This window comes from Salipiger sp. PrR002 (assembly GCF_010500775.1).
In the GTDB taxonomy this organism is placed as follows: Bacteria; Pseudomonadota; Alphaproteobacteria; order Rhodobacterales; family Rhodobacteraceae; genus Salipiger.
This window is the reverse complement of record NZ_JAAGOU010000011.1, coordinates 1-56,188: the sequence shown is the minus strand read 5'-3', so window position 1 is coordinate 56,188 and position 56,188 is coordinate 1. Positions and strand designations below refer to the sequence as shown.

The 56,188-nt window shown below is 64.5% G+C and carries 49 protein-coding genes, 2 tRNA genes and 1 other RNA gene (1 of these 52 cut by a window edge); 23 read left to right on the top strand and 29 right to left on the bottom strand.

Translation table 11 applies throughout. The features are described 5' to 3' along the window. The 3 genes from G0A00_RS13305 to G0A00_RS13295 all read left to right on the top strand — a co-directional run. Positions 1–928 carry the 3' portion of an ABC transporter substrate-binding protein gene (locus G0A00_RS13305; protein WP_164183994.1) on the top strand. The gene continues 77 nt to the left of window position 1, outside the view, so only the last 928 of its 1,005 coding nucleotides appear in the window; its start codon lies beyond the left edge, outside the window; the stop codon is at positions 926–928. Between the two features lie 61 nt (positions 929–989). Further along, positions 990–1,784: an ABC transporter ATP-binding protein gene (locus G0A00_RS13300; protein ID WP_164183997.1), complete on the top strand. Its 795-nt coding sequence runs from the start codon at positions 990–992 to the stop codon at positions 1,782–1,784. Positions 1,785–1,887: 103 nt separating this feature from the next. Further along, entirely contained in the window at positions 1,888–2,649 is a 762-nt protein-coding gene (locus tag G0A00_RS13295) for an ABC transporter permease (RefSeq protein ID WP_164183999.1), read from the top strand. Between the two features lie 7 nt (positions 2,650–2,656). Here the strand turns inward: G0A00_RS13295 and G0A00_RS13290 are convergent, their stop codons facing one another. Continuing rightward, entirely contained in the window at positions 2,657–3,808 is a 1,152-nt protein-coding gene (locus tag G0A00_RS13290; RefSeq protein ID WP_164184001.1) for an ATP-binding protein, read from the bottom strand. A 190-nt stretch (positions 3,809–3,998) separates the two neighbouring features. On the opposite strand from G0A00_RS13290, the gene ffs reads away from it, so the two are divergent. Then, positions 3,999–4,097, top strand: an RNA gene (ffs, locus tag G0A00_RS13285) — signal recognition particle sRNA small type. A 145-nt stretch (positions 4,098–4,242) separates the two neighbouring features. On the opposite strand, the gene G0A00_RS13280 is transcribed toward ffs, so the two are convergent. From G0A00_RS13280 to G0A00_RS13260, 5 genes are all read right to left on the bottom strand, one after another. Then, positions 4,243–5,316, bottom strand: coding sequence for a sn-glycerol-3-phosphate import ATP-binding protein UgpC (locus G0A00_RS13280; protein WP_164184003.1), 1,074 nt, complete (start codon positions 5,314–5,316; stop codon positions 4,243–4,245). Beyond that, positions 5,316–6,158, bottom strand: a complete 843-nt coding sequence (ugpE, locus tag G0A00_RS13275) for a sn-glycerol-3-phosphate ABC transporter permease UgpE (RefSeq protein ID WP_164184005.1) — start codon at positions 6,156–6,158, stop codon at positions 5,316–5,318. Before ugpE ends, G0A00_RS13280 begins: the two co-directional genes overlap by 1 nt. Positions 6,159–6,162: 4 nt before the next feature. Beyond that, entirely contained in the window at positions 6,163–7,134 is a 972-nt protein-coding gene (locus tag G0A00_RS13270; protein ID WP_164184007.1) for an ABC transporter permease subunit, read from the bottom strand. Positions 7,135–7,232: 98 nt separating this feature from the next. Next, positions 7,233–8,528: an extracellular solute-binding protein gene (locus G0A00_RS13265; RefSeq protein WP_164184009.1), complete on the bottom strand. Its 1,296-nt coding sequence runs from the start codon at positions 8,526–8,528 to the stop codon at positions 7,233–7,235. Positions 8,529–8,729: 201 nt separating this feature from the next. Beyond that, positions 8,730–9,344 carry a response regulator transcription factor gene (locus tag G0A00_RS13260; protein ID WP_066110342.1) on the bottom strand — a complete coding sequence of 205 codons (615 nt, stop codon included), beginning with the start codon at positions 9,342–9,344 and terminating at the stop codon, positions 8,730–8,732. Between the two features lie 403 nt (positions 9,345–9,747). Between G0A00_RS13260 and G0A00_RS13255 the strand changes: the two genes are divergently transcribed. The 5 genes from G0A00_RS13255 (at position 9,748) to G0A00_RS13235 (ending at position 16,188) form a co-directional block, all read left to right on the top strand. Beyond that, positions 9,748–10,257, top strand: a complete 510-nt coding sequence (locus G0A00_RS13255; protein WP_203595373.1) for a molybdopterin-dependent oxidoreductase — start codon at positions 9,748–9,750, stop codon at positions 10,255–10,257. A 41-nt stretch (positions 10,258–10,298) separates the two neighbouring features. Next, positions 10,299–12,923 (top strand): ATP-binding protein, encoded by a 2,625-nt coding sequence (locus tag G0A00_RS13250; protein ID WP_164184013.1) that lies wholly within the window; start codon positions 10,299–10,301, stop codon positions 12,921–12,923. 323 nt (positions 12,924–13,246) lie between these two features. After that, on the top strand, positions 13,247–14,161 hold the full coding sequence (locus tag G0A00_RS13245; protein WP_164184015.1) for a glycosyltransferase family A protein: 915 nt from the start codon (positions 13,247–13,249) through the stop codon (positions 14,159–14,161). Positions 14,162–14,177: 16 nt separating this feature from the next. Next, the gene (locus G0A00_RS13240) at positions 14,178–15,158 is read left to right on the top strand and encodes a glycosyltransferase family A protein (protein WP_164184017.1); all 981 of its coding nucleotides are present in this window, start codon (positions 14,178–14,180) and stop codon (positions 15,156–15,158) included. Between the two features lie 25 nt (positions 15,159–15,183). Then, on the top strand, positions 15,184–16,188 hold the full coding sequence (locus tag G0A00_RS13235) for a glycosyltransferase family 4 protein (RefSeq protein ID WP_164184019.1): 1,005 nt from the start codon (positions 15,184–15,186) through the stop codon (positions 16,186–16,188). 34 nt (positions 16,189–16,222) lie between these two features. On the opposite strand, the gene G0A00_RS13230 is transcribed toward G0A00_RS13235, so the two are convergent. From G0A00_RS13230 to ubiA, 5 genes are all read right to left on the bottom strand, one after another. Next, positions 16,223–17,158, bottom strand: coding sequence for a LysR family transcriptional regulator (locus G0A00_RS13230; protein WP_203595372.1), 936 nt, complete (start codon positions 17,156–17,158; stop codon positions 16,223–16,225). An 81-nt stretch (positions 17,159–17,239) separates the two neighbouring features. Continuing rightward, positions 17,240–20,518: a calcium-binding protein gene (locus G0A00_RS13225; protein WP_164184023.1), complete on the bottom strand. Its 3,279-nt coding sequence runs from the start codon at positions 20,516–20,518 to the stop codon at positions 17,240–17,242. A 250-nt stretch (positions 20,519–20,768) separates the two neighbouring features. Then, complete coding sequence (locus tag G0A00_RS13220) at positions 20,769–21,098, bottom strand: hypothetical protein (RefSeq protein WP_066107686.1); 330 nt, start codon at positions 21,096–21,098, stop codon at positions 20,769–20,771. Then, a complete protein-coding gene (locus tag G0A00_RS13215; RefSeq protein WP_164184025.1) occupies positions 21,095–23,101 on the bottom strand; it encodes an OmpA family protein in 2,007 nt (668 codons plus the stop codon). The genes G0A00_RS13220 and G0A00_RS13215 overlap by 4 nt, the downstream gene beginning before the upstream one ends. 63 nt (positions 23,102–23,164) lie before the next feature. After that, on the bottom strand, positions 23,165–24,133 hold the full coding sequence (ubiA, locus tag G0A00_RS13210; RefSeq protein ID WP_164184027.1) for a 4-hydroxybenzoate octaprenyltransferase: 969 nt from the start codon (positions 24,131–24,133) through the stop codon (positions 23,165–23,167). Positions 24,134–24,145: 12 nt separating this feature from the next. On the opposite strand from ubiA, the gene G0A00_RS13205 reads away from it, so the two are divergent. The 3 genes from G0A00_RS13205 (at position 24,146) to G0A00_RS13195 (ending at position 26,874) form a co-directional block, all read left to right on the top strand. Then, positions 24,146–24,874 (top strand): 16S rRNA (uracil(1498)-N(3))-methyltransferase, encoded by a 729-nt coding sequence (locus G0A00_RS13205; protein ID WP_164184029.1) that lies wholly within the window; start codon positions 24,146–24,148, stop codon positions 24,872–24,874. A 34-nt stretch (positions 24,875–24,908) separates the two neighbouring features. After that, the gene (locus G0A00_RS13200; protein WP_164184031.1) at positions 24,909–25,436 is read left to right on the top strand and encodes a hypothetical protein; all 528 of its coding nucleotides are present in this window, start codon (positions 24,909–24,911) and stop codon (positions 25,434–25,436) included. A gap of 67 nt (positions 25,437–25,503) precedes the next feature. After that, the gene (locus tag G0A00_RS13195) at positions 25,504–26,874 is read left to right on the top strand and encodes a glutamate--cysteine ligase (protein ID WP_164184033.1); all 1,371 of its coding nucleotides are present in this window, start codon (positions 25,504–25,506) and stop codon (positions 26,872–26,874) included. A 761-nt stretch (positions 26,875–27,635) separates the two neighbouring features. Here G0A00_RS13195 and G0A00_RS13190 read toward each other — a convergent pair. After that, complete coding sequence (locus G0A00_RS13190; protein WP_164184035.1) at positions 27,636–28,082, bottom strand: ATP-binding protein; 447 nt, start codon at positions 28,080–28,082, stop codon at positions 27,636–27,638. Between the two features lie 21 nt (positions 28,083–28,103). Then, entirely contained in the window at positions 28,104–28,457 is a 354-nt protein-coding gene (locus G0A00_RS13185; protein ID WP_164184037.1) for an STAS domain-containing protein, read from the bottom strand. A 193-nt stretch (positions 28,458–28,650) separates the two neighbouring features. Between G0A00_RS13185 and G0A00_RS13180 the strand changes: the two genes are divergently transcribed. Continuing rightward, on the top strand, positions 28,651–29,823 hold the full coding sequence (locus tag G0A00_RS13180) for an acetyl-CoA C-acyltransferase (protein ID WP_164184039.1): 1,173 nt from the start codon (positions 28,651–28,653) through the stop codon (positions 29,821–29,823). Between the two features lie 81 nt (positions 29,824–29,904). Next, a complete protein-coding gene (locus G0A00_RS13175; protein ID WP_164184041.1) occupies positions 29,905–30,552 on the top strand; it encodes a pseudouridine synthase in 648 nt (215 codons plus the stop codon). A gap of 70 nt (positions 30,553–30,622) precedes the next feature. Here the strand turns inward: G0A00_RS13175 and G0A00_RS13170 are convergent, their stop codons facing one another. Then, positions 30,623–31,483, bottom strand: a complete 861-nt coding sequence (locus tag G0A00_RS13170) for an N-formylglutamate amidohydrolase (RefSeq protein ID WP_164184043.1) — start codon at positions 31,481–31,483, stop codon at positions 30,623–30,625. A 159-nt stretch (positions 31,484–31,642) separates the two neighbouring features. Here G0A00_RS13170 and G0A00_RS13165 point away from each other — a divergent pair. Both G0A00_RS13165 and ykgO read left to right on the top strand, forming a co-directional pair. Continuing rightward, positions 31,643–31,717, top strand: a tRNA-Val gene (locus tag G0A00_RS13165). 82 nt (positions 31,718–31,799) lie between these two features. Then, positions 31,800–31,925 carry a type B 50S ribosomal protein L36 gene (gene ykgO / locus G0A00_RS13160; protein WP_008884645.1) on the top strand — a complete coding sequence of 42 codons (126 nt, stop codon included), beginning with the start codon at positions 31,800–31,802 and terminating at the stop codon, positions 31,923–31,925. A 180-nt stretch (positions 31,926–32,105) separates the two neighbouring features. Here ykgO and G0A00_RS13155 read toward each other — a convergent pair whose 3' ends face one another. From G0A00_RS13155 to rpsA, 5 genes are all read right to left on the bottom strand, one after another. Next, positions 32,106–32,801, bottom strand: coding sequence for a phosphoribosylanthranilate isomerase (locus G0A00_RS13155; protein WP_235953216.1), 696 nt, complete (start codon positions 32,799–32,801; stop codon positions 32,106–32,108). A 130-nt stretch (positions 32,802–32,931) separates the two neighbouring features. Continuing rightward, positions 32,932–33,282, bottom strand: coding sequence for a lipopolysaccharide assembly protein LapA domain-containing protein (locus G0A00_RS13150; RefSeq protein WP_066110351.1), 351 nt, complete (start codon positions 33,280–33,282; stop codon positions 32,932–32,934). A gap of 5 nt (positions 33,283–33,287) precedes the next feature. Further along, complete coding sequence (gene ihfB / locus G0A00_RS13145; protein WP_066107709.1) at positions 33,288–33,569, bottom strand: integration host factor subunit beta; 282 nt, start codon at positions 33,567–33,569, stop codon at positions 33,288–33,290. Positions 33,570–33,810: 241 nt separating this feature from the next. Next, a complete protein-coding gene (locus tag G0A00_RS13140) occupies positions 33,811–34,518 on the bottom strand; it encodes a gamma-glutamylcyclotransferase (RefSeq protein ID WP_164184045.1) in 708 nt (235 codons plus the stop codon). Between the two features lie 165 nt (positions 34,519–34,683). After that, entirely contained in the window at positions 34,684–36,360 is a 1,677-nt protein-coding gene (gene rpsA / locus G0A00_RS13135; RefSeq protein WP_164184047.1) for a 30S ribosomal protein S1, read from the bottom strand. Between the two features lie 441 nt (positions 36,361–36,801). On the opposite strand from rpsA, the gene selD reads away from it, so the two are divergent. Continuing rightward, on the top strand, positions 36,802–38,961 hold the full coding sequence (gene selD / locus G0A00_RS13130; protein ID WP_164184049.1) for a selenide, water dikinase SelD: 2,160 nt from the start codon (positions 36,802–36,804) through the stop codon (positions 38,959–38,961). Here the strand turns inward: selD and mnmH are convergent. Then, positions 38,943–40,001, bottom strand: coding sequence for a tRNA 2-selenouridine(34) synthase MnmH (mnmH, locus tag G0A00_RS13125; protein WP_164184051.1), 1,059 nt, complete (start codon positions 39,999–40,001; stop codon positions 38,943–38,945). The two genes, selD and mnmH, sit on opposite strands and share 19 nt — an antisense overlap. 151 nt (positions 40,002–40,152) lie before the next feature. Here mnmH and G0A00_RS13120 point away from each other — a divergent pair. Further along, a tRNA-Phe gene (locus G0A00_RS13120) sits at positions 40,153–40,227 on the top strand. Between the two features lie 594 nt (positions 40,228–40,821). Here G0A00_RS13120 and G0A00_RS13115 read toward each other — a convergent pair. Further along, the gene (locus tag G0A00_RS13115) at positions 40,822–41,217 is read right to left on the bottom strand and encodes a hypothetical protein (protein ID WP_164184053.1); all 396 of its coding nucleotides are present in this window, start codon (positions 41,215–41,217) and stop codon (positions 40,822–40,824) included. Positions 41,218–41,550: 333 nt separating this feature from the next. Then, positions 41,551–42,039 carry a hypothetical protein gene (locus G0A00_RS13110; protein ID WP_164184055.1) on the bottom strand — a complete coding sequence of 163 codons (489 nt, stop codon included), beginning with the start codon at positions 42,037–42,039 and terminating at the stop codon, positions 41,551–41,553. 489 nt (positions 42,040–42,528) lie between these two features. On the opposite strand from G0A00_RS13110, the gene G0A00_RS26880 reads away from it, so the two are divergent. After that, positions 42,529–42,828 (top strand): transposase, encoded by a 300-nt coding sequence (locus G0A00_RS26880; protein WP_368667702.1) that lies wholly within the window; start codon positions 42,529–42,531, stop codon positions 42,826–42,828. Between the two features lie 75 nt (positions 42,829–42,903). Then, the gene (tnpB, locus tag G0A00_RS26540) at positions 42,904–43,176 is read left to right on the top strand and encodes an IS66 family insertion sequence element accessory protein TnpB (protein ID WP_235953217.1); all 273 of its coding nucleotides are present in this window, start codon (positions 42,904–42,906) and stop codon (positions 43,174–43,176) included. Between the two features lie 1,241 nt (positions 43,177–44,417). Here the strand turns inward: tnpB and G0A00_RS13095 are convergent. From G0A00_RS13095 to G0A00_RS13080, 4 genes are all read right to left on the bottom strand, one after another. Next, on the bottom strand, positions 44,418–44,633 hold the full coding sequence (locus tag G0A00_RS13095) for a hypothetical protein (protein WP_164184063.1): 216 nt from the start codon (positions 44,631–44,633) through the stop codon (positions 44,418–44,420). Positions 44,634–44,957: 324 nt separating this feature from the next. Then, positions 44,958–46,355 (bottom strand): hypothetical protein, encoded by a 1,398-nt coding sequence (locus tag G0A00_RS13090; protein ID WP_164184065.1) that lies wholly within the window; start codon positions 46,353–46,355, stop codon positions 44,958–44,960. Between the two features lies 1 nt (position 46,356). Further along, positions 46,357–48,279 (bottom strand): site-specific integrase, encoded by a 1,923-nt coding sequence (locus G0A00_RS13085; protein WP_164184067.1) that lies wholly within the window; start codon positions 48,277–48,279, stop codon positions 46,357–46,359. A gap of 267 nt (positions 48,280–48,546) precedes the next feature. Next, positions 48,547–48,915, bottom strand: a complete 369-nt coding sequence (locus G0A00_RS13080; protein WP_164184069.1) for a helix-turn-helix domain-containing protein — start codon at positions 48,913–48,915, stop codon at positions 48,547–48,549. 217 nt (positions 48,916–49,132) lie between these two features. Between G0A00_RS13080 and G0A00_RS13075 the strand changes: the two genes are divergently transcribed. Continuing rightward, a complete protein-coding gene (locus tag G0A00_RS13075) occupies positions 49,133–51,337 on the top strand; it encodes a hypothetical protein (protein ID WP_164184071.1) in 2,205 nt (734 codons plus the stop codon). A 307-nt stretch (positions 51,338–51,644) separates the two neighbouring features. On the opposite strand, the gene G0A00_RS13070 is transcribed toward G0A00_RS13075, so the two are convergent. Together G0A00_RS13070 and G0A00_RS13065 are read right to left on the bottom strand one after the other, a co-directional pair. Further along, on the bottom strand, positions 51,645–52,112 hold the full coding sequence (locus G0A00_RS13070) for a DUF411 domain-containing protein (RefSeq protein WP_164184073.1): 468 nt from the start codon (positions 52,110–52,112) through the stop codon (positions 51,645–51,647). A 13-nt stretch (positions 52,113–52,125) separates the two neighbouring features. Beyond that, positions 52,126–54,411: a heavy metal translocating P-type ATPase gene (locus tag G0A00_RS13065; protein ID WP_164184075.1), complete on the bottom strand. Its 2,286-nt coding sequence runs from the start codon at positions 54,409–54,411 to the stop codon at positions 52,126–52,128. A 137-nt stretch (positions 54,412–54,548) separates the two neighbouring features. Between G0A00_RS13065 and G0A00_RS13060 the strand changes: the two genes are divergently transcribed. Together G0A00_RS13060 and G0A00_RS13055 are read left to right on the top strand one after the other, a co-directional pair. After that, positions 54,549–54,977, top strand: coding sequence for a helix-turn-helix domain-containing protein (locus tag G0A00_RS13060; protein WP_164184077.1), 429 nt, complete (start codon positions 54,549–54,551; stop codon positions 54,975–54,977). Further along, on the top strand, positions 54,977–55,300 hold the full coding sequence (locus tag G0A00_RS13055) for a YnfA family protein (protein ID WP_092430944.1): 324 nt from the start codon (positions 54,977–54,979) through the stop codon (positions 55,298–55,300). The genes G0A00_RS13060 and G0A00_RS13055 overlap by 1 nt, the downstream gene beginning before the upstream one ends. A gap of 176 nt (positions 55,301–55,476) precedes the next feature. Here G0A00_RS13055 and G0A00_RS13050 read toward each other — a convergent pair. Next, positions 55,477–56,188, bottom strand: a 712-nt coding sequence (locus G0A00_RS13050) for a metallophosphoesterase (protein WP_203595370.1), incomplete at its 5' end; no start/stop codon positions are given.

Below are 56,188 nucleotides of genomic sequence, written 5' to 3'. Positions count from 1 at the left end.
CTTCGCGCTCGACTGGAAATTCGAAGGCCCCTCGGCCCCCTATTTCGTCGCCATCGACAAGGGCTACTTCGCCGATGCCGATCTCGCGGTGGAAATCTCTGCAGGATCCGGCTCGCTCGACGCCATTCCGAAGGTCGCCACAGGTGCGTTCCCGGTGGGCTTTGCCGATATCAACTCGCTGATCAAATTCCTCGACCAGAACCCCGGCGCGCCGGTCACCGGCGTGATGATGGTCTATGACAAGCCGCCCTTCGCCATCATTGGCCGCAAGTCGCTGGGCGTCTCCGCGCCCAAGGACCTCGAGGGCAAGGTGCTCGGCGCGCCGCCGCCCGATGGCGCTTGGGCGCAATTCCCGATCTTCGCCGCCGAGAACGACCTCGACACCGACGCGATCACCGTCGAGCCGGTCGGCTTCCCGACCCGCGAGCCGATGCTGGCCGAGGGCAAAGTGGCCGCGGTCACCGGGTTTTCCTTCACCTCCTATCTCAACACCGCACGTCTCGGCGTGGATGAGGCTGACATCTCGACGATCCTGATGGCCGACTATGGCGTCGACCTCTACGGCAATGCGATCATCGTCAACACCGACTGGGCGGCCGAGAACGGCGAGCTTCTGAAGGGCTTCCTCGCCGCCGTCGCCGCGGGCTGGAAGGACGCGGCGGCCGATCCCGCCGCAGCGGTGGAAAGCCTGATGACCCGCAACCCCGCCGCGGATGCCGAGCTTGAAACCCGCCGGCTGGAACTGGCGCTGGAGGCCAATGTGGTCACCGACTGGACGAAGGCGAACGGCTTCGGCCCGATCGACGACGCCCGGATGGACAGCGCGCTGGAGCAGATCAAGCTCACCTATGAGTTCCAGAACGCTCCCGACGCCGCGCTCTATTTCACCGGCGAATATCTGCCCGAGGGCGGCTTCCCGCTCGAGTGACATGGCCCCACCCCTGTCACCGGGGGCGGCAGGCCTGCCCCCGGTGAAGCGAAGGCACGACATGACCAACCTCATCGAGATCAAGGGCGTGCGCCACGCCTATAAGACCGCCCGCGGCCCGCTTCCGGTGCTGGACGGGCTTGAACTGGCGGTGCCCGAAGGCGGCTTTACCGCCGTCGTCGGCCCCTCGGGCTGCGGCAAGTCCACGCTGACCAAATTGGTCGCGGGCCTACTGAAGCCGGACGAGGGCGAGGTCTGGCTGCATGGCGAGAAGGTGAAAAGCCCTCGCTCCACCGTCGGCATGGCCTTCCAGAACCCGGTGATGCTGGAATGGCGCTCGATCCTCAAGAACGTCATGCTGCCGCTGGAGATCGTGCCCACCAAGCTCAGCAAGAAACAGCAGGAAGAGCGCGCGCGCTACCTGCTCGCCCTCGTCGGTCTCGAAGGCTTCGAGGACAAGCGCCCGTCCGAGCTTTCGGGCGGCATGCGCCAGCGCGCCTCGCTTTGCCGCGCCCTCGTCCACAGCCCCGAGGTGCTGATCCTCGACGAGCCATTCGGCGCACTCGACGCCTTCACCCGCGAGGATCTGTGGCAGATCATGCATCAGGTGAAGGAAAAAGAGCCTTTCACCGGCGTGCTGATCACCCACGACCTGCGCGAGTCGATCTATCTCGCCGATCAGGTGGTGGTGCTCTCGGGCCGTCCCGCCCGCACCCAGTTCACCCTCGACACCGGGATCACCGGCGCGCGCGGAATCGACCATCTCTACACGCCGCAGGCCGCCGAAATGCTCGCCACGCTGCGCCACCAGATCGAGATCGCGCAGGGCCGCGCCCCGGCAGAGGCGCCCGCCTGATGCCGAGCACGCGCGCCGCCCCCGCTTCTTCTCTTTCCAAATACGCAAATCCCGCCGCAGGGGCCCGCGCCTCCGCTGGCCGGGTCGCGGAGCAGAGCCCGTCATGACCTTCCGCCAGATCGCCGTCCCCACCCTCGCCATCCTCATCTTCCTCGCGCTCTGGGAGGCGCTGGTCTGGGTGATGGGCTGGCCGAACTACAAGATGGCCTCGCCCTCGGACCTCCTCCCCGCCTACGAGCGCTATTGGAGCCTGTTTCTGACCATGGGCTGGCAGACGCTCTGGCGCACCGTCGTGGGGCTGCTGATTGCCGTGATCTTCGGCACGGCGCTTGGCATGGTGATGGGCTTTTCGCGCACCATGCGCGACGCGCTCTACCCGCTGCTGGTGGGCTTCAACGCCGTGCCCAAGGCCACCGTCGTGCCGATCGTCGCGCTGATGTTCGTCGGCATGCATGATTTCAACACGGTGCTCATCGCTTTCATGATCTCCTTCTTCCCGATCGCCGTTTCGGTCTCGATTGGCCTGTCGACGCTGGAGCCCGAGTATCGCGACATCCTGCGCTCGCTCGGCGCCAGCCAGTCGGTGATCTTCTGGAAGATCGCCCTACCCAAAACCCTGCCGGAGTTTTTCGGCGCGCTGAAGGTGGCGGTGACGCTGGCCTTTATCGGCACCAACCTGATGGAGATCGTCAGCCCGCATGGCCGCGGCCTCGGCGCGCTCTTCGATTCCGGCAAGACCAATTCGGATTACCCGCTGATGTTCGCGGTGCTGATCGCCTTGGCCTTCCTTGGCATCGTGCTCTACTACGTGGTTGTGGCGCTGGAGAAAATCTTCACGGGCTGGGCCGAGCGCCCGCAGGGCTGAGCCCCGCTCAGCCCTTCCCCATCCGCGCCAGAAGCCATCCCTTCATGTCCGGATCCTCGAGCGCATAGCGCCCCCGCCCGGGCCGCCAGACCAGTTGCTTCTCGCGCAGCGCATCCAGCGCCTTCTGGATCGCCTGCGCCGAACTCTGACCTCCGATGATCTCGCCGACGCGGGCCACGGTCCGTTCGTGGAATGGCGCGAAATCGGCCCCGTCGCGGATCAGCACCTCGAGCACCGCGCGTTGCAGCCGCGTCAGCGCATCGAAATCCGATCCATATTGGTCCCAGACCCGCGCTCGCAGCTCATCAGCGCGCTCTTCCAGCGTGCGCTTCAGCCCGGCGCTGCCGGGCAGCCACGCCGCATGCTGCTGCACCACTTCCACCAGTTTCTCGGGCCGGTGCCCCAGCAGATCGAAGGCCCGCGCCACATCCTCGGGATCGAGCTTGTTGTCCTCCGCAAGCCGCGGGTTGATCGCCGCCACAAGCGCATCGACATAGGGCCGCCCCAGCGTCGGGAAGTCTTCGACCCGCGCGCCAAAGAAGGGTTGCTGGTTGGTCGAGACGAGCCCCGCCAGACCGTCCCGGTTCGATCCGGTGCACAGCACGAAAAGCCGCGCCCCCTCGGGGCGCTGGTTCATCGCGTCGCGCGCGGCTTTCAGCGCGAACATAGCGTCGAGCCCAGCCTCGGAGGTCACCGCCTGCTGCGCCTCGTCGATGATGAAGACCACATCGGATTTCGCCCGAGCGCCGATCTCGATCAGCGCCTCGGTCAACGTCAGATTGCGGCCCTCGGCGACACCGCCGATCTCGGCCCTAAGCCCGCCGATGCTGATCGCCTTCACCGGCAGGGCGCGCAGGGCTTTCTCGGTCGGCGTCGGCAGCGCGGTAATCTCGGCGGCCAGCGCGTCGGCAATGAGTTGCCCGGGGTCCGCCTTGCGGTCGGCCCAGAGGTCGACCAGCACCGGATGATCTCCGCGCGCCTCGAGCACGGGCAGAAGATCGCGGCGCAGGAAAGTGCTTTTGCCCGTCCGCCGCGGTGCCGCCAAGAGCAGGCCCGAAGGGCTGCCCATCAGCGGATCGAGCGACAGCCGCGCGGCAATTGCCTCGGCAAGCTCTTTGCGACCCACGTAAAATTCGCGTCCATTGCTGCGGCTGGTCATCGCACGGCCCCACTTTATAGCGATTTTGATAATTGAGGCTAGACCGGCGTGGCCCCGGGAGCAAGAGGGGCCCGGTCGCCCTTTATACCGGCCCAGATAAAACAAGGGAAAGCGTTGCTTGGACGCCTGCGGAAAAATCTCTTGCCCCGCCCCCTTGCGTCCCCCCGGTCCGGCACTCTATATGCGGCATTGAGAGGTTGGCGCGGGCAGGCGCCTCGCCAACCCGGTCAGGTCCGGAAGGAAGCAGCCGTAACGAGCCCCGCTTGGGTCGTTGTCCAGCCTCTCACCTCATCCCCCCGGCTTTATAGTCCGCAGCAAGATGCCCGGCAGCGGACTGGGCCTCAGCCCAGTCACTTGTCCCGCTCGGGCGTGCATGCTCTGCCGTGGTAAGTGCGCGCCGGTCGACAACTCGCGTGCGACGACCGGCGCACAGATCATTGCGCCGGCTCGGCCATGCGCTGCAGCGATTTCTCGATGCGGCGCCCGCTCTGCGTGTCGAAAAGATGCAGCCTCTGCGGATCGACCGCCACGTGCAGCTCATTCGTCAGCGGCGTGTCGCGGGTGTCGACCACCGCCAGAACCTGCCCGCCGACCAACCCGTGCACGATGCGCTGCGCACCCAGTTCCTCGACATAATCCTCTTTCATCGGCAGGCCGCCGGTCTCGACGATGCGCAGATCCTCGGCCCGGATGCCCAGCGTCACCGGCCCCGGCGCATTGCCCACCTCGGCCAGCGCATGACCTTCGAGCAGCACACGCCCGCCCTCGATCCGCGCATCCAGAAGGCTCATGGCCGGTGCCCCGATGAAGGAGGCGACGAAGGTGGACGCGGGCTTGCGGTAGACCTCAAGCGGCGCGCCGATCTGCTCGACCCGCCCGCCGTTCAGCACCACCAGCCGGTCGGCGAGCGTCATCGCCTCGAGCTGGTCGTGGGTGACGTAGAGCGAGGTCGTCCCGAGCCGCTGCTGCAGCTTGCGGATCTCCATACGCATAGACACCCGCAGCTTGGCGTCGAGGTTCGACAGCGGCTCGTCGAAGAGGAAGGCGGCGGGCTGGCGCACGATGGCCCGGCCCATGGCGACCCGCTGGCGCTGACCGCCCGACAGGGCGCGCGGCTTACGGTCGAGATATGGCCCAAGCTCCAGCATGCGCGAGGCCTCGGCCACCCGCTCCTCGATCACCGCTTTGCTTTCGCCGCGGTTCTTCAGCCCGTAGGCCATGTTGTCGCGGACCGACATATGCGGGTAGAGCGCATAGTTCTGGAACACCATGGCGATATCGCGCTCGGCCGGATCGAGGTCATTCACCCGCCGCCCACCAATCATCACGTCGCCGCGCGTGACCGTCTCCAGCCCCGCCACCATGCGCAGCAGCGTGGACTTGCCGCAGCCCGAGGGGCCGACGAGCACGATGAACTCGCCGTCCTTGATATCGATGTTCACATCCGAGACGGCATCGACGCCGCCGGAGTAGGTCTTGCCGACCGACTTGAGAGTAAGCTCAGCCATTATTTGTCACTTTCCGTCAGGCCCTTGATGAACATGCGCTGGAAGATCACCACCACGGCAACCGGGGGGACCATGGCCAGCACCGCGAGGGCAAAGGCTTCGTTGTAATCGGGGATCTGGCTGCCGACCCAGACCTGCAGGATCGACTTGATGCCGCGCATGAGCGTGTAAAAGCTCTCGTCCGTGGTCATCAGCAGCGGCCAGAGGTACTGGTTCCAGCCGTAGATGAACATGATGATGAAGATCGCCGCCATCATGGTTTTGCTCAGCGGCACCAGCACGTCGATGAAGAATTTCACCGGCCCCGCGCCGTCGATCCGCGCCGCTTCTAGCAGCTCGTCCGGCACCGAGCGGAAGAACTGCCGGAAGAAAAACGTGCCGGTGGCCGAGGCCAGCAGCGGCACGATCAGCCCGGTGTAGGTGTTGAGCAGATGCAGCTCCGACATCACCTGATAGGAGGGCACGATGCGCACCTCGAGCGGCAGCAGCAGCGTGGCGAAGATCGCCCAGAACATCAGCGTGGCAAAGCGGAAGCGGAAATAGACCAGCGCGTAGGCGGCCATCATCGACAGCACGATCTTCCCGATCGCAAAGCCGAGGCCCATGATCATCGAGTTGCCCAGCATCAAAAGGCCGGTAACGTCGCCGGTGAAACCACCCTTGTGAGTCAGCACCTTGCCGTAGGTCTCGGCGCCGTGGCTGCCGGGCGTGAGGTAGAGGCCATTCGAATGGATGTCGATCGCCGCATGGGTCGAGGACATCAGCGCCATGACCACCGGCGTGCAGAGAAACAGCGCGCCGAGGATCAGGATCAGGTGGTCGAGGGGTTTGATTTTCTGCATGGCGTCACCCGTAATGCACGCGGCGTTCGAGGAAGCGGAACTGCAGCACCGTCAGCAGAGCCACGACGATCATCAGGATCACCGACTGCGCCGAGCTGCCACCGATGTCATTGCCTTTGAAGCCGTCGAGATAGACCTTGTAGACCAGCGTCATCGGGTTGTTGGCGGGCTTGTCCTTCACGATGACGTCGATGATCGGGAAAGTGTCGAACATCGCATAGGTGATGTTGATCACCAGCAGGAAGAAGGCGGTGGGCGCCAGCAGCGGCAGGGTGATGTCCTTGAACCGGCGCCAGCCGGACTGCGCGTCGATCAGCGCGGCTTCGCGCACCGAGACCGGCACCGACTGCAACCCCGACAGGAAGAAGATGAAGTTGTAGGGGATCTGCTTCCACACGGCGATCACGATCAGCGCGGTGGCGGTGTCCCAGTAGTTGATGCCGACCTTCAGATCGTAGCCGAAAAAGGCGGCGAGATCCTTCATCGGCCCCATGTGCATGTCAAAGAACATCATGCCGATCAGTCCGGCGACCGGCGGCGCGATGGCGTAGACCGAGATCAGCAGCGTCTTGTAGGTCTCGGCGCCGCGGATCACCTTGTCGGCCTTGACCGCCAGCAGCAGCCCCAGCCCCAGCGCCAGCCCGGTCACCACCACGCAGAAAAAGGCGGTGAAGGCGGCGGTCGAGAGGTAGCCCGAACTGCTCAGCGCGTCGGTGTAGTTCTCCATCCCGACGAAGGTGGCGCCGAAACCGAAGGGGTCTTCGAGGTAAAACGACGAGGTCACCGCCTGCACGGAGGGCCAGTAGAAGAAGATCACCACCACCGCGAGCTGCGGCAGCAGAAAGAGCCATGGGGTGAGCGGGCGGTCGAACTGCACGCGTTTGACGGGGTTGGCGGTCTCGCCGCCCCACCACGCGCGCAGGCGATCCAGCGCGCTGCGCTCGGCCCTTGGCAAGGTCATGGGAGTGTCGGTCACGGGCTGTGTCCTGATCGGTCTGTGCGCCTGCGTGGCGCGTCAACGGCAGCGGGGCCCCGGACATCCGCCCGGGGCCCCTGAACGCGGCAGGGCCGGTCTTAGTTGGCGGTCTTGGCAAAGCGCGCCAGCAGCGCGTCGCCCTCTTCCTGGATGGTGTCGAACGCGGCCTGCACGTCGGTCTCACCCGAGAAGATGCGGTTGAACTCGCGTTCCATCACCGAGCGGATCTGCGGGTAGAAGCCCAGACGGTAGCCCTTGGACCATTCGCCGCCGTCGAGCATCAGCTGCTGGATGCCGACCTCGGCCACCGGCTGCTCGTCGTAGTAGCCTTCGCCCTTGGCCATCTCGTAGGCGGCCTCGGTGATCGGCACATAGCCGGTGTTCTTGTGCCAGTAGACCTGCGTCTCGGGCGAGGTCAGGAACGAGAAGAACTTCGCGGTACAGGCGTTCTCGGCGTCGGGTTTGCCGGCCATAGCGAAAAGCGCGGCGCCACCGATGAAGCTTTGCGTGCCGGCACCTTCGATGCTGTCCCAATAGGGCATGTAGACGGCGTCAAAATCGAAATCCGCCGATTTCTGCAGGCCGCCGAAGCTGCCCGACGAGCCGATCCACATGGCGGCCTCGCCCTCTTCGAAGGGCTTGAGGTTGTCAGCCCAGCCAGCGCCGTAGAAGCCATAAAGACCTTCGTCGGCCCATGCCTTGAGCTTTTCGAACATCATCACCTGGTTCTCATCGTTGACGATGATCTCGGTGCCGTCAGTGCCGTCGTAACCGTTGTTGTTGGTTGCGAACTGCTGGTTGTTCCGCGACTTGAAGTTCTCGACCATCATCCAAGTCAGCTGCGAGGCGGTCATCGGCAGGTAGCCGGCCTCTTTGAGCTTCGGAGCTACCGTTTCGAACTCTTCCCAAGTCTTCGGCGGCTCGACGCCCGCCTTCTCGAAGGCTTCGATGTTGTAATACATGATCGGCGCCGACGAGTTGAACGGCATACCGATGAACTTGCCATCGCTGTCAGCGTAGAAGTTCCGCACACCGGCGATGAAGTCGTCGCGGTTGAACTCTTCGCCCGCGCCCTTGATCAGGTCTTCGGCGGGGATCGTCGCGCCCTTCGCGGCGATGATGGTGGCGGCGCCCGCGTCGAACACCTGCAGGATGTTCGGCTGCTCACCCGAACGGAAAGCGGCGATGCCCGACGACAGCGCCTCTTCGTAGGTGCCGCGCGAGATCGGCGTCAGGTTACATGCGTCCTGCGCTTCGTTGAACTGCTGCGAAATCTCGTTGATCACTTCGCCGTTGCGGCCGCCCATGCCGTGCCACCACGTGATGTCGGTGGCAGCGAGTGCGGTCGAGGCGGTCAGTGCGAAAGTCACTGTCCCTGCTGCAAGCTTGATCATTGTGTCCCTCATTGGTCAGGCGTTGTCTGACCGCAGCCCCTAAGCCGGGACTGTGACACTTCGCATTACGTTGCGTGACGTTTTGATTTCGCCTGCGTGACGTTTCGATGACGTCCGGCCCCTTTGCCCCTGCCCTAGACGCAAAAGCAAACGCGCCGGGCAATGCCGGCGCGTTGCTCTGCTCGAGGTCTTGCGGGGGCTTCAGAAAAGCCCGGCCTCCTTGGCCAGCATGGCGGCCTGCGTGCGGTTCGAGGCGCCGATCTTGCGATAGAGCGTTTTCACGTGCAGCTTCACGGTCGGCTCGCGGATATCGAGATCGCGGGCGATCTCCTTGTTGGATTTGCCCTGCGTCAGCCCTTCGAGCACTTCAAGCTCGCGCGGGGACAGGCGCTCGGCCATCGGGTGGCTCGGCGCGGCCTCTTCCTGACGCATGAAGTCGAGCGGCGCATATTGCTCGCCCATCGCCATGAAGCGCACGGCGTTGACAAGCGACTTGGCAGAGAGGGTCTTGGGCAGGAACCCGGCGGCACCGGCTTCGAGCACCTGTTCGGCGACATCGCGGCTTGCGGTTCCCGAGATGATCGCCACGCGGTGCGTACCTTCAAGCGCGCGCATCTTGTGGAACCCGTCGAGTGCGTTCATCCCCGGCATCGAGTAGTCGAGCAGCACGAGATCAAACTGCTCGCCCGCCTTCACCAGCGCCTCTGCCTCGGAATAACTGGCCACGCAGACCGTCTCGAACGTGCCTTCGCCTTCAAGAAAGATCTGCAGCGTATCGCGCAGCAGGTCATGGTCGTCGGCGATCAAAACCCGCAGCATATTGGCCGGTCTGGTTAAACTTTGAGCCACCTGCCGAGCCATCATGTCCCGTCTCCCCGAAATCCTCCGACGAATCGCCGGTCATCGTTCTCTAAACAAATAGCAAATCTGTCGCCTGATTACGGTTAAATTAAGGACAAAAGGCGGCGTGTGACCTTCCTGCCATGCTAAACCTTGACGTGTTTTCGGCAAAATTCCGCTAACGTGTTGTATCAAGAGCCCATTGTCGCTCACCCCTGTCCGAAGGCTCCGTTACGGCATGGGCTGCCCCAAATAAAAAAGCGAGCTATGGCCGCGATCAGAGCTCCCTACCCGGACGGATAGGGAACCCTCCCATTGCCCCGATACCGCTTCGCTGCCGCGTATGACAGTATTCGACAACGCACCAAGGAGTCGCCCCATGTCTCTTCTTTCGCCCCTGCGCGCCGTGATTGCACTTGCCATCCTCGCCACGCCTGTGGTCGCGGAAGATCTGCCTGAACCCACGGGCGACCCGCTGCTGGTTGTCAGCGGCGCGATCACCAACACCAATGTTGGCGATACGGCGAGCTTTGATTTCGAGATGCTCGAAAATCTCGAAACGCGCACCTTCACCACCAAGACGATCTGGACCGACGGCGATCAGACCTTCACCGGCGTTCAACTCAGCGACCTGATGGAACTGGTGGGTGCCGAGGGCGACGTGATCAAAGCCACCGCGATCAACGACTATGCGGTCGACATCCCGCGTGAGGATTGGGTCGACGACGGGCCTATGGTCGCCTTCCTGAACAACGGCGAGACGATGCCCGTGCGGCAGAAGGGTCCGCTGTGGATCGTCTATCCGTTCGATCAGAACCCCGAGTATCAGACCGAGCAAATCTACTCGCGCGCAATCTGGCAGCTGGACCGCATCATCGTGCTTGACTAGGGCGCGCGGTTCATGCCCTTGGAGGCATGATTAAGTTGACCTTGTCTGAAGACACCTCAACCCAAAGTCGTACAACCCTCGTCCAGACCGGTGGCGCGGTATCCGCCCTCGTGCTCTGTGCCGGGCTCGTGGTTTGGCTGGGGTGGCTCGTCCTGCGAGAGATCGACGATTTCTCGGTCGCCAACTCCGACAACCTGCAGTGGAGCCTCGCGCAGGCGGATGTGGAGTTTCTGCAATTCCGGCTGGCGCTGAAAGAAGCGCAGGACGACCCCGAAGCGCTCGAAGGCGTGCGCCGCCGGTTCGACATCTTCTACAGCCGCATGGTCACCATGAGCAGCGGCCGCGTGTTCCATTCGCTGCGCGAGTCGCTGCAATCCTCGGCGCCGCGCATGCGGGTGCTGGATTTCCTCGAAAACACGGTGCCGCTGATCGACGGACCGGATGAGGGGCTGGAATCCGAACTGCCAGATATGCTCGCCCAGTCCGAGAGTGTCTCGGCTGACGTCCGCGCCTTCTCGCTCGCCGCGCTCTCGGCCTTTGCCGAGGTTTCGGATGCTCGCCGCGAGGGCATCACCGAGCTGATGATCTACATCGCCGCGGTGCTGCTGGCGCTCTTCGTCGGTCTCACGCTGCTGGCCTACGCGATGTTCCGCCTGTTCCGCCTCGCGCAGAAACGGGCTGACGCGCTGCAATTCGCCAGCACCCGGATGAAGACCATCGTGCAGACCTCGCCCAACGCCATTGTCGTGACCGATGAGGTTGGCGTGGTGCGCGAGTTCAACACCGCCGCCGAAACGCTTTTTGGCTACACCCGCGCCGAGGCTGTCGGGCGTCTGGCGCTGGAACTGATGGTGCCGCCCGAGAACCTCGCCCAGCATCAGCTTGGCGCGCTCAGCTTCATCGAAGAGCACCGCCGCCCGCGCCCCGAGGAACAGCATTTCGAGATCACGCTGCAGACCCGCGACGCGACGCTCTTCCCGGCAGAGATCTCGGCCGACCGCGCCGATGCGGAGAACGCTCTCTACGTCTTCTACATCCGCGACATCTCGAACTGGAAAGAAGCCGAAGAGCAGCTGACCGACGCGCGCGACCGGGCGCTGGCGGGCGAACGGACGAAATCGGAATTCCTCGCGGTGATGAGCCACGAGATGCGCACGCCGCTGAACGGGCTTTTGGGCGCCATGCAGCTGATGCGCGACCACAGCCTTTCGGTGCGGCAGACCGACCTGCTGGACCGGATGCAAAGCTCGGGCCGCCTGCTGCTGGAACTGGTCAACGATGTGCTCGATCTGGCCAAGTTCGAGGCGGGCAAGATGAAGGCCGACGAAGCGCCCTTCTCGATCAACCGGCTGCTCAGTGGCCTCGTCGAGACGGCGCAGCCGCTGGCACAGACCTATGGCAACGAACTCAACTGGCGCTGGTGCGGCCCCGAGGGCGATGGCGCCATCGGCGATGCCCGCCGCCTGCGTCAGGTTCTGCTCAACCTCGTCGGCAACGCGCTGAAATTCACCCGCGACGGCTCGGTCGAGATCGAGGTGGAATATCTCGACGCGGCGAAGACCGAGGTCGAGTTCCGCGTGATCGACAACGGCATCGGCATCGCCGAAAAAGACCTGACCCGCATCTTCCAGGACTTCGAGACGCTGGATTCCTCTTATGCGCGCGAGTCCGGCGGCACCGGCCTTGGCCTTGGCATCGCCCGGCGCTTCATGCGCCTGATGGGCGGCGAGATCGGCGCCGAAAGCGAACCCGGCGAAGGCAGCCTGTTCTGGATCCGCGTGCCGTTGCAGCCCGCGCCCGATTTCGCGGCCACCCCAGAAGAGCCCAGCACTTGCCCCGACAAGCCGCAGCGTCCGCTCGACGTGCTGCTGGTCGAGGACAATGAGATCAACCGCTTCATCGTGCGCGAGATGCTTGAGACCGAGGGCCATACCGTCAGCATCGCCGAGAACGGGCAGACCGGCGTCGATTGCGCAGCCTTGCGCCGGTTCGACGTGATCTTGATGGATATCTCGATGCCGGTCATGGATGGCACCACGGCGACCAGCCGGATCCGGGCCTCGGACGGGGCCTCGGCGGAGGTGCCGATCATCGCGCTCACCGCCCACGCCCTGCCCGAAGAGCGCGCCCGTTTCCACAAGGTCGGGATGAGCGCCTGTCTGACCAAGCCGATCGACCGCCCGCTGCTGCTGCGCACGCTGGCCGAGGTGACCGCCGCCAATTGCACCCCGAGCACGCCCTGCAGCGCCGAAGAGGCCGAGGCGCCCGAAGCCGAGGCGCCAGCCCCTCTGCAGGTGCCGACCCCGGTGGCCGCAGTGCCGCAGCGTGCCGAGGGCCTGCTGGACGAAGAACGGCTTGATGCCTTCCTGACGGAAATCCCGCGCGCCGCCGCCGGCAAACTGCTGGAGCGTTTCTTCACCGAGATGGACCAGAACATCGAAGCGCTGGCCGAGACCGCACCGGACGATCCCGATCTTGCTCCGGTCGCGCACCAATGCGCCGGGTCCTGCGGGCCGTTCGGTGTCGAGGCGCTGCGCTTGGCGCTTGGCCGGGTGGAGACGCAGGTCAAGCTCGGAGAGCAGCCCGCCCCCGAGGAACTGGCCGCTCTGCGCGCGCTCTGGCGCGACAGCCGCGCGGCGCTGGAGGCACGTCTCGAAGCTGCCTGACACCCGCCTGAAACCCGCCGGAGCCCCGGCATGACACAGCAAATGCGGCAGCCGTTTGGCTGCCGCATTTCTTTTTGCCTCAATTGCTTAGCGGGCCCGTCCCGACTCACCAAAGGGCGTTTTCCGCGGATCCGGTGAGTCGTTGGCCGCGCATCCTACCCGGACGGATAGGGCTCTCACCGCTTGCCCCATTTCCCTCCCCTCCGGCGCGAAAGACAGCGGCGGGCATGTCCAGTTAGAAAAGGTCACGGGCCGCATGTTGCTGCCCATTCTGTTTATCGGTTTTCACCCTGGTCCTGCCCCGCAGAGAAGGATGCCTGAAGATGCCCCGCTTTTCCGTCGTCATTCCCTGCTTCAACGCCGAAGACACCATCGGCGACACGCTCGACAGCCTGCTGGCGCAAACCGAGGGCGACTGGGAAGCGCTGATCATCGACGACGGCTCGACCGACGACACCCGACTGATCGTCGCCTCCATGGCGGGCATCGACCTGCGCTTCCGCCTGATGAAGAACAGCGGCGTCGGCCCCAGCACGGCGCGCAACATGGCGCTGGCCGAGGCCGATGGCGAAATCATCGCCTTCCTTGATGCCGACGACACCTGGCACCCTGAGAAGCTCGAACGCCTCGATGCCGTCTTCGACGATGAAGAGGTGGACGCCTGCTTTGCCCGCGTGGCGATGTATCAGGGCAAGAAGCGTTTTGGCCTTTCGCCCGAACCCGAGGCCAAGCTGACCGTCGATGCGCTGCTGAGCAACGATCCGGTCTGCACCATGTCCAACGTGGCGATCCGCCTCGAAAGCTTCCTATCCAGCGGCGGTTTCAACACCGAGATGGTTCACAACGCCGATCTTGAGTGGATGATCCGGCTCGTGGGTGACGGCGCGAACGTCATCGGCCTCGACGAGGTGCTGGTGAACTACCTCTCCTCGGCCAACGGTCTGTCCACCGATCTCGAAGGCATGGCGGCCGGCCGCGCGCTCGCGCTGACCAGCGCCGCACGCTACGGCGTCCTCAGCGATGCGCGCGCCGAGGCGGGCTACATGCGCACGCTCGCTGGCCGCGCGCTGCGCCTTGGCGCACCCGGCCTGCAAACCCTACGCCTTGGTCTTTACTGCTGCGCCGCTTGCCCCTCGGGCTGGTTCTCGAACCCATTCTCCGGCGTGCGCGTGCTGACGGGCGCCCTGCTCGCCTCCGTGCTGCCGCGCTCGCTGCGCTGCGCCCTGCTCTCGCGCTGAGACCGGAGCCGCCCTGATGCCCTGCGCCTCGATCATCGTTCCGGCCCATAACGCCGCAGACCGGCTGGAGCCCACGCTCCGCAGCCTCTGCGCGCAGAGCCGACCCGATCTCGAGATCATCGTCGTTGATGACGGCTCCACCGACGGCACCGCGGAACTGGCGGAGTCGCTGGGTGATCTGCGCATCCGCGTGCTGCGCCAGCGCACCCGCGGCGTCTCTGGCGCGCGCAACAGCGGCATCGCCGCCGCGCGTGGCAGCTACATCGGTTTTTGCGATGCGGGCGATCTGTGGAGCCCGACCAAACTGGCCGAACATGTGCTGCAGTTCGAGACCCGGCCAACTGTCGGGCTGAGCTACGCGGGCTATGAACTGCTGGACGCGCAAGGCACCCCGACAGGCATGAAGATCACCCCGCCGCTGCGCGGCACCGGCGCTGCGCGGGTGTTCCGGCGCAACCCGGTGGGCAATGGTTCGACCGCCATGTTCCGCCGCACTGCGCTGCGCGGGCTCGCCTTCCGTCCGCCGCAGGAGACCGAGCGCGATTGGTTCTTCGACGAGACCTTCCGCCAATGCGAGACCATCGAGTGCTGGCTGCGTTTCGCGCTCACCACCGATTGGGAGATCGCGGGCGTTCCGGGTGTGCTGAGCCGCTGCCGCGCCCCGGCCAATGCAAGCGCCGCCCGCACCGACAAGCATCTGGCCGCATGGGAGCGGATGGTCGGAAAGCTTGCGGCGCTCGACCGGCATTTCTTTGGTCGGCATTTCCGCGCTGCCCGCGCCTACCAATACCGCGACCTTGGGCGGCTTGCGCTGGTGAACCGCGACAGGAGCATGGCCGCCGCCCTGCTGCGCAGCGCACTTGCCACCTCGCCCAGCCCGCTTCTAGAAGAGCCGCGCGCCACGTTGTCGAGTTGCCTTGGAAGCCTGCGGCTCGCGCTGACAGGCTCTTCCGCCCGCCCCGATACATCGCCGCAGACCCGCGGCAGATCCGCCTGACCCACCCGCGCCTGGAGACTTGCCAATGCTTCGCATAGCCCATCTTCACGACGACCGCGCGAGCTACGGTCTTGCCCGCTATCTGGCGTTCCTGCAGAGCGATGCCGGGCTCGGTGCGCTGGCCGAGCACCGCCTTGTGCCGGTGTCGCGCTTTGCCGCCGGGGCCGCGCGTGTCGAGGCCGATGTCATCGTCTCCCATCTGCCGCTGTCGTGGCATAGCCTGCCGGGCCTGATGGCGCTGCGCGCGCGCCACCCCGGCACCACTTTGGTGCATGTGGAGCACAACCACTGCGAAGGCCTGCTGGCCGCCAGCACCCGCCGCCGCGGCCGCCTTCGGACCTCGCTGCGCAGCGGGCTCGCGCTTTTCGATCATGTGGTCGCCGTCAGCCAAGCGCAGGCGCGCTGGATGCGCCGCCACGCGCTGGTTCCGACGGGGCAGCTTTCGGTGATCCCGCCGAGCAGCGATCTGTCGGCTCTGGCCACCCTGCCCGGTCCGGTCGGCCCGGTGCGCCGGATCGCGGCGGTCGGCACGCTGCACCGCCAAAAGGGCTATGACATCCTGATCCAAGCCTTCGCTGCGGTCACCGCGCCCGAGGCACGGCTCGATATCTTTGGGGACGGGCCGCAGCGCGCCGAGTTGCGCACCATGGCCCGGCACGATCCCCGCGTAACCCTGCACGGCGAGGTCCCGGCGCAGGCGGCGCTGCGCCTTGCCGATGCGATTGCAATCCCTTCGCGCTGGGAGCCCTTCGGTCTGGTCGCACAGGAAGCGCAGGTCGCCGGGCGCAAGGTTCTGATGTCGGGCCGCGACGGGCTCTCCGAGCAGATGGGCCCCGGCACCGTGGCCATCGCCGATCTTTCGATCGGCGCGTGGAGCCGCGCGCTGAGCGACGTGCTCGCCGCACCCGCAGAAGCGCCGCGCCTGCCCGCCGAACTGCCGCATGAAGCCACGCTTCAGGGCTGGCGGGCCCTGCTCGAGCGGGTCGCGCTGCGCCAGCGCGGCAAAGCGACCGGCTTCGCCACAATCTGAGCCACGCGGTCGCGGCTCGGCACGCGCGCCATCGTCAGCCCGCAGCGGCGGCGCAGATCTGCTGCTGCTGGCGTCCTTGCATCAGCAACCAGTCCCGCAGCGCCCGCCCCATGGGTTTTTCCAGCGACGCCCGGTCCCACGCCAGCCCGTAAGGCACCGCAAGCGGCATGCGCAGATCGAAGGGCACGACGAGCCTGCCGCTGGCCAGTTCCTCGCCGATCATCGCCAGCTGTCCCAGCACAAAGCCCCGCCCCGACACCGCCGCGTCGATCGCGCTCGACGACAGCGCGAAGGTCAGCGCGGGCTTGGCCGAACTGGGCGGCGGCGGCAGGCCGCAATGGGCGGCCCATTGCTCCCAGTCCGGCACCTGATGCGCGGCGAAACTGTCTGTCCAGACGATCTCGAGCAGCGGAAACTCGAATATCTCTTCGGGCCGCTGCAGGTGACGCCCGCCCAGCAGCGCGGGCGCGCAAGCCGGAACGATGCGATCGGTGAACAGCTCGGTGTAATGCTCATGCGGCGGACGGTCTTCAAAGAACAGCCGGAAATCGACGTTGTCATGGTGCAGATCCGGCTCGATCTCGGTGCCCATAAGGCGCACCGGCGCACCGGGATTTTCGGCGGTCCACTCGAACAGCCGCGGCCCCAGCCATTTGTTCGTCACGGTGGTGAGCGAGCTGATCACGAAGCCATGGCGATTGCGCGCCCGCGCCAGTGCCGCCCCCGCGTGGTTGAGTTGGGCAAAGCCCTTGCTCAGTTCGGCGTGATAGACCCGGCCCCAACTGGTAAGCTCCAGCTGTCGGCCACGCCGCTCTAGCAGCACGAGGCCCAGATGCTCTTCGAGCCGGTGCACCTGTTGGCTGACCGCGCCCGAAGACACCCCAAGCTCCTGCGCCGCGCGGCGCACAGAGCCGCAGCGACCCACCGCTTCAAAGGCCTGCATGGCACGGAGATTTGGCAGCGGTGGCATCACGGTCCTTTCGAGTGGCGCCGCGAGTGAACCACGCGCCCCCGGCATTGCCAAGCAGCGCCCGCGCGCGCCCGGCCCGGATCAGAGCAGGAAGTCGTCCTCTTCGAGGTCTTCGTCCGAGGCGATGGCCAGCGTCTGCGTCTCGCCGTCGATGTCAAAGCTGAGGCTGGCGTTGCCATCTACCTGCGTGAGCGCGGCCATCAGCGCCTCTCCGTCTTCCCAAGCGCCGATCTCCGACAGATCGATCTGATCGCCCTGCGTAAAATCGGTGATGGTGACATTGCCCGCCACGGCCCCAAGCCCGAACACATCCGCCCCGTCGCCGCCGGTCAGCGTGTCGTCTCCGCCCCCACCGATCAGCGTGTCGGCACCGTCACCGCCTTCGAGAAGCTCATCCTCCTCGGTGCCGGTGAGCTGCAGATGTGCCTCACCCTCCGCGTCGAGCGTCCAGACGCTGCCCGGCTGGGTCACGCTGACATCGGCGATCTCGCCCTGCAGCGCGCTGTCGCCGGTCCCGCCGAGCAGGTTGCTCAGCCGGTCGCTATCGAGCGGCACGACGCCGTCACCCTCGGCGATCTGTTCGCCGTCCTTTTCGACATACATGAAGCCGCTCTCGTCGACCCCGACGCTCCAACTGGCGGTCTCACCCTCGGTGATCGCGTCCTCGGCGACGACGTAATGCGTGCTGCCGCCCTGCGTGACCGAAAAGACCACCGCATTGCTCGGGCCAAGCTGGCCGAAGGCGATGCGATCTTCGCCCGCATCGCCAAACTCAAAGACCTGCTGGCCGCTGGCATCGGTGATGTCGTCAAAGCGCAGCGTGGCCGAAAATTCGAAAGCGCCGTCGATCTGCGGCAGGTTGCCATCGGACTCAGCAGGCTCCGCATCCGTCTCGTCGCCGGTCTCGGTGGCGGCACCGTCCTCGCTCTCGTCGGGCGTGGTCTCGGTGGTCCCAGCCTCGGGGTTCCACACGGCGCTGCCCTGCGTGATCGAAACGCCGCTCATCTCGCCCTGCAGCGTGCTGTCGCCCGTCCCGCCGAGCAAGTTGCTGAGCCGGTCACTATCCACCGGCACCACGCCGTCGCCTTCGGCGATCTGCACGCCGTCCTTCTCGATATACATGAAGCCGCTGTCGTCGACGCCGACGGTCCACTCGGCAGTCTCGCCTTCGGTGATCGCATCTTCGGCCACGATAAGCGCCGTTACGCCATCCTGCACGATCTCGAAGAGCACCGCGCTGCTCGGACCAAGCTGGCCAAAGGTGATCCGGTCCTCGCCCTCGCCGCCGAATTCGAACACGCGCTGGTCGCGGGCATCGGTGATATCATCAAAGCGGATCGTCGCCTCGAACTCGAAAGCGCCGTCGATCTGGGGAATGGTGCCTGCGTCACTTTCCGAAGAGCCGTCGTCCGTGCCGCCCGATGTATCGCTGGCGCCGGTATCGGTGCCGGTTTCGGTCCCGGTCTCGGTGTCGCCGCCCGTTCCGGTATCGGTGCCCGTATCAGTGCCCGTATCAGTGCCTGTATCCGCGCCCGTCCCGGTCTCCGTACCTGTGTCTCCTCCGGTGTCCGTCTCCGAGGCATCGTCGTCCAAGGTCCAGACGTCGCTGCCCTGAGCGATAGAGACATCCGCAATCTCGCCGATTAACGCGCTGTCGCCCGTGCCACCAAGCTGGTTCACCGACCGCTCGGTATCGGAGGGCACCACGCCATCGCCCTCGGCAACCTGCACGCCATCCTTATCGACATACATGAACCCGGTCTCGTCGACGCCAACGGTCCAGGTCGCGGTCTCGCCCTCGGTGATCGCGTCTTCGGCCACCACCATCCATGTGGCACCATCCTGCACGAGTTCAAAGATCACCGCACTGCTGGGACCAAGCTGGCCAAAGGTGATCCGGTCCTCGCCGCTGCTGCCGAATTCAAAGACCTTCTGCCCCGACGCGCCCGACAGGTCGTCAAAACGGATGGTCGCCTCGAATTCGAAGGCACCGTCGATCTGCGGCAGGTCGGCAGAGCTGGTGTCACCGCCGGTGTCACTGCTGCCGGAATCCGTGCCCCCCGTATCCGTACCCCCGGTATCGGTGCCGCCTGTATCCGTACCTGTGTCCGTGCCTCCGGTGTCCGTTTCCCCGGTGTCGGAACCGGTATCCCCCGTCTCCTCAGAAGCCTCCGCCGCAGGGATCCCCAGCGCCTCAAGCTGCGCGGCCGATGCGACCTGCGACGCCAGTACCCCGACAAGCGTCAGCGACACCCCGCCCGGAAAGCCCAGAACCGCATCACCCGTGCCATCGCCGACGGTGTCGCTGACCGTGACGTCGGCCGTGTCGACCGGCGCGCCATCGTCATCCGTCAGCCCCGAGACATCGAGAAGATCGTTCCCGGCGTAGCTGCCGTCGCCCAGATCGGTCGGTGCCAAGAAGCCCGTCACCGCATCGAGACCGCCGCCATCGGCCAGCACCAGCGTGTCGACGCCGGAGCCCAGCACAATCGTCGCGACCTCGTCGTAGACCAGCGTCGAGGTGCCATCGGTGAGGCTGCCGATCTCCGGCGTCACATTGGTCAGGTCGATGCGCAGCGCGTCGGTGACAGCCGACAGATCGAGCGTGTCGCCGACAACCTCGTCGACGCCTTCGGCATCCACGGTGTCATTGCCGAAGTCATTTTCGATATGGAACGTGTCGTCGCCCCAGCCACCCCAATAGGAATCGTCGCCGGTGCCACCCCAAAATTCGTCATTGGCGTAGGAGCCGCGCATCCAGTCGTTGCCCGCCCCGCCGATCAGCGTGTCGTCGCCCTCGTTGCCCTCAAGCGTGTCATCGCCATCGCCGCCGCTGACGTAGTCATCGCCATATTGCCCGTAGAGCGAGTCGCTGCCCGCGCCGCCCTCCAACGAATCGTCGCCTTCGTTGCCGGTGATGGAATCGTCGCCGTCACCGCCGGTGACCGTGTCCGCGCCCTCTCCGGCATAGACCGTATCGTCACCATCGCCGCCGGTGATCACGTCATCTCCCGCGTAGCCGAGCATACTGTCGCTGCCCGCGCCACCGTCCAGCGTGTCATCACCCGCGCCGCCACCAAGCGTGTCGTCGCCGCCGCTGCCATCCACGACCGAGAAAAAGCTCCACTCCGTGGTTCCGCCCAGTTGCGCATCGAAGGCGGCAGGCGCGGTCGCATCGCCGACCATGAAACTGGCGCCGCCGTAGTTGAGGAAGAGAACGAGGTTGGCTTGATCGAACTCGATCCCGAAGTCCGCAGGCAATGCAGAGAGATCGAGCGTGTGCCCGCCAGACTCTTCGGAGACCGCCGCCCAGAAAGCGGGATCATTCCAGTTGTCGAGCGTCACCGCGTAGGTCGTCATAACCGCATACCCTTCACCGGACCACGCCCGTCGGCACGGCCAAAACCACCCGACCGGTTCTGCGCCGGGAATCGAGTCTCGTTAGGGAGAGTTTGCGGCAACTTTTGGGCATCACCCAGAGCCACCATTTCGCACAGAGAAACAGCCCAATCAGGGGCCGCCGAAAAGCGCCCTCACAGAGACAATCGGGCACAATTTCTCGTTATCCGCCGCTTTCAGGCAGGGGAAACGGCCAAACTTGGGCGAAGGCTCAGACCGTGCCCTTGCTGCGGTCGAGCATGTTGCGCAGATCCTCGGCCTCGTGCCGCGCCTCGCGCAGACCTTCCATCGCCGCCGAAAGCTCGGCTTCGGTCTGGGCCAGCTGATTGGTCAGTTCCGCCTCGCGCTGCTGCAGATAGGTGATGGCCTGATCGCGGGTCTCTTCGGCCTCATGCAGTTCCTTGCTCATCTTCTCGAGCTGATCCACATCGGCCTGCGCCACCCGCTTGAAGCGATGCACCAGCCAGTTGGCGAACCAGCCCATGCAGAATGCCACGAAGAGAATGATTGCCGTGGCAATCACGAATTCCGTCCGGTTCATTCCTCTGCCCCTTCCTGCGGTTCCTGACCGTCTTGCCCTGCCTCGTCCGGCGCCGCCTCTTGCTGAGCGGCGTCCTGATCCTGCGTTTCGTCGTCCTGCGCCTGCTCTGCGCCTTCGGCCGCTGCCTCCGTCTCCGCCTCGGTGCCCTCCTGCTCGATCTGCTCGAGCGCGGTGGCCTCTTCTTCGGTCGGTTCGGGGGGGATCAGCTTGAATTCGATCCGGCGGTTCGCCTCGCGGCCTTCTTCTGTACTGTTATCCGCAATTGGCATGGTTTCACCATAGCCTTTGACGCGATAGCTCGAGGTAAGCACGCGGCGGTTGCGCAGCGCGTCGAGCACCGATTGCGCGCGGTCGCGGCTCAGCGCCTCGTTCATCGACTCGCGGCCCTGACTGTCGGTGTGCCCCTGAATCTCGAGCGGGATGTCGCCGCAGATCTTCAGCAGTTCGGCCAGTTCATCCATGATGTCCTTGGCCGACGAGTCGAGGTTCGCCGAGCCCGGCTCGAAGCTGATCTTGCGGTCGCCGATGATCTCGACGATCTGCGCCTCGCATTCTTCGGGCGCGGGGATCGCCAGTTGCGGGTCGAGCTTTTCGAGATAGGTCACGTCAATCTCGAACTCGCCGCCATCGCCCAGCTTTTCGGCCAAAAGGCCCGAGATCTCGGCGTTGGCGTCGGGGTTGCCGGTGTTGCCGGAGATGCGCACGAGGTCGGGCGTGATGCGCAGCGAACCATTGCTCAGCTCGCCCATGGCCTCGAGCCCGGCCAGAACGCGGGTCGCCCAGCCGTTCGGCAGCCCCTCTGCCACACGCGCGGCGGTATACACCTTGTCCGAGCCAAAGAGCGCCTTGGCCAGACTGTCCGCCGTCTCGCGCGAGAGATCAGAATTGATCCGGCCACGCAGCTGAACGGCCCCCTGCGGAGAGAGCGTGGCGGTGAACTCCGGCGGCCCCTGATCGCCCGCTTCGGGCGTTTCGGGCAGCGTCGCATGCAGCGCGAAGACCTGCGGGAGGCCATTGTCGAGCTCGCCAACGACCTTGTCGAAAAGCTGCTGCTCGGTGCCCTCGGGAGCGACCAGCGCGACATCGGCGTTGGAGAAGGTGACGGAACCGCCGCCCAGTTCGGCCAGCGCGCGAATGCTCATGGCGGAGGCGTCACCCCAGCGGCGCGACGGTACTCCAAGGCCCATGCGGCAATGCGCGTCGCCCTCAAAGCCCGCGATCTTGGCCGCCTCGAGAATCTTCGTGCGCGCCTCTTCGGTGTCGACCGAGCAGGCGTCGAAGCGGATGCCATCGCTGTCCATCACGAAGCGCAGCGTGAACGGGGTGATCACCGGGCGCGGCGCCGAGAGATCGAGGCTGAGATCGACGCCATCGGGCACACGGCGGCGCAGGTCGCGCTCGATCTCGCGCTTGGCGGCCTCGCTGTCGGCCATCGCCTTGATGTGGACCCGGCCCGCCGAGACGGAAATCTTCGAGCGCGGCAATTCCTCCAGCACGCGGCCGGCGAAATCCACGGCGCGGCGCCAGCCCTCGGGCGGCGGGAAATCGGCATCCTCGAGCAGGTCCGAGACCTGCTGCGGCCCGCTCACCATGCCCGACATCACTTCCAGAAGACGCTCGCGGTCGGTCTCTGCCGGGACCAGCCCGATCACCGAGATGCCGGCATCATTGCGCAGAATCTCCATCGAAAAGCGCGGCGCCTCGATCGCCTCGGCATCGGCCACCAGCATCTGGTCGATCACCCGCGCCGAATCCACAACCGAGCCAGCCACGGTCATCGCGCGGAATCGTGCCGCCTCGTCGGGCGCGGTGCCGATGAGAAAGACCTGCAAGCCGTTCACATCCACCTCGGCCCAGTCCTGCCCATCCCGGCTGAGCGCATTGGCGACATCCTGCCGCGAGGCAGTCTCGATCATTTCCATCGAGAAGAAGGCGGTTCCGACGCAGAGCGCCGCAGCGGCAACAAATGCGGTCGTCGGAATGAGATAGCCGGAAAGGCGCATCAAAGCGTCCCTTTCTTGATCATTTTTTTCAACTCTGATACGCCCCGCTCCCGGTCGGCGCAATCACGCCAAGAGAGCGACGGCGAAAAACAGCACGGGCAGCAGGCCGGCGTCGCGATTGGCCCGGAACAGCCTTAGCAGCACGTCGTTGTCGTTCACGTCGAGTTTGCGCATCTGCCAAAGCATGTGCCAGCCAAAGGTCCAGGGCCCGGCGATCAGCAGCACCAGCTGCCCGATCTCGCCATGCGGCGCGGCCAGCACCACGGCAACCCCCATCAGCGCGACCGAGATCACCATGAACCACGCCAGCATCTTCGGCGTGCGCTCGTCTCCAAAGAGGCGCGCGGTGGATTTGACCCCGATCAGCGCGTCGTCTTCCTTGTCCTGATGGGCATAGATCGTGTCGTAGAACAGCGTCCACGCCATACCCGCGAAATAGAGCGCCACCGCGGGCCAGCCGAGGCTGCCGCTATGCGCGGTCCATGCCAGCAGCGCGCCCCAGTTGAAGGCGATGCCAAGAAACACCTGCGGCCACCACGTAAAGCGCTTGGCAAAAGGATAGATCGCCACCGGCCCGAGCGAGAGCACCCCGAGCAGGATCGCCATCGGCGGGAAGGTCAGCAGAATGGCAAAAGAGATCAGGCATTGGATCACCGCCCATGCCAGCGCCTGTTTGGCGGTGACCTGCCCCGAGGGGATGGGGCGCGAGGCGGTGCGCGCGACGCTGCCGTCGATATGTCGGTCGGTGATGTCGTTCCATGTGCAGCCCGCGCCGCGCATCAGCACCGCGCCGATGCCGCAGCCCGCAAAGATCCACAGATCGAACCACGAGGCGTTGCCATCGGCGACCATCGACAGCAGCAGCCCCCACCAGCAGGGCAGCAGCAGCAACCATGTGCCGATGGGCCGGTCAGCGCGCGACAGGCGCAGATAGGGCCGGGTCCACGCCGGGGCGCGGTGGTCCACCCAATTGCCGCGTACCGCGTCGGACACTTGTCCTGAGGGATCTGGCGCTGCGCCGGGATGGGTCATATGGTCCGCCTCATGAATGCAAAGGTTCGTCTGTATGTAGATCACCCGCTGGGCGCGGGACAACCGGTCGCTCTCGAGCGGGAGCAGGCCCATTATCTCTTTTCCGTGATGCGGCTGCCGCAGGGCGCTTCCGTGGCGCTGTTCAACGGGCGCGATGGCGCATGGCTCGCCGAGGTTTCCGAGACCGGAAAACGCGGCGGCACGCTGGTTTGCGCCGAGCAGATCCAGCCGCAGGGCACGCCGCCCGACCTCTGGCTGCTGTTCGCGCCGATCAAGAAAGCGCGCACCGATTTCATCGTCGAAAAGGCGGTGGAACTGGGCGTGCGGCGTATCGTGCCGGTGCAGACCGCCTTCACCAACTCCGAAAGGATTCGCCAAGACCGGCTGCAGGCCCATGCGGTGGAGGCCGCCGAGCAATGCGGCGCCACCTTCGTGCCAGAGGTCGCCGAGTTGCAGAAGCTCGGGCCGCTGCTGGCCGAGTGGGACGACCGGCGGCTGCTGTTCTGCGACGAGGCCGCGGTGGGCGCGGGCACCGATTACGCCGCCGCGCTGTCCGGCGCCTCTGGGCCTTGGGCGGTGCTGATCGGCCCCGAGGGCGGCTTTTCCGAGCCTGAACGCAAAAAGCTGCATGGTATGGAACAGGCGACATCGATCGCGCTTGGCCCGCGCATCCTGCGCGCCGACACGGCGGCGGTGGCGGCGCTGACGCTCTGGCAGGCGCATTGCGGGGACTGGCGATGACCCGTCCCGCCCGACTGCCGAGGAGCCCCGCCGCATGAGCTTCCTGCGTCCCGAAGCCAAGGCCGGACTGATGCGCTGGCGCGAGGTTCTGGCCGGTCTCGGCGTGCTGGCGCTCGGCGCTTATTGGGCGCTGTTTCCGGGCGGGCTGCTGATGTGGATCGGCTGGGTGGTCATCCTGCTCGCCATCGCCCTGATCTTTGCCGGGGTGCAGCGCGCGCGCTTTCGCACCGGCACCGGCGGGCCGGGCATGGTGCAGGTGATCGAGGGGCGGATCAGCTATTTCGGCCCGCTGACCGGCGGCTTTGCCGATCTCGACAGTCTGACCGCGCTGACCCTCGATCCCCGTGCCCGCCCGCCGCACTGGCTGCTGCGCAGTGAAGACGGCACGACGCTGGCGATTCCGCTGACAGCCGAGGGGGCAGATCAACTTTTTGATGTCTTCGCGCGGCTGCCGGGCCTGCAGACAGAGCGGATGCTTCAGAAAATGCAGGAGCGCGGGTCTGCGCCGGTGACCATCTGGCAGCGCGCCAGCGCACAAAAACCCGCCCTCCGTCTGCATTGACAAGGGCTTCGCTTGCCCCCATCCCTGACCCTCGAGACCAAAGGCCAAGCAAGATCGGAGCCCAGACATGTCCATTCCCCAGTCCGGCGGCGGGCCGATCGAACACCATGCGCAGCTTGGCGAGTACCTCGAGGCGGGCATCAAGCCCAAAGAGGACTGGCGCATCGGCACCGAGCACGAGAAGTTCGGCTATCTGACCGACACCCACGCCCCGCTGCCCTATGAGGGCGAGCGCTCGATCCGTGCGGTGCTGGAAGGGCTGCGCGACCGGCACGGCTGGGCCGAGGTGAACGAGGGCGGCAATCTCATCGGCCTGACCAAGGACGGCGCCAACGTCTCGCTCGAACCGGGCGGCGCGCTGGAACTGTCGGGCGCCCCGCTCGAGACCATCCACCAGACCTGCGACGAGGTGAACGAGCACCTGCGCGAGGTGAAGGGCATCGCCGACGAGATCGGCGTGGGCTTCATCGGCCTTGGCGCCGCGCCCGAATGGAAGCACGAGGAAATGCCCCTCATGCCCAAGGGCCGCTACAAGCTGATGGATGCCTATATGGGCAAGGTCGGCACCACCGGCACGACCATGATGCGGCGCACCTGCACGGTGCAGGTGAACCTCGACTTCGGCTCCGAACTGGACATGATCAAGAAGATGCGCGTCGCGCTGGCTTTGCAGCCCGTTGCCACCGCGCTCTTTGCCAACTCGCCCTTCCTCGAAGGCAAGCCCAACGGCATGAAGAGCTATCGCTCTTATGTCTGGCAAAACCTCGACGACGCACGCACCGGCATGCTGCCCTTCGTCTTCGACGAGAGCTTCGGCTTTGAAAGCTACGTGGAATACGCGCTCGATGTGCCGATGTATTTCGTCTACCGCGATGGCAAATACATCGACGCGCTTGGCCAGTCCTTCCGCGACTTCATGACAGGCCGCCTGCCCGCCTTGCCGGGCGAAAAGCCGACGCTCTCGGATTGGGCCGACCATCTGACGACGCTCTTCCCCGAGGCGCGGATGAAGAAATTCATCGAGATGCGCGGCGCCGATGGCGGCCCGTGGCGCCGTCTCTGCGCCCTGCCCGCCTTCTGGGTCGGGCTGACCTACGATCAGGGCGCGCTGGATGCCGCTTGGGATCTGGTGAAGGGCTGGGACGCCGAAACACGCCAAGCCCTGCGCGTCGCGGCTGGTGAGGACGCCCTGCAGGCCGAAGTGAACGGTATCCGCATGCATGATCTCGCCCGCGAGGTGCTGAAGATCGCAGAAGCTGGCCTTGTCGCACGCGCGCGTCCCGGCGCGGGTGGCCTGCTGCCGGACGAGACGCATTTCCTCAACGCGCTGAAGGAAAGCGTCGAAAGCGGCACGGTTCAGGCGGATGAGATGCTTGATCTCTACCACGGCGAATGGGGCGGTGATCTGTCGAAGATCTACGGCGCCTACAGCTACTGAGACTGGCATGGCGGGCTGCTGAGCGGCCCGCCCATCACCGCCGCACCCGACGGTTCCTGCTGCCAAGAGGCTCTCACAAATGTGGGGAAGTGCCGCTGGTAGTTCCTCGGCGCCACGCACTGGGTGGGGGCTGAAACGGCGTGACGCCGAGGGAAGCCATATGCAGCTACATCTTCGGTATCGGCTTGAAATCGGGCGAGACTAAGGTGAGCTTGCGGCCATCCTGCAGCAGACCGGCGCAATCCGCAGCTTTCGGCGGAAGTTCGCCCGAGAAGCTGACGCAACGGCACGAACCCGCCACCGCCGCAAAACGGACTGCGCGAAGCGTTTGGCGGATCAAAACAATTTTTCTGGAGAAGGTCCCCGGCCCCACGCACTGAGCGGGGGCTGATGAGCGCAGGTCCGGGGGAAGCCATATGCAGCTACCAGATCACTCTGCCCCGGCAATTTGTCGCAAATGCGCGCGATAAAAGGCCATACGGAGACCAATCCGCCGATCTGCGCTGAGGTGGCGATGCGCCATGCGGCGTTGCTGACCCCACGCGAGGGGCGTGCGAGGAATGCTCTGTCTGGTCTGAGGGAAGACCTCGGCGTCGCACACTGGGTGGGGGCTGAAAACGGTGCGACGCCGAGCTATGCCGATATCGGCTTGAGGATGACCATAGTCCGGGAGTTTGTCGCAAACCGGGCGCAACTAAGGCGATTTCAAGAACGACAGCACAACTAAAGGTGATTCCCTTCGGTGACGCTACCTTCACCCCTCATCGCAGGGGCATGACGATATCGAGGACATTCTCGCCCCCAAAGCGCCTGTACCGGACCTCTGAGGCAAGCTTGCGGATCAGGTACCAGCCAAATCCCCCTTCCGGCAAATCCCGGTCATGCCCAAGCGGCTTGAGCCTGCCCTCGGGCAAGACCAGCCCGGGCATTGCGCTGCCCCTGTCGCACACCTGCAGCAGGGCCTGCTCCCCCTCTAAACTCACACGCAGCCCGATATCCCCCGCCGTCGCGGGCGCATAGGCATGCTCGACGATGTTGTTCAGCGCTTCGGCCAGCACCAGTTCGATCGCCCCACGTGCCTCTGGCGACACCTGATGTGCGGACAGCATCGCGGCCACCTCCGCCAGCGCCGCGCGCACCTCTGCGGCGCAGGCACCCAAGGTGAGGCTCTGCGACAGTTTCCTTGTGCTTTCGGGCAGGCTGGTCATGTCGCGCCGCCAAATCAGCCTCTAGCTCTCTGGTCCCACCACCTGCGAAGACGCGGCCTCCGCCTCTGCCAGCGTGGGGTAGAGCACGAAGATGGTGTCCATCCGAGTCAGGCGGAAGACCTTGTCGACCATCGGCGATAGCCCGGCCAGATCAAGCCTTTGCCCGGGGGCAAGCTCCTTCATTGCCGCGACGATGGCGCCCAATCCGCTTGAGTCGATGAACTCGACCCCGCCGAGATCAAGGATCACGCGCTTGGCGGCGGGGGTCACGCCGAGGCGCATCGCATCCTTGAACTGGATCGCCACCGCAGCGTCGATCCGCGTGTCCTCGACCCGAACCACCTGCGGATCCGTTCCATGGCTGCTGAGCTTCATGGCATCCTCCGATTATCCGGCTCCGATCATCCGGGCGCGTCCCGAGGGCTCATCCAAGCCCTGCCCCAGCACTTAACCAAGCGCCGCCCGAGGGTGATTGCCGTTGCGACCACAAGTGCCCATATCTTCAGCAAGCTAGACGGCATTCCTTACCATTCGGTATTCAGGATCCGTGTCTTTGGGAGGAGAGAGCATGAAGGACGTAGTGATCACCGGCGCGGCGCGGACCGCCATGGGCGGGTTTCAGGGGGCGCTGTCGGATGTCTCGGCTGCGGAACTCGGCGGCGCTGCGCTGCGGGCGGCGCTGGCCGAAGCGGGCCGGCCCGCGGTGGACGAGCTGCTGATGGGCTGCGTGCTACCTGCGGGACAGGGGCAGGCACCGGCGCGGCAGGCGGGCTTCAAGGCCGGGCTCGGCGAAGAGGTGCCCGCAACCACGCTCAACAAGATGTGTGGCTCTGGCATGAAGGCGGCGATGATGGGCTGGGACCGGCTGGCGCTCGGCCATGCGCAGGTCATGGCCGTGGGCGGCATGGAGAGCATGAGCAACGCGCCCTATCTGCTGCCGCAGATGCGCGGCGGCGCGCGGCTCGGGCATGGCACTTCGGTGGATCACATGTTCCTCGACGGGCTCGAAGACGCCTATGACAAGGGCCGCCTCATGGGCACTTTCGCCGAGGATTGCGCCGAGGCTTTCCAGTTCACCCGCGAGGCGCAGGATCAATACGCGCTGGCCTCGCTGTCAAACGCTCTGGATGCCGAGCGCAGCGGCGCCTTCGACAATGAGATCACCCCGGTGACGATCCACGCCCGCACCGGCGAGGAGGTGATCACCCGCGACGAGCAGCCGGCCCGTGCCCGCCCCGAGAAGATCCCGCACCTGAAACCCGCGTTCCGGCCCGGCGGCACGGTGACCGCGGCCAACTCCAGCTCGATCTCGGATGGGGCCGCCGCCCTTGTGCTGAGCACGCTCGATGTGGCGGCGCAGACCGGCGTCACGCCGCGGGCGCGCATCCTCGGCCATGCCAGCCACGCGCAGGCCCCGAACCTCTTTCCCACCGCGCCGATTCCCGCCGCCCGCAAACTGCTGGAGCGCGTCGGTTGGAAGCTGTCGGACGTCGATCTTTGGGAGGTCAACGAGGCCTTTGCGGTCGTGCCGATGGCCTTCATGCACGAGATGGGTCTGCCGCGCGACGTGGTGAACGTCAACGGCGGCGCCTGCGCGCTCGGACATCCGATCGGTGCCTCTGGCGCGCGGATCATGGTGACGCTGCTCAACGCGCTGGAAACCCGCGGCCTGAAGCGCGGTGTGGCGGCGATCTGCATCGGCGGCGGCGAGGGCACGGCGATTGCCATAGAGCGGCTCTGAGGCGCCCTATAGAGGCTCTGCGGCGGCATGGCGCCCCGCAGGAGCCTTGCAGCGGCGCCCGGCTTTTGCCATGAGCGCCGCATGAGCTCCGATTACAATCCGCCGCAGGGAGAGATCCCGGTCCTTCACGTCGATCACGAGATCCTCGTCGTCGACAAGCCCGCAGGGCTGCTCTCCGTGCCCGGCAAGGGCCCCGAGCTTGCCGACTGCCTGATCGAGCGGCTGAAGGTCGCCTTCCCGCAGGTGCTGCTGGTGCACCGGCTCGATCGCGACACCTCGGGGGTGATGGTCTTTGCCCTCACCCCGCACGCGCAGCGCCACATCGGCCTGCAGTTCGAACACCGCCGCACCAAAAAGACCTATCTGGCGCGGGTCGCCGGGCGGCTCGAGCCCAAGCACGGGCATATCGACCTGCCGCTGATCGTCGATTGGCCGAACCGGCCCAAGCAGATGGTCTGCCACGAGACCGGCAAACCGGCGCAGACCGACTGGCGGGTGATCAAGGCCACCGATGAGGAAACACGCGTGCATCTGCTGCCCCGCACCGGGCGCAGCCACCAGTTGCGGGTGCACATGCTGTCTCAGGGGCATCCGATTCTGGGCGATCCGTTCTATGCGCCGGACACCGCCGATCAGTATCCGCGCATGATGCTGCACGCCGAAGAGCTGCGCCTGCGTCATCCCGACGGCGGCATGGGCCACACGTTCCGCGCACCCGCGCCGTTCTGAGCCGTCCTGCCCTTCCTCTTGGCGGAAATATCCCCGCCGGAGGCGCAGAGGGCCAGACGTCGCAGCCGGGTTACTCCGCCGCCAGACGTTGCTCGCGATGACCGATGGCGGCCACTTCGGCAATCACACCGCGCAACAACCGCCGGAAGGCGTGGAAATCGCCGCTTGGGCGCACCTGCGCCTCGTCCATATAGAGCGCGCGGTCGATCTCGATCTGGATCGCGTGCTGGCGGCGTGAGGGCCGACCGTAATTCATCGTGGTGAACGCCCCAGCGAAGGGCGCATTGCGCGCCACTTCAAGCCCGGCGCGGCGGAACGCCTGTTCCACCAGATCGACCACCTCGGGCGCAGCGGATGCGCCGAATCGATCCCCCAGTACGATTTCCGGCCTGCGTGTCCCCCGGCGCAGCACGCTTTCCACCGCCTCATGCGGCATCGAATGGCAATCGATCAGGATCGACTCGCCAAACGCGCTCTTGGCCGAATCGAGCAACGCCTGCAGGCGCGTGTGGTAGGGCTTCCAGTAGAGCCCGATACGCCGCTCTGCTTCGGCCAGCGGCAGCTTGCCGCAGTAGATCGCCCGCCCGTTTGCCACCACACGTGGCACGACGCCAAGGCCAGAGGCGACTCGCGGGTTATGCCCGGCGCGGCGCACCCCCTCGATCAGCGCGGGATCAAGCTCGTCAGAGGCGCGGTTGAGATCGATGAACGCCCGCGGCGCCCCGGCGCGCAGCAAAGGCGCCCCAAACTGCGGCGCACAATCGAACAGCCGGTCGACGAAGGCATCTTCGGACGAGCGAATCTGCTTCTCGTCCAGAACCGTGCCCCGCAGAAAGCTCCACGGGTAGTCACGCCCAGAGTGCGGCGAGGCGAAAACCACCGCAGAACTATGGGTTTCAGGCAGATCGAGATGATAAGCGACTTTGGGCATCGGGGCTCCTTGCAGGAATAAGATAGCCTGAATCTTATTTCTCCCAAAAGCCCTTGATCCCCCCTCCGACTCCTTTTATAGAGCGCTCCACCGGCGCAGTTCACTGCGGCACTCGAAAGAGGGACGCGGCCAGAACAACAAGAAAAGCGCAGGCCATACGGGCGGTTAGCTCAGCGGTAGAGCACTACGTTGACATCGTAGGGGCCACTGGTTCGATCCCAGTACCGCCCACCATGGAATTCATCGTCTCGAACCACGGTTCGGGGCAAAACGCAACGCCAGGCGCTCGCGCGCCGCGAAAGAGGAGAGACTTAATATGAAAGTCGCTAACTCGCTCCGCTCGCTCAAACAGCGCCATCGCGACTGCCGCGTTGTGCGTCGCAAGGGCCGTGTTTACGTGATCAACAAGACCCAGCGTCGTTTCAAAGCTCGTCAGGGCTGATCGAAACCGCAGGATCTTGATCCGGCTGAGGGCCGCCCATCTCGGGTGGCCTTTTTGCTGTCCAGCGCAAGGGTTTGGTGCAGCACCGCTTTTACCGCAGGCCGCAGCCACGCCATAGAAAAAAGGCCTCGCGCAAACGCGTGGGGCCTTTTGCTGTCTGCCGCGCTGCGCCGCGATGCGTCAGAGCTGCGGCACCTCGAGCTCGGCCTCTGCTTTTCGCACGGCCTGCATGAAGTCCCGAATCAACTCCGGCGATTTTTCGCCCGGCGCGCTTTCCACACCGCTCGAGAGGTCGATCTGCCGCGCTCCGGTCATCCGCACCGCCTGCGCCACATTCTGCGCGGTCAGCCCACCTGCCAGAATCCAAGGCACCGGCCAGCGCCGACCGGCGATAAGCCGCCAATCGAAGGCCAGCCCGTTGCCGCCGGGCAGCGCCCCGCCTTTCGGCGCCTTGGCATCGACGAGCAGCATGTCGGCAACCCGCCCATAGGCTTCGAGCGCGGGCAGGTCTTCCTCTGAGGCCACGCCCACGGCCTTCATCACCGGCAGGCCGAAGCGTTTGCGAATCTCCACCACGCGCTCGACGCTCTCCTTACCGTGCAACTGAAGAATATCGAGCGGCACATTGTCGGTGATCTCTTGCAGCAGAGCATCGTCCGCATCGACCACCAGAGCCACTTTGGCCAGCCCCACAGGGGCCGCCAGCGCCAGCTCGCGCGCCTGCGCCACGGTCACCGCACGCGGGCTCTTGGGGAAGAACACAAAGCCTGCGTAGCGCGCCCCGGCCTCGGCGACGGCGGCCACGTCGGCGGGCGTGCGCAGCCCGCAGATTTTCACCTGAATATCCATCCGCTCCTTGCCTTCTTCAGCGTTCATCTCCGTAGATACTCCCGCAGACGCCCGCCGCCAAGCAATGAGGGGAGCCAAAGCCCCCCTCTCCCCGCCCTCCGGCAGTGCTTTCAAATCGCGGCGTCCAACTCACGCTGGCCCGCCCGCTGAGGGTGCCTCAGGCGCTCTGGTCGAGGATCGCCAGAACCTCGTCCTTATCCTTGTCGCGCTCGTCCTGAGTCTTTTTCAGCTGCCGCTCAAGCCGCTTCACCTCGGTCTTGCGCTGCGCCGCCACCGCACGATGCTTGTGCTCTCGCAGCCACTCCCAGACGAAGCCGATCAACAGACCCGCGACAATCCCGCCAAAGATCACGATGAACACCGGCACAGTGACCGTGTACTGGAAGTTCAGCAGTTCGGCCATTTCGGTCGGCAGAAGGTTCAGCGTGGCCGGTCCACGGTTGGCCAGAGCCACGCAGATCAGCACAATGGCCAGAATGGCCCAGAAGGCGTAGCGAATGTATTTCATCGAGGTCACTTCCCGTTCAGTCGGTCCCGCAAGAGCTTGCCGGTCTTGAAAAACGGCACGCATTTCTCCTCGACGTCAACGGCTTCGCCCGTGCGGGGGTTCCGGCCCTGTCTAGCGTCCCGCTGCTTGACCGAAAAGGCGCCAAAGCCGCGCAGCTCCACGCGATTGCCATGCGCCATCGCAGCGGTGATTTCCTCGAAGATCGTGTTCACGATCCGCTCGACGTCTCGTTGGTAGAGATGCGGGTTCTCCTCCGCGATCTTCTGGATCAATTCCGATCTGATCATCCTCGCCCATCCCTATATCGCATTTTCCGCGCTCCCACTGTTGTACGACCTTTGCTGGGGGCTCGCCAAATGGAAACCGCGAGAATCAGAGAAAAATCCATGAAAAGCAGCGTATTGCGCGGCTTCATGCCGGTCAGACCCCGCTCCAGCCCGCGCCGGACGCAATTGCTGCGCTGCGGCTATCCCAAAGAATAGTCCGCGATTCGGCCCCTACGTCAGGCCAAGTCCGACCAATCGGGGCTCAAAAAAGCGCGTCGATTTCTTCCGCGACCAGCCGTTCCAGCCGCCATAGTTCTGCGTCGTGCAGCCCCCGCGCGGCCAGCGAAGACACGGTCCGATGCAGATATTCGACATTCGAGCCAGCGTGACCACAGGCGCGGGCGATGATCCGCGCGGTCTCTTCCAACGTAAGATCGGTACGCAGCGGATTTCCCCGCGGCGGCGCATAGAATGTCAGCGCGCGCACCATGCCGCCCGCTGTTTCGACCGGCACCCAGCTGTAATTGTCCGAAAGCTCCACATAAGGCATCTCGCGGCGCACGAGCGCCTCGGTGGCGGCCAGCACCTCTGTTTCGGCCACCTCGTGCAGCAGCGCGGTGCATTCGCCGCCCGGCATCAGCGCCATCATCAGCCCCGGCGCCTCGGGCGTGCCGCGCCATGACGTGAGTTCCATACAGAAGGCACGATGCCAGCCCAGTGCCCGTCCCTGCCGTTCGGCGACCGGGGTGAACTCCGGCTTCCACAGAAGCGAGCCATACGCAAAGACCTGCAGCGGCCCCTCCGGGCGCTGCGCGAGAATCTCCCGCGCTTTCGCAGCGATGCCCGCGTCATCAAGACGGCTCCAGCCCCAAAGCTCGGCGTCGTCGGTTTCGGGCACTTCGCGAAAGACCCGGTTCACATGGTCTTCGGTCAGGAAAAGGGCAGCGGTGGAGGGCATATCGTTTGGCATATGCGGTTATCGGCACGCCTGCGGCCCAAGCGCAAGACGGCACGGCGCTCTGCACATCCCCCTGTGCAGCCATGCGCCAAGCAAAAGACCTCAGCCTTGAGGCGCTGCCAAAGAAAAAGGCCCCGGTCTCCCGGGGCCTTCTTTGTCTCACAGCAAGCGCGAGGCTTACTCGTCGCGCTTCAGAGCTGCGCCGAGGATGTCGCCCAGCGATGCGCCGGAGTCGGAGGAACCGTACTGTTCCACGGCTTCTTTCTCTTCGGCGATCTCGCGTGCCTTGATCGACAGGCCCAGACGACGGGTCTTGCTGTCGATGTTGGTGACGCGGACGTCGAGCTTGTCGCCGACCGAGAAGCGCTCGGGGCGCTGCTCTGCGCGGTCACGCGACAGGTCCGAACGGCGGATGAAGGACTTCATGCCTTCGTATTCCACCTCGATGCCGCCATCTTCGATCGCGGTCACTTCGACGGTCACGATCGAGCCGCGCTTCACGCCGCCAACCGCGTCAGCGAACTTGTCGCCGCCGAGTGCTTTGATCGAGAGCGAGATGCGCTCTTTGTCGGTGTCCACTTCGGTGACAACGGCCTTGACCACGTCGCCTTTGCGGTACTCCTGGATGGCTTCCTCGCCGCGCTGATCCCACGACAGGTCCGAAAGGTGAACCATGCCGTCGATCTCGCCGGGCAGGCCGATGAACAGACCGAATTCGGTGATGTTCTTGACCTCGCCCTCGACCTCGGTCCCTTCCGGGTGGGTCTCGGAGAACACTTCCCACGGGTTGCGCATGGTCTGCTTGAGGCCGAGCGAAACGCGACGCTTCGCGGGATCGATCTCGAGAACCATGACGTCGACTTCCTGCGAGGTCGACACGATCTTGCCCGGGTGGACGTTCTTCTTGGTCCAGGACATTTCCGACACGTGAACCAGACCTTCGACGCCCGGCTCCAGCTCCACGAAGGCGCCGTAATCGGTGATGTTGGTCACGCGGCCGGTGTGCACCGACGCCAGCGGGTACTTCACAGCCACCAGATCCCACGGATCTTCCTGCAGCTGCTTCATGCCGAGGCTGATACGGTGGGTTTCTTTGTTGATCTTGATGACCTGGACCTTGACGGTCTCGCCGATCGACAGGATCTCCGACGGGTGGTTCACACGGCGCCATGCCATGTCGGTGACGTGCAGCAGGCCGTCCACGCCGCCCAGGTCAACGAACGCACCGTATTCGGTGATGTTCTTGACCACGCCGTCGACCGTCTGGCCTTCGGTGAGGTTGGCGATGACTTCCGCACGCTGCTCGGCGCGCGATTCCTCGAGGATTGCACGACGCGAGACAACGATGTTGCCGCGACGACGGTCCATCTTGAGGATCTGGAACGGCTGCTTGAGACCCATGAGCGGGCCTGCGTCGCGCACGGGGCGGACGTCGACTTGGCTGCCGGGCAGGAAGGCAACAGCGCCGCCGAGGTCGACGGTGAAGCCGCCTTTGACGCGGCCGAAGATCGCACCTTCGACGCGGGCGTCGTCGGCGTAGGCCTTCTCGAGACGGTCCCATGCCTCTTCGCGGCGGGCCATCTCGCGGCTGATCACGGCTTCGCCGCGGGCGTTTTCAGCTGCGCGCAGGTAAACCTCGACTTCGTCGCCGACCGAGATCTCGGGGGCTTCGCCGGGGTTTGCGAATTCTTTCAGCTCAACGCGGCCCTCCATCTTGTAGCCGACGTCGATGATGGCTTGGCCCGCTTCAATTGCGATGACCTTGCCTTTAACAACGGACCCCTCTTCGGGGGTGTCCATTTCGAAGCTTTCGTTAAGGAGGGCTTCGAATTCCTCCATGGTTGCGTTAGCCATGTGGCGTATATGTCCTTTACATCGGTTTTGCTGGCCGGGTGGTTGTCTCCACCGGTCTTCGGATTGGTCTTTCGGGCGATCCGCATATGACAAAGAGGGCCGGTTACCCGACCCTGCCCGTCTTTGGTCCGCGGCGTGTGGTGCCTTGCTTGACGCGCGCGATATAGCCCCTGCACCACCGCGGATCAAGCCAAAACCCCTCTTGGCAACGCCGCACGCCCCCTCTCGCCGCCACCTTCCGCTTCTTCTCTTTGCAAATACGCCGGGGGAGACCGCGCCCCGCGCGGTCGGGGGCAGCGCCCCCAAGACCCGCGCTGCGAGCAAAAGCTGCGCGACATCAAACCACTGCAAACCACTGCAAACCACTGCGCAGGGGCCCGCAGCCCCTCCCCCTCCGCCGCCCAGCCGTGCTACACGGCCTGCGACCAGCCGGAGAGAGCCATGCGCGCGCCCAATCTTCCCCTCACCCGCGATCTCGTCCTCATTGGCGGCGGCCATTCCCATGCGCTGCTGCTGCGGATGTGGGGCATGGATCCGCTGCCGGGCGCGCGGGTGACGCTGATCAACCCCGGCCCCACCGCGCCCTATTCGGGCATGCTGCCCGGGTTTGTCGCCGGACATTACGGGCGCGACGAGCTCGACATCGATCTGGTGAAACTGGCGCGCTTCGCTGGCGCGCGGGTGGTGCTGGGCGCTGTGACCGGCCTCGACCGTGCCGCCCGGCAGGTGCATGTGGCGGGCCGCGCGCCCATCGGGTTCGACGTGGCCTCGGTGAACATCGGCATCACCTCGGCCATGCCCGACCTGCCCGGCTTTGCGGAGCACGCTTTCCCGGCGAAACCACTCGGCCCTTCCGCAACCGCATGGGAGGCCTACCGCGACAAGGAAGGACCGGCTGCGGTTGCAGTGATCGGTGGCGGCGTGGCAGGCGCCGAACTGGCCTGCGCCATGGCCTTCGCGCTCGGGCAGCGCGGGCGCGCGGCACAGGTGCATCTGATTGAGCGCGGCACCGCGCTGACCGCGCTGCGCCCCGCCGCCGCCAGCAAAGCCCGCGCCGCGCTCGCATCGCAGGGCGTCACGCTGCACGAGGGGGCCGAGATCACCGAGGTCACCGCCACCGGCCTACGCCTCGCGGATGGCACCGAGATCATCGCCGATTTCATCACCGGCGCGGCGGGCGCGCGGGCGCAGGGATGGCTGCAGCAAACGGGCCTCGATCTGCACGAGGGCTTCATCAAGGTTGCGCCCAGCCTGCAAAGCTCCGATCCGGCCATCTTCGCCGCCGGGGATTGCGCGCATCTCACCCAAACCCCGCGCCCCAAGGCCGGGGTGTTTGCCGTGCGCGAGGCCCCTGTGCTGCTGCACAACCTGCGTGCCACGCTCGAAGGCCGCGGCGATCTGCGCCCCTACCGGCCCCAGCGCGACTATCTCAAGCTGATCTCCCTTGGGCGCAAATCGGCGCTGGCCGACAAGGGCGGGCTGGCGCTCTCCGGCCCGCTGATGTGGCGCTGGAAAGACCACATTGACCGCAAGTTCATGCGCAAGTTTGACGAGCTGCCCAAGATGACCCTTCCTGTCCTGCCGCGCCATCACGCGGACGGCATGGAAGAGGCGCTCGGCACCAAGCCCATGTGCGGCGGCTGCGGCGCAAAGGTGGGGCGCGACGCGCTGGCCGCGGCGCTGTCGACCCTGCCCGCACCGACCCGCCCCGATGTCACCGCCCTGCCCGGCGACGACGCGGCCTTGCTGCTCACCGGCGGGCAGCGGCAGGTGATGACCGTCGATCACCTGCGCGCCTTCATTGAGGACCCCGAGGTCATGGCCCGCATCACCTGCGTGCACGCGCTCGGAGACATCTGGGCGATGGGCGCCGCGCCGCAGGCCGCCGTGGCAAGCCTCACGCTGCCCCGCATGTCCGAGCCGCTGGCCGAGCGCACGCTCACCGAATGCCTGCGCGCGATCACCGGGATCCTGCGCGCCGAGGGGGCCGAGCTGGTCGGCGGTCATTCCGCCATGGGCGACGAGCTTAGCATCGGGCTGACGATCACCGGCCTGTGCGACGCCGCGCCAATCACCCTCGCCGGTGCCCGCCCCGGTGACACACTGATCCTGACCAAGCCGATCGGCACCGGGGTCATCATGGCCGCGGAAATGGCTGGGGCGGCAAAGGGCGCTTGGGTCGCCGCCGCGCTCGCGCATATGACCAAGCCGCAAGGCAAAGCCGCCGAGATCCTGCGCGGCGCCAGCGCGATGACCGATGTCACCGGCTTCGGCCTCGCCGGGCATCTGCAGAATATCTGCAGCGCTTCCGGCGTCGGCGCGCGGCTGCACATGGACAAGGTGCCGCTGCTGCCGGGCGCCGAGGAGCTGTCGGCGGCGGGCCATGCCTCTACGCTCTACCCCAAGAACCGCGCCGCCCTGCCGTTCCAGCCGATGGGGCCGAGGCCGGACCTGATGTTCGATCCGCAAACCGCCGGCGGGCTGCTCGGCGCAGTGAGCGGCGACGTCACGCAGTGCCTGCAACAACTTCGCGCTGCGGGCTTCCCGGCGGTGGAGATCGGCGAGATCACCGACCTTACGGATCAGATCGAGATGGTCTGAAGCCGCTCTGCCATGCGGTCCGCCAGCGCCTCGAGCGCCGCATCGTCGAGCGCGGACGTCTCGAACCGCTCCAGCACCGTCGGCGTCATGGCGCGCATCGACTTCTCATAGGCCGGGTCATAATGATCCGCCGCCAGCGACGCGGCGAGCCCGCGCCGATCCCCGCTGTCGATCATCGCCTCCCAGCGGTCGATGAGTTCGTGCCCCCGGTGATAGCGCAGCGGCGAGAGCTTATCCTTGAGCGCCGCCCCGTCGGACCAGATGTCGTCATAGGCGGCCCCCAGATAGGCCGCCCGCGCCTCGAGCGGCGCGGCCACCTCGATCCATGGCGCGAGCTTCATCGCCTCCCAGATCGCGGGCGGAATGAGTAGCTGTCCGATCTTGCTGCTTTCGGCCTCCACCAGCGCCGGCTTTGCCGGATCAAGCCCGTCGAGCGCTTGCACCAGCTGGGTCTCGAACCATTTCTGGCTGGGCTGCCCGCCCGGCATATCGCCCAGCAGCGAGCCCCGGTGGCGTGCAAGACCCTCAAGATCTATCACCTGAACGCCGCGCGCCGCGAGTTTCGGCAAGAGCGCGGTCTTTGCAGTGCCCGTATAGCCGCCAAGCTGGATCAACTTCACCGGCAGCGTCGAATCGTAAAGCGCCTCGGTCACCAGACGCCGAAATGTGCGATAGCCACCCTCGACATACTCGGCCCGCCAGCCGATCTGTTGCAGTAGATAGGCGAACGACCCGGACCGTTGCCCGCCACGCCAGCAATAGACCAGCGGCTTCCACCCGCCTTCGTGATGCGCCAAGGGCCCCTCGATATGCGCGGCGGCATTGCGGAAGACCAGCGCCGCGCCAAGCTTGCGCGCCAGAAACGGCGACTGCTGCTTGTATATGGTGCCGACACGCGCGCGCTCTTCATTGTCGAGCACAGGAAGGTTGATCGCTCCGGGGACATGATCCTCGGCAAATTCAGCCGGGCTGCGCACGTCGATGACGGTGTCGCAGCCGTGGTGGAGAAACTCGGAGAGCTGGGTGATCTTGCGAGGCATGGCGCAGTTGGTAGCGCGCTGCGGGCAGTGAAGAAAGCGCGATTTGCGCTGCCGCAAGGGGAAGTGAATTTTTTCGACAAAACCCTCTGGACACTCCCCAACGGCTCGACTAAACCCCGCCTCACCCGAGGGGCAGCGCCCTTCACCCAGTGCCCGGGTAGCTCAGGGGTAGAGCAGTGGATTGAAAATCCTCGTGTCGGTGGTTCGATTCCGCCCCCGGGCACCACTAAACCTCGGAAAGTTAGCGGATCCGCTCAATATTATATGGTCATTTTGCTAATTTTGGGCCTCTCCGCGATCAGAGATGCTACAGAATTTGCTACAGGAACCGCTACGGTTTGCCAGCATTCCGCGGCACGGTGAAGGCGGCTTCGCTGCGGAGCTTGATGTGAGTTGGCTGGTCAGTCATTGGAAAGGGCGTTCCGCTGTAAGGTTCAAAAATCGGACCTCCAACGGTGCGGGTCACGATGGACAGGCCTTTGTGAAGATCCCGTGGCTCTTGCATTGATATCAGCGATTCCGTGAAATCTTGGCCTCTCAGGCGTACCTCGAAGCGCAAAAGCTCGGAGTTGAAGTCAAACGAGTAGCCAGGTCCACAAGCAATCCCGACAAACGTTTGTGCAAGAAACCGGCCACCCCCAATGCAAGATGCTAAGGGCAGGTAGGATTGGAGGTAGATTTCTCCTGGCGGAATAGCCCTGGGTGGACCGTCAAGCTCCGAGCATCGTGGCCTACCGAAGCAACGATAGTGTTGGATACATGGCCTTTTGATTGGCGCGGCGGCCGAGAGTGATACGGTCGACGTCGTCGAAAGAACATTTCAGAAATCGTCATCGATACAAGAAGGACCCATAGGGCAATTTCGACCAACCTGAAGCGCGCCGACGTCCCCTCCCCTAAGGGCCGCCGAGACGCGTTCAACACATTGCGCCATGTCATGATCGCTCATACCGTGTAGCGATGCGAGCGAGACGTCATAGACATCACCACCGGAGTATTCGATACGATATCCCATTGCCTCAAGTGCCAAAATTGCTTCGCCCCGAATCCTTGCCTCGGCCGACTGATCGCGCGCTCTTACAAGCACATGTGCGAGCACTTCGGGAGCCGCCGTGTAGGTTCGGCAAACCACAAGGTGATGCGCTTCGGCTGGGTGTTTGCTTTTCAACCATAAGGCTACATCTCGCCGATCCAAGTCGTGTATGTATTCTTTCATTACCAAGCCCGGATCACGTTCGCCGCCGCATCGGCATCGAGATTGCGGTAGGCGGTGGAGAAACTGTCAGCCCTGTCGTCCTGAGGCACACGCTGAAAGCCCAAGGCGCATTCTGGAGGTTCTAAGCAACCGCGGGAAAGCTCTCGCCACGCAAGATCGCGGCCGCATATTTCCATCCGCAATATGCCGAGACGAAGTGCCAGAGCCGATTTCGAGCGGCACGCCGCAAATGGCAACGCCCAGCCTGCCGGCAGCCGTAGGCAGGCGTCGCCCGACCGACGGCTGGCGGCGGCCCACAAGCAAGACAGCCCCGGTTAAGATGGTTATCGGCCTTCAATCGAGGGCGACCTTACCACTAATGGTGCTGTCAACGTTGACCGCGGTCAGCGACTCAGCTTGCATCACTGGCATCGATGCTTCCTGAAGCGTACGCTGCTCTCGTGACGGTAAGGCCAAAAAGTACCCCAAAATTTTGCTGGCATATGGACCTTCAAACCTCTCACCAAATGTTTGACCCTGCGTGTCAATTGGTGGTCTTTCGAGAAACCAGCTTCGCTTAAACGAGAGGTGGGCAAGGACTTCGGCCATCACCCGCGCACCGTCGTCTGAGAACTTTTCTTTATCGACGTCAGTTAGATACCGCCCTCTGCGCGTCAACGACAGATGGGCCCGGCCCCCAACGATCTCTTGAGTTAGCACATCGGATTTCAGGCCAGCAGCTACCCAACCTTGCGGCAGCCACCCCGCCAATCGAAGCCGGAATACAACCTGCCAGCCGGGCTCGCACCAGCGCATATCAACCCACGTCCAATCTGTATTCATCTCGAAGCCACTCCTGTTTTGGGAGTGCTCGACTATCTGACCTATCGGTGCCTGTCCATACACAGAGCGTTCGATGGCTGGCACACTACACTCCCAAGAATACCGACAACTGGTCCAAGCACTTGTCCAAGCTCGAAACGCCGCGGGGATCTCCCAAGCCGCACTGGCGGAACGGCTTGGGCGCCAACCTTCCTTTGTCGCAAAGGTTGAGATTTGCGAACGTCGCTTAGATGCTATTGAACTCCTCATTTGGGTGTCCGCTGTGTCGCCGGATCCCATGAAGCTACTTGAGGAGTGGCTCTCTATGCTCCCCAGCAAGATGCCTTAGGGCAGCCTGACTGGCATGTTTCCTTTCACAATTCGGCGACCTAAACTTTTGTGAAGAGCTATCCCAAGGCTGCAACGTCAGCAGCGCCTGCGACCGAGGTTGTAGATGCGCCCTGGCGCCGCGAGGTGATACCCATCTTATGATGGGGAGTGCGTTTCGCAATGTGCGCGACAAATTCGTTTCTCAAATCTCTGGGCGTCGAGATCTACGCGTCGGGTCACCGGCGCTGGATTGATGATGCGAAGGCGCAAGCCGTAGCCGAGACCCTGGAGCCGGGGGCGACAATGCATGCGGCGGCCGGGCGGCATGGCATCCGCCCCAACCAGCTCTCGGCTTGGCAGCGCATGGCAAAGCAGGGAACAGCTGGTTCTCTCCGCCGAGGAGATCGGCGAGCCGGTCTTCGCGCCGCTGATCGTTTGCGATCCGGCCGAGGTGAACGCGCGCGACGCCCGAGCATATGATCCTGATCACCAGGGGAGCGATGAAGTTCGAGCCGTCGCCCGCCACGCCCGCAGATCGGATCGCCGCGATCGCGCATGCTCTGGAAGCACCGACATGTTGATGCCGCCCCAAGGCGTCCGCATCCTGGTGGAGACGAAGCCGGTAGACTTCCGCAACTATGTGGCTTGGCCGCCCTGGTGCAGTCGACCCGGGCCGAGGATCCGTTCACTGGGCCGGTCTTTGTCTTCCGGTCGAAGCGCGCGGACCGGATGAAGATCCTGTTCAAGGACGGCACCGGCCTCGTCATCGGCTACAAGCGGCTGAAAGAGAGCGCCTTCACCTGGCCCGCGATCCGGGATGGGCGATGATGTTGAACCGCGCCCAGTTCGAGGCGCTGTTCGCCGGGCTGGAATGGCGGCGGGTGCGGTCCCTGAAGACGCGCCGCCCGGCTGTGGCAGAATGACTCAGGGGCGGGAAAGCCTGCCTGTTGGGGACTAAAACCGGGTATGATCCCGCCATGTCCAGCGCTCCATCCCTCGACCTGTCGGCCATTCCGGAAGACCAGCGTGAAGCTGTTCTGGCCGTGCTGCGTCAGCGCGATGCACTCAGGGAACGCGGAGCAGAACCTGCAGGGCTTTGACGGCATGGCTATGCCGGCTACGATCGGCTGAGGCGCCCCTCGCGCACGGGCGGCGCGCCGATCACGGTTGCGCACTGTTGGGCACGTGCGCGACGAAAGCTGAAGGAAGTCTTTGACCGCGACGGATCGGAGATCGCCGCCGAGGGGGCTGCGCCGGATCGCCGACGCGGCAGAGCAACTTGCCCCTCGCCACCGGCTACTCAGCGCCCCTCATGGTGCAGCCCCGTCTGCTCTCCTCTTATGGCCAAGAACGAGAGGTCACTGCAGGGCTTTAGTGGGCGCTTCGAAGACTATACGCTCGCGCGATAGATGCTCCGCGAAAGCCTTGCACGTCGTTCGGCGGCGTTCGAAGCCGAATCAACTTGTCGAACACGGTCAGCTCCAGGCCACAGGAAAGGAAGTGGTGGCAATCCGCCTCATACGGAAACACCATTCTTCCTCTCCACCGCCAGTTCGGCGGCTAACTGATGGGACCCGGCGAGATCATACGCCAAGCGCATGTATCTTCTCAGCCGCCTACTCGGCGGTCAGCTCCGGGCCCTGGAGAGGAAATGGTGTCGACCTGTCTCAGACCAAAACACCTTTCTCCTCTCCACCGCCTGTTCGGCGGCCAACTGATGGGACCCGGCGAGATCATGCGCCAAACGCGTGTATCTTCTCAGCCGCTTATTCAGCGGTCAGCTCCGGGCCCCTGGAGAGGAAATGGTGGCGATCTGTCTCAGACCAAAACACCTATTTTCCTCTCCACCGCCTGTTCGGCGGCCAACTGACGGGACCCGGCGAGATCATGCGCCAAGCGCGTGTATCTTCTCAGCCGCCTACTCGGCGGTCAGCTCCGGGCCCCTGGAGAGGAAATGGTGTCGACCCGTCTCAGACCAAAACACCTTTCTCCTCTCCACCGCCTGTTCGGCGGCCAACTGATGGGACCCGGCGAGATCATGCGCCAAACGCATGTATCTTCTCAGCCGCTTATTCAGCGGTCAGCTCCGGGCCCCTGGAGAGGAAATGGTGTCGACCTGTCTCAGACCAAAACACCTTTCTCCTCTCCACCGCCTGTTCGGCGGCCAACTGATGGGACCCGGCGAGATCATCGGCAAGCGCCTGTATCTTCTCAGCCGCCTGCTCGGCGGTCAATTCCGGGTCCCTGACCAGCATATAGGGATCATCCGTTTCGTACGGAAACATCCTTTTCGTCGCCCCCGCCTATTCGGCGGTTATCCCCGACAGCGACCTTTTCCGGATTCTGGGAGAGAATGAGCAATCCATTGATTGTTGACTTCGAAGATGCAGCGCCTGGCGCTCATGATCGATGGCGACACGCGGCGCACTCCCGCTGCGAGAGCCGACCGGCAGCGACGCAAGGTCCGCGACAATAAGACTCCGGAGGGAAGCAATGCACCCACCGACATCCCGAGGTAACGACCGCGCCCTGGCGCTCCGCATCATCGGACGCGACCGGTGCTGACAATAAAGAACTCGATCCACGACCGCCGTATCACACCCGCGCGCTCAACCGCCGGATGCCACGGCGATAGATTTGCGCGGGCGGGTCCTGCTGTTGCCGGTAGACTTCGCGACCCGAGCCGCGACAACTGTCCGCGCCTCGCGCCAGAGAGCCTGCGCCGCCGCCCCGTCACATTCGCCGCGATAGGCCTCGCCAGCCTCACGCGTGCCATGGCCCAGATGGGTGCAGATAATATCCGCTGCGCGGCTCGGATCATGGCGACGTAGGTAGTCGGCGGCGAGGGTCCTCAGATCATGAGAGGGCACGCCGACTGTCGCGTCCGTCAGCTCGGTCGGGAGATTGCGGTAAGGCTGTTTCTCACCGAGCGTCAACCAATTCGACCCGACAAGCTCCTGGTATCGAATGTGGACCAGTCGGTCGGGGCGACCGTCGAGAATCCACTCATCAAGGATGTCGCAGATCTCGGGCCAGATTGTGCCGGCCTCCGTTGTGCAACCGGTTTTCTCCTGTTCCCACTCGGCGTGCCAAGTGCCGTCGATGTCCCGAATGATTTGCTGACCGAACCGCCATGACACGAGATCGCCTTTGCGCGGCGGCTTGTTGAGAATGAGGGCGCACACGACGGCCTGCTGCATGCAACGGCGGCGCGCGGCACTGTGCGCCGGTAGGCCTTCGGCGCGCAACCTCAGGACGGCGATCCTGTCAGCGACATGCACGTAGCCGCCGCGTTCCATCAAGTCTGACAGGCGTTCTTGCTTGTTTTTCTCTGCCAGCGATGCCTGATCGCGAAGGTCCGAAAGGATCACGCGCATGGCGGTCAGACCGTCCTCCGCGACGCCTCCCGCCGCCCCGAGCGCGATCAGCCCCTCGATGTAGTTGCCGGCCGTGACAGGCTTCACTCGACGGTTCTCGTCAGGGTGAGACAGGAACGCTTCAGACAGTTCGCACGCCGCGACGAACCCCAGGGCCTCAGGAGCCAGACCCTCCGCAACGACGGCGGCACACCGATCGATACTGGCAAAGTAGCGCTTTCGTGTGCTGGCTTTGATCCGTGCGACATCGAGCCCGGGTTTCATCCCTTGCCACGAAACCGGCCAACTTGCTCCGACAGGTTGCCTTACCGGCTGGGCATCCCTGGGAGCGGGCTTGGGACGAAGAGCATACCACTCGTCACTGATTACCCTGGCCAGCGCGGTGCTAACGTGAGGCGCATATGCAGCGAGAGCGCGCATCAGACAGCGAAATGTCGATTCCGAAGCGGCTGCCGCACGGTAAGCCTCCGCGGGCGGCATCGACAGATTGCCATTGCCCGCACGGACCGCAGTCCAGAAGCGCCCCATGACATAGGCCGCGCCTGGAGCAAGATTGGTTGCGTCGTCGATCATGGCCCGCCGCACGGCGGTTGGCGCGTCCTCCAGGATCACGGCGAGATCGCCTCTCATGTCAGGTCCTCCTTTTCATGCGTGCAAAGATGTCCGGGTGGTGCGCCAGCAAGGACTCACGCACGGCCACGGCGGCGGCTTCCCCACTGTCTTTGCCGTAGTGCCGCTTCGCCACCTGCTCTGTGTTTGCCAACACCGACGCGACACTGGCAAAGTCGCCCGGCCGCACGGCCAGCATCAGAGTCGCCAAGGCATGGCGGCACTGATGCGGCGTCAGTCCGAGGCCGAGTTGCCGATCCCCAAGATCCCAGAGCTCCATAATCGAGGCAACCGACATGCAGCCAGTCGGCAGGTTCAGCGCTGACTTGCGCAGCCGCGGCGCCCCGGTTCCAGGAAAGAGATACGGCGAGGCTGAAATGCCGCGAAGTTCCATCAAGGCCGGTCGGTGCACTCTCTCCCACTCCCAAAGAATGCGAGCGTCGGCCCCGAGAACGTTCACAATCAAGGTCTGGCCGTTCTTGACTTCGCCCCCAGAGAATTTGATTTCGGCATGTTCCCGGTCCTGGATCCAGGTCAGATTGCGTGGGCAGCCCGCCGTCGCGTTCTGACGGATCATGAACAGGTTGGCCGGCCGAAGCGCCCGGCTGACTTGCACAGCATAGGCGGCCGCGCAGGCTGACAGTCGCAGAGCGCGTTCGTGCCTGGAGCCGGTCGACGCCTTCGCGAGTTCTCGGGCTGCGAGGTCCCTGAGCCGCGCGGGCGCGTTCACGAATGTGGCTGCGAGATGTGGCGATTTTCGAAGACGATCGCAGATCGCCTCCGCGTCGGCTGTCATCTCGATTGGGGACAGCATGTAATCCGAATGGAACATGCGCACGAGTTTGATGCGCGCGAGAATCTCGGCGTCGCGGAGACCATGTCGCGCTACTGTCGTGAGGTTCGTGAAGCGCGACCACAGCGTCGAACTCTCATCCGGATCTTTGAGAGTAAGGGAAGCCTCGCTCCGTGCGATCTGCGCCTCACAGGCTGTCTGAAGTGCGTCGATCGTGAAGAGATCCCGCAGGGACGTCAGGCCGGCGAACCCGCTGTCGGGAGAATGGCTTTCGCGAAGCAACCAGGTCGTTGCCTGACGATACCCGGCAATTGCCGTCTCGATGTTCTTGGGCAGCTTCTTCTTTTCGCCCATACGCTCGGCGATTTCGGCATGGATCTCAACTGCCGATCGACCGAGCTCTATCTGCTCCTTGGCCCACGCCTTGATATCGGATGGCTGACGTAGGGTCTGACGAAACACCTCCTCTGCATCGGCGATGAAGTGGTCAGGCAACGTCTTCCATTCGATCCGACGGGCCCGGTGCGACGCAACCGGTACGGCGAAGTCATTTCGTGGCAGCAAGTCCGCAAGCTCGGGCCACTGGTTGTGTCCGCGGCGGAGCTCGGCAATGCGTTGCGCGAATTTGCGGAGCGACTTGCGGCCGTCCGGAGTGGCATCCATCCAGAGGCGGTCGAATTCCACTTGGTCGACATTTGGCAGACCAACTCGGGAGCGAGCCCGCACGAGAAGGAACGGTCTGTGTGTCCCTGTGGTAAACAGGGCTCCGCCTTCCACAAAGCCCTCGTTCTCAACCATAAAATCAATCGCGCGATCATGACTCGCACGCACGGCCGCGTCAGGAGCCTGCTGGCCAAGCGCGGCGAGGAACCGCCCGAGCGCGGCGCGGACACGCGAATTCCCACGATTGCGGGCCGCCTCGAGGTTCTTCGACCGCGAAACCGCGCCATAGGGCGACACCGCAACGACCTTTTCGAAGTAGCTGAGGTCCGCCGGAATGAGATCCAGCTCCTCATCGGTCAGGTCGAGCCGCGTGGCGACCTTCTCGATCTCGAGAATGGTGTCGCGGCTTTCGCCGGCTTCCTTTCCCCATTCCAGAAAATCCGGGAAGGTCGGGCCTGCGGCGGTGGTCAGCGTTCTGTCATGCTTCATATTCTCGAGCTCCAGGTTCGGGGCCCGTGGGCCGCCTTCACGCAGAAAGGCGGCTCGCGGGGCGCGGACGACGGACCCTCATCAGTCCTTCAAGGAGATCGCGCCCGGCGGGTCGGATCGCACAACCTGTCGTGATTTTCCTGCGTTTCGCAGGATCGTCCCCGAACATCACGCCAATAAATGTTCGGGGACGACTGTGCGACAGGCAGAGCGATCCTGCTCGTGTCGCGGTGATCCCTGTCGAACTTGTGCGACGGACCGTCAGCATCATGTCCACCAAGTCGAAGGAAGATCGACGCCTTGCAGCTTCAACCAGTCGGTGACGTCATGCGGGTTGCAACGAACAGCCCCGAACACGTTTCGCGTCGGCATCCCTCCGTAGATCCAGCGCTCGACGGTGCGTACACTGACGCGAAGGGCGCCAGCGACGTGCTTCTTGCACAGAAGATCCTCTTGGTAGCGCAAGATGCGGGACCGCTTCGGCATCGGTCCGTCCTCACAGGCCCAAACATCCGACCAAGCCATGCGGTAGATCCGACCGATCCGTGTCGCCGCAATCTCGCCAGTCCGAATCTTGCGCCGGACAGTGTCTGGCCGCAGACAAAAATGGGTCGCAACATCATCAACGGAAAGCATTTTTTTCTCCTCAAACCAATCCTGAGAAGGAATTAGTTCCCGATCCTGTGTCGCTAAAATCCCGCGTGAAATGACCAAAGGTGTGTCTGCTCAATTGGAAATCTCAATTAGCGCCCCCCACCATTGCTGCCCGGACAACATCGCGTTTGACGCGACAGGAGGCGTTTTGGGGCGTCTTCCGCCGGAGCCTATCTCCTCTGCGAAGGAGATAACACTCATGCAGCAAGCTCAACGATTTCCGTCCGCCATCCCCATTCCCCATTGGCGCGCGCCAGAGGATGCGCGCCGCGACCTCGAACAGCATATGGACGTCTTCATCCGGGCAGTCGCATCGGAAGACGTCCCCAAGGAAGAAAATGCGCCCGCACTGACGCTCAAAGTCAGCGCTGGTGTCGGCAAGACGAGCATTGCATTGCGACTACTCGCTCAGCATGGCCTTGAACTACTGGCCAAGGGCCATGTCCTGTTCTACCTGCCCACCCTTGACCTCGCCGAGCAGGCGGCCGCGGATCTGAGAGCGCTCGACGGCAATCTTCCCATCTCCGTCGTCCGTGGCCGGCTTGCCCATAACCCGGAGACCGGAACCGCAATGTGCAAACGTTCGGATCTGGTCGAACGCATCCAGACCGTTGTCCCCTCTGTCACGCGCGCTCTCTGCCGGGTCGAGAGGGCTGGAGAAATCACCCAGGCGGATTGCGCCTCCCTCTGCCCCTATCTCGCGCAGAAGGAGGCGGTCGGTGCCGGAATTCACTTCATGGCTCACAGCTATCTCGGGACATTTCCGCCCATCGACCGATCGACACCGATAGCGCTCCGCGTCATTGACGAAAAGGTCTGGCCGAGCCTTGTTTCGGCGAGTGATATCCGTGTCGAAGAGTTTCTCCAGGCCCCAACGCGATCATTTCCGGTCGCACTCCAGGCCGATCTGGCGGTCGCAAAATCCGGGATCGTCGCAGCCCTTCAGAACGGGCTCGATGTCCGCTCCCATCTCCGAGTTCTCGGATTGGATCAGGACCGGCTCGCGGCCCTGGCCAGGGCGGAAGCCGAGTCTCAGGCAAGGCTGGATATCCATCCTAAGGACAGCCAGGCGCGTGTCGACTTCTTGATCAGCACCTTTGACCAGCGCGCGCTCTACGCGTCGCGAAAGCGGCAGGCGCTTTTCGACTTGCTTGCATCTGTCGAAGCGATCGGTCCGAACAGGTTGACAATCGAAGAACAACAAACGCCGTCAGGCCAGCGGCAGACGATCCGGCTGAACCGCCTCATTGCCATAGATCGTGATGCGCCTCTTCTCATGCTCGATGCCGACGCCGACCCCCTCATCGCCGATAGGCTGGCACAAGGGACCAGTTTTGTAGCAATTGAAGCAAGGCCCCGGGCAGAGATCGTCCAGATCTCAGACCGAACGCTTTCAAATACATGGCTCCTCGACAAGGCACGCGGTTCGGAGAGGCGCGCGAAGGTCCTCGGGATTGTGAAGCGCGAGGTCGAGCGTGCCGGCGGCCATGGCGTGCTTCTCGTTGCGACGAAGGCCGTGCTGGCCGAGCTTCACGCGGATCTCGGCCATCCGCTTTCTCACGGTAGCAATGCCGAACTCTCGCGTTCAATTCATGGGGCGACGGCCCGTTGGTTTGGTCCGAAGATGCTCGGGGTCAACGACTTCGAGCGATATCGCTCGATCATCCTTGTTGGGCGCCTGCAACCCGACATCAGGGAAATGGAGCAGCAAACGCGCGCGCTCTTCCTCGAAGAAGAAAGGATTGAAGGGCATCAGAACGGCCCTCTGCCCGAGACGCCCTCGCTCCGCGTCTTGGGGGATGGAACGCTCACAAACGCTACGTCCCGATCCCATGCCGACCCGCGGGTACGCGCGATCCTGCGTCAGGTCCGTGAATGCGCGACGACGCAGGCCATCGCGCGGCTGCGGCTCATTTCCCCATCGGAACCCAAAAGGGTGGTTCTGCTCTGCAGCATGCCGCTGCCGGAACTGCCGGTCGCAAAGCTGGTCACCCTGGAGACCCTCCATCGCGGTCTTGAAGACGAGGCGGATCCGCTGGGCTACCTTCGTCTCGAGCGTGCCCTTTGCGCAACCATGAACCGACCGGTCCGCGGCACTCGCATCTCCGCCGCTGGCCTCGCCGCCGACTTGCCGGAAGACTTCGAAAGCTTGAGCACGGCGAAAGAATTTCGGCGAGGTCGCGAGACGGATCACATGCTTGACCTGATCGAGCGTATCGCCGCCCGCAACGCCTGGCCGGCGACACGTATCCAACTTTCCCGCCAGGGTCACGGTGGCCGCCCTACATTCGGCATTGTCTTTGCCCCTTGCGAACGAGCGCTGTCCCACGCTGGAAAGCTATGGCCTGAGTTCAACGCAACGCTGCCCCGACCGGCCTCACCCCCCCATGATGCTGCGAGGTAAATGTTTTCATAGGGCGTGGAGGCGACCCGATCTCCTCTTCACCTGCCCAGAACGGCAGGTTTCCGAAACCCCGTTCCCGAAACTCTTTCGAAAGCCGCTTTCATCTTCGAGAAGATCGACATGGAGCGGGGTCTCAAAAGCTGCAGCAGTGGTGCGGTCTACGCGTCGTATGGCCGCAATGGGCTCGGAGCTGTCATGCGGCAGCCGATCTTCACCGACTGGATCGCGGGACTTTCCTGACTTTCGCTGCGACCGCGCGGTGTGAGATTTGTGCAGTAGCCTCACGGCGATCCTGAGATCCGTGCCGTCAGGCAGCCTCGTAGCTGGAGAAGACCTTCGTCCCGCCATCTCCGAGGATCAGGAACACGTCGTAGGCTTCCCGCTCATGCTCTGGCCCCATGCCCGGTGATCCATAAGGCATGCCGGGCACGGCGAGACCGACGGCATCGGGGCGCTCGGAGAGGAGCCTTCGGATGTCGGCCGTCGGCACATGCCCCTCGATCATGTAGCCCTCGACCTCGCCGGTGTGACAGGAGGTCATCTTCTGGGGGATGCCGTTCTCGAGCTTGTACCGGATCAGGAGCGTGCCGTAGCTGCGCTCAGTGGTGACGGTGAAGCCGTCCTCCTTCAGGATCTCGATCCAAGCGGTGCAGCAGCCGCAATTGGGATCTTTCAGGACGTGGATTGCCGGAGAGCTTTGGGACAGACCGGCGGTCGGCCCTGTCGCGGCGAAGCACGCGGCGGAAGCCATCATGGCGCGGCGGGTGAGGATCATCGGTGTCTCCCTTTCAGGTCGTTGCGGCTGCGTGATCGGGGCGTGTCTCCGAGGTTAGACCGACGTGCCCCGCAGGTTCAGGCGTGCGGGTGGGACGGAAGAACAGCAGCCGCAGGGCGTTCATCGTCACCAGCACGGTGGCACCGGTATCCGCGAGGATTGCGATCCAAAGGCCGGTGATCCCGAGCACGGTAGTCACGAGGAATATCGCCTTGAGGCCGAGCGCAATCGCGATGTTCTGGCGGATGTTCGACATGGTGGCCCGGGAGAGGCGGATCTTGCCCGGCACATCGGTCACGCGGTTGCGCAGGATCGCCGCGTCGGCCGTTTCGAGCGCCACGTCGGTGCCCGAGCCCATGGCAACGCCAACATGCGCGGCGGCGAGCGCCGGCGCATCGTTGATCCCGTCGCCGATCATCATCACGCGGGCCTCCGCCCTCAGGTCGCGGATCGCCGTCACCTTGTCCTCCGGCATCAGTTCCGAACGATGTTCGATCCCGAGCCCTTCAGCGATGGCTTGGGCCGTGCGCGGGTTGTCCCCCGTCAGCATGACCGAAGATATGCCGAGCCCGCGCAGTTGCGCGATAGCGTCCGCCGCGTCGGCGCGCGGCTCGTCCCTGAGCGCGATGAGGCCCTGAGGCACGTCTTCGCGCAACACGATGACCACCGTCTTGCCCTCAGCTTCCAGCGCCGCCACGCGGGTCCGCAGGTCGTCCGTGAGGGCACCGCGCTCGTTCGCCAGCCGCGGGGAGCCCACGCTGACGGTCACGCCGTCGAGGGAGGCTTCCGCCCCCTTACCGGGAAGCGCGCGGCAGCCGGTGGCCGTCGCCGCGCCCACGCCTCGCCGCTCGGCTTCAGCGCAGATCGCCTGTCCGAGCGGGTGGCTCGCGCCGCTCTCGACCCCGGCGGCAAGCGCCATGAGGTCGTCGCCGCTTCCACTCAACACAGAGACATCTGTCACGCGGGGCCTGCCATGTGTGAGCGTCCCGGTCTTATCGAAGGCGACATGGGTCGTGCGGGCCGCCGCCTCGATCACCGAGCCGCCCTTCATCAGCAGGCCATTGCGCGCTCCCGTGGACAGGGCCGAGGCAATCGAGGCTGGCACCGAGATCACCAGCGCACAGGGGCAGCCGATCAGCAGCAGCGCAAGCGCCCGGTAGATCCAGTCACCCCAAGCCAGCCCGAAGGCCAGCGGCGGAACGATAGCGACGAGAACAGCGACTCCGACCACAGCGGGCATGTAGAGCCGGCTGAACATGTCGATGAAGCGCTCGGTGGGTGCGCGGGCGCTCTCGGCCTCTTCCACGAGGCGGACAATGCGGGAGATGGTGTTGTCCTCGGCCGACCTCAGCACCCGCACGCGCAGCAGAGCTTCGGTGTTGATCGACCCCGCGAAGACCTCCGCGCCCGGCTCCTTGAGGCTCGGGACGCTCTCGCCGGTCACTGGGCTCTCGTCGACACCCGACGTGCCCTCGATCACCTCGCCGTCGCAGGGCACGCGGTCACCGGGCCGGACTTGCACGAGCTGACCTAACTGGAGCTTCTCGGCCGCGATCTCTCGTGTCTTGCCTCCCACTTCGAGCCGTGCCGTCTTCGGCACGAGCTTCGAGAGGGCGCGAATACTGTCGCGCGCCTTGCTCGCAGAGACTCCTTCCAGGAGTTCGCCCACGGCGAAGAGGAAAACGACGACCGCCGCCTCTTCCGGCTCACCGATGATCAGCGCGCCACCAGCGGCGATGGTCATCAACATCTCGATGGTGAAGGGCATGCCGGCCCGCGTCATGGCCAAGGCGCGCTGCGCCACGGGCAAAATCCCAACCAGTGTCGCCAGCACGAACGCCCAATGCGCGATCTCAGCCGGCAGGACGAGCCTTGACGCCCAAGCCGCCGCGAGCAATACGCCGGTGCCGAGCACGAGGCGACCCTTGGATGTCTTTAACCAGGAGGTCGGCGCGTCATCGGTGGGCCCAGTGATCTCCTCCAGTTCGCTGTCGATTTCCACGGCCTCCGCCGCATCCGGAAAGGCGCCATCCGGCAGGACAAAGCCGCCCTTGGGCTTCTCTGGCCGCGCGCCCTTTGGCGCGATCCCGAAGCCGACTCCGCGCACTGCCTTCTCGATGTGCTCTGGCGGTGTCTGTGTCTCATCGAGCGTCAGTCGCAACCGCTCGGCCATCAGGGCGACATCAACACGCTCGACGCCAGGCAGGCGCTCGACTGCGCCGCGCACCTTGGCGGCGCATGAACCGCAATCCATGCCTGTAACGCGCCATTCGCGTTGTCGTGTGCTGCCATCGGCCATATCGAACCTCCGTTGTGATTCTCGGTTGAACTTAGCTATACGAGCTACAGCCACTGTAGGTTCAAGCCTCGCGAGGAAGGTTTTCCGTATCTTTGGCCGCGGGGGACACGACGCGCTAACGAGGGAAGGAGACGCTTATGCTGGCTATCGGAACACTGGCAAAGCGGACGGGCACCAAGGTGCAGACGATCCGCTATTACGAACAGATCGGTTTGATGCCCGAGCCCGGGCGCAGCGAGGGGGGGCAGCGCCGATACGGGCCGCTGGAACTCGACCGGCTCGCGTTTATTCGGCACTCTCGACAACTCGGCTTTTCGCTGGAGGCGATACGGGAACTCCTGGACCTCTCGGACAGCCCAGAAAGGTCCTGTGCGCAGGTCGATGCGGTTGCTCAGAAACAGCTCCATGAGGTTGAGGCGCGCATCGCCCGTCTTGAAGCGCTCCGCGTCGAACTGAAACGGATGATCGGCGAGTGCAGGGCCGATCGGGTTGCGAACTGCCGCATCCTTGAGGTGCTACGCGACCACGAAGAGTGCCTCTCTGATCACGACCGGCCCGGTTCCTGATGCCGACCGTGTTGATCTATCCGCTCGCGGCCCTGGCCGAGATCGCCGGCTGCTTTGCAATCTGGGCCTGGTGGCGGGGCGCGTCGATTTTCTGGCTGCTGCCAGGGATCGCGAGCCTTGTGCTTTTCGGCTGGCTTCTGGCACAGGTCGAAGCAGGTTTCGCCGGTCGAGCCTATGCCGCCTATGGCGGCGTCTATATCGCCGCGTCGCTGTTCTGGATGTGGGGCGCTGAAGGCCAGCGCCCAGACATCTGGGATGCCGCCGGTGCTTGCCTGAGCTTGATCGGCGCAGCAGTGATCCTTTTCGGGCCACGCACAGCGTGACGAAGGGTTCGGCGAAGCCGATCGCTCCGGTCAGCACCGACGCCCAGTTCGAGAAACCTGGCCGTTCGCCAAGCCGAGGCTGCACTCACCAACTGCGGACATTTCTGCCATCCGCTGCAAGAGCGAAGTCTCCATCAACGAGGGGAGAAGGTTGAGGGTGCTCGCAGCCCTCCCGGTCATGACGGGCGGAGATTGCATGGAGCCTGCCCGGCATCCAGCGTTTCGCCGCTTTCCGCATCCACGAACCCCCACTGGAACTCATGTTGTCCGAGTTCGAGGCGCAGGACACCCAGATGACCGAAGATGGCCTTGGCGGTGGTATCCAGCGTGGGTAACTCGCGCGATTTATCGCCGCCCGTGCCAACGGTAAAGGACACCGTCCCGTTCGTGGTATCCGGCGTACCGTCTGCGCCGAGCGGCAGGGTGCGCTCGTAGAAATGGTTGTGCCCGTTGAGAACGACGCTCGCCCCGGCCTGCTCCAGTTGCTTGAACAGCGCCACGGCGTTGTCGCGTCCGCCCCGCTCTTTCAACGAATAAGCAGGCCGGTGATAGAAGGCGAGAACACAGGCCTCAGGAGACGCAGCCAAGGTCTTGTTCAGCCAGAGCGCCTGCGGCGATCCTGGGCTGGCGTCGGTTTCGCTGTTCAGCGAGAGGATCAGCCAGGTGCCGTGATGCGTGGCGTAGTAGCCCAGATCATCCGGGCCCGCGCGCTCGCCCCAGTACTGGTAGTACCCAAAGGCATCGGGCGTATTGTACTCGTGGTTGCCCGGCGTGGGGAGCGTGCGTGCGCGATTGTCCTTCCAGAGCGGGTCAAAACAGTCGGAGAATTCCACCGGCTTGCCCGAACTGTAGACCAGATCGCCAAGCGCGAGGATCGGCGCGTTCGGC

Coding starts and splice junctions, on each gene's coding strand:
- G0A00_RS13300 (WP_164183997.1), top strand. CDS start 990: ATGACCAACCTCATCGAGATCAAGGGCGTGCGCCACGCCTATAAGACC.
- G0A00_RS13295 (WP_164183999.1), top strand. CDS start 1,888: ATGACCTTCCGCCAGATCGCCGTCCCCACCCTCGCCATCCTCATCTTC.
- G0A00_RS13290 (WP_164184001.1), bottom strand. CDS start 3,808: ATGACCAGCCGCAGCAATGGACGCGAATTTTACGTGGGTCGCAAAGAG.
- G0A00_RS13280 (WP_164184003.1), bottom strand. CDS start 5,316: ATGGCTGAGCTTACTCTCAAGTCGGTCGGCAAGACCTACTCCGGCGGC.
- ugpE (WP_164184005.1), bottom strand. CDS start 6,158: ATGCAGAAAATCAAACCCCTCGACCACCTGATCCTGATCCTCGGCGCG.
- G0A00_RS13265 (WP_164184009.1), bottom strand. CDS start 8,528: ATGATCAAGCTTGCAGCAGGGACAGTGACTTTCGCACTGACCGCCTCG.
- G0A00_RS13255 (WP_203595373.1), top strand. CDS start 9,748: ATGTCTCTTCTTTCGCCCCTGCGCGCCGTGATTGCACTTGCCATCCTC.
- G0A00_RS13245 (WP_164184015.1), top strand. CDS start 13,247: ATGCCCCGCTTTTCCGTCGTCATTCCCTGCTTCAACGCCGAAGACACC.
- G0A00_RS13240 (WP_164184017.1), top strand. CDS start 14,178: ATGCCCTGCGCCTCGATCATCGTTCCGGCCCATAACGCCGCAGACCGG.
- G0A00_RS13235 (WP_164184019.1), top strand. CDS start 15,184: ATGCTTCGCATAGCCCATCTTCACGACGACCGCGCGAGCTACGGTCTT.
- G0A00_RS13230 (WP_203595372.1), bottom strand. CDS start 17,158: ATGCCACCGCTGCCAAATCTCCGTGCCATGCAGGCCTTTGAAGCGGTG.
- G0A00_RS13225 (WP_164184023.1), bottom strand. CDS start 20,518: ATGACGACCTACGCGGTGACGCTCGACAACTGGAATGATCCCGCTTTC.
- G0A00_RS13220 (WP_066107686.1), bottom strand. CDS start 21,098: ATGAACCGGACGGAATTCGTGATTGCCACGGCAATCATTCTCTTCGTG.
- G0A00_RS13215 (WP_164184025.1), bottom strand. CDS start 23,101: ATGCGCCTTTCCGGCTATCTCATTCCGACGACCGCATTTGTTGCCGCT.
- ubiA (WP_164184027.1), bottom strand. CDS start 24,133: ATGACCCATCCCGGCGCAGCGCCAGATCCCTCAGGACAAGTGTCCGAC.
- G0A00_RS13205 (WP_164184029.1), top strand. CDS start 24,146: ATGAATGCAAAGGTTCGTCTGTATGTAGATCACCCGCTGGGCGCGGGA.
- G0A00_RS13200 (WP_164184031.1), top strand. CDS start 24,909: ATGAGCTTCCTGCGTCCCGAAGCCAAGGCCGGACTGATGCGCTGGCGC.
- G0A00_RS13195 (WP_164184033.1), top strand. CDS start 25,504: ATGTCCATTCCCCAGTCCGGCGGCGGGCCGATCGAACACCATGCGCAG.
- G0A00_RS13190 (WP_164184035.1), bottom strand. CDS start 28,082: ATGACCAGCCTGCCCGAAAGCACAAGGAAACTGTCGCAGAGCCTCACC.
- G0A00_RS13185 (WP_164184037.1), bottom strand. CDS start 28,457: ATGAAGCTCAGCAGCCATGGAACGGATCCGCAGGTGGTTCGGGTCGAG.
- G0A00_RS13180 (WP_164184039.1), top strand. CDS start 28,651: ATGAAGGACGTAGTGATCACCGGCGCGGCGCGGACCGCCATGGGCGGG.
- G0A00_RS13175 (WP_164184041.1), top strand. CDS start 29,905: ATGAGCTCCGATTACAATCCGCCGCAGGGAGAGATCCCGGTCCTTCAC.
- G0A00_RS13170 (WP_164184043.1), bottom strand. CDS start 31,483: ATGCCCAAAGTCGCTTATCATCTCGATCTGCCTGAAACCCATAGTTCT.
- ykgO (WP_008884645.1), top strand. CDS start 31,800: ATGAAAGTCGCTAACTCGCTCCGCTCGCTCAAACAGCGCCATCGCGAC.
- G0A00_RS13155 (WP_235953216.1), bottom strand. CDS start 32,801: ATGAACGCTGAAGAAGGCAAGGAGCGGATGGATATTCAGGTGAAAATC.
- G0A00_RS13150 (WP_066110351.1), bottom strand. CDS start 33,282: ATGAAATACATTCGCTACGCCTTCTGGGCCATTCTGGCCATTGTGCTG.
- ihfB (WP_066107709.1), bottom strand. CDS start 33,569: ATGATCAGATCGGAATTGATCCAGAAGATCGCGGAGGAGAACCCGCAT.
- G0A00_RS13140 (WP_164184045.1), bottom strand. CDS start 34,518: ATGCCAAACGATATGCCCTCCACCGCTGCCCTTTTCCTGACCGAAGAC.
- rpsA (WP_164184047.1), bottom strand. CDS start 36,360: ATGGCTAACGCAACCATGGAGGAATTCGAAGCCCTCCTTAACGAAAGC.
- selD (WP_164184049.1), top strand. CDS start 36,802: ATGCGCGCGCCCAATCTTCCCCTCACCCGCGATCTCGTCCTCATTGGC.
- mnmH (WP_164184051.1), bottom strand. CDS start 40,001: ATGCCTCGCAAGATCACCCAGCTCTCCGAGTTTCTCCACCACGGCTGC.
- G0A00_RS13115 (WP_164184053.1), bottom strand. CDS start 41,217: ATGAAAGAATACATACACGACTTGGATCGGCGAGATGTAGCCTTATGG.
- G0A00_RS13110 (WP_164184055.1), bottom strand. CDS start 42,039: ATGAATACAGATTGGACGTGGGTTGATATGCGCTGGTGCGAGCCCGGC.
- G0A00_RS26880 (WP_368667702.1), top strand. CDS start 42,529: ATGTGCGCGACAAATTCGTTTCTCAAATCTCTGGGCGTCGAGATCTAC.
- tnpB (WP_235953217.1), top strand. CDS start 42,904: ATGCTCTGGAAGCACCGACATGTTGATGCCGCCCCAAGGCGTCCGCAT.
- G0A00_RS13095 (WP_164184063.1), bottom strand. CDS start 44,633: ATGTTTCCGTACGAAACGGATGATCCCTATATGCTGGTCAGGGACCCG.
- G0A00_RS13090 (WP_164184065.1), bottom strand. CDS start 46,355: ATGAGAGGCGATCTCGCCGTGATCCTGGAGGACGCGCCAACCGCCGTG.
- G0A00_RS13085 (WP_164184067.1), bottom strand. CDS start 48,279: ATGAAGCATGACAGAACGCTGACCACCGCCGCAGGCCCGACCTTCCCG.
- G0A00_RS13080 (WP_164184069.1), bottom strand. CDS start 48,915: ATGCTTTCCGTTGATGATGTTGCGACCCATTTTTGTCTGCGGCCAGAC.
- G0A00_RS13075 (WP_164184071.1), top strand. CDS start 49,133: ATGCAGCAAGCTCAACGATTTCCGTCCGCCATCCCCATTCCCCATTGG.
- G0A00_RS13070 (WP_164184073.1), bottom strand. CDS start 52,112: ATGATCCTCACCCGCCGCGCCATGATGGCTTCCGCCGCGTGCTTCGCC.
- G0A00_RS13065 (WP_164184075.1), bottom strand. CDS start 54,411: ATGGCCGATGGCAGCACACGACAACGCGAATGGCGCGTTACAGGCATG.
- G0A00_RS13060 (WP_164184077.1), top strand. CDS start 54,549: ATGCTGGCTATCGGAACACTGGCAAAGCGGACGGGCACCAAGGTGCAG.
- G0A00_RS13055 (WP_092430944.1), top strand. CDS start 54,977: ATGCCGACCGTGTTGATCTATCCGCTCGCGGCCCTGGCCGAGATCGCC.